The organism is Nocardia sichangensis, assembly GCF_047200615.1.
In the GTDB taxonomy this organism is placed as follows: Bacteria; Actinomycetota; Actinomycetes; order Mycobacteriales; family Mycobacteriaceae; genus Nocardia; species Nocardia sichangensis.
In genome coordinates, this window is sequence record NZ_JBJZOK010000034.1 from 1 (window position 1) to 57,671 (window position 57,671).

The 57,671-nt window shown below is 65.7% G+C and carries 49 protein-coding genes and 1 tRNA gene (1 of these 50 running past the window's edge); 24 read left to right on the plus strand and 26 right to left on the minus strand.

Features of this window, described 5'->3' with window-relative positions; all coding sequences use genetic code 11:
• From ACL03I_RS33320 to ACL03I_RS33330, 3 genes are all read right to left on the minus strand, one after another.
• Positions 1-594: serine hydrolase domain-containing protein (locus ACL03I_RS33320; RefSeq protein ID WP_412807941.1), on the minus strand; the 594-nt coding region annotated here is incomplete at its 3' end.
• 132 nt (positions 595-726) lie between these two features.
• Entirely contained in the window at positions 727-1,758 is a 1,032-nt protein-coding gene (locus ACL03I_RS33325) for a cation diffusion facilitator family transporter (protein WP_412807942.1), read from the minus strand.
• On the minus strand, positions 1,755-2,147 hold the full coding sequence (locus ACL03I_RS33330) for an ArsR/SmtB family transcription factor (protein WP_412807943.1): 393 nt from the start codon (positions 2,145-2,147) through the stop codon (positions 1,755-1,757). Before ACL03I_RS33330 ends, ACL03I_RS33325 begins: the two co-directional genes overlap by 4 nt.
• A gap of 527 nt (positions 2,148-2,674) precedes the next feature.
• Between ACL03I_RS33330 and ACL03I_RS33335 the strand changes: the two genes are divergently transcribed.
• The 4 genes from ACL03I_RS33335 to ACL03I_RS33350 all read left to right on the plus strand — a co-directional run bounded on the left by ACL03I_RS33335 (position 2,675) and on the right by ACL03I_RS33350 (position 6,439).
• Positions 2,675-3,817 carry an acyl-CoA dehydrogenase family protein gene (locus tag ACL03I_RS33335; protein WP_355079979.1) on the plus strand — a complete coding sequence of 381 codons (1,143 nt, stop codon included), beginning with the start codon at positions 2,675-2,677 and terminating at the stop codon, positions 3,815-3,817.
• Between the two features lie 80 nt (positions 3,818-3,897).
• Positions 3,898-5,370, plus strand: a complete 1,473-nt coding sequence (locus ACL03I_RS33340; protein WP_412807944.1) for a flavin-containing monooxygenase — start codon at positions 3,898-3,900, stop codon at positions 5,368-5,370.
• A gap of 74 nt (positions 5,371-5,444) precedes the next feature.
• Complete coding sequence (locus tag ACL03I_RS33345) at positions 5,445-6,272, plus strand: DUF1542 domain-containing protein (protein WP_355079983.1); 828 nt, start codon at positions 5,445-5,447, stop codon at positions 6,270-6,272.
• Between the two features lie 94 nt (positions 6,273-6,366).
• Positions 6,367-6,439 (plus strand) — tRNA-Arg (locus ACL03I_RS33350).
• Positions 6,440-6,882: 443 nt separating this feature from the next.
• On the opposite strand, the gene ACL03I_RS33355 is transcribed toward ACL03I_RS33350, so the two are convergent.
• The 4 genes from ACL03I_RS33355 to ACL03I_RS33370 all read right to left on the minus strand — a co-directional run bounded on the left by ACL03I_RS33355 (position 6,883) and on the right by ACL03I_RS33370 (position 11,367).
• Positions 6,883-7,176: a hypothetical protein gene (locus tag ACL03I_RS33355; protein WP_412807945.1), complete on the minus strand. Its 294-nt coding sequence runs from the start codon at positions 7,174-7,176 to the stop codon at positions 6,883-6,885.
• Between the two features lie 517 nt (positions 7,177-7,693).
• A complete protein-coding gene (locus ACL03I_RS33360) occupies positions 7,694-8,125 on the minus strand; it encodes a hypothetical protein (protein WP_412807946.1) in 432 nt (143 codons plus the stop codon).
• Between the two features lie 1,173 nt (positions 8,126-9,298).
• Positions 9,299-10,543, minus strand: a complete 1,245-nt coding sequence (locus ACL03I_RS33365; protein ID WP_412807947.1) for a hypothetical protein — start codon at positions 10,541-10,543, stop codon at positions 9,299-9,301.
• A gap of 83 nt (positions 10,544-10,626) precedes the next feature.
• Positions 10,627-11,367 carry an ABC transporter ATP-binding protein gene (locus tag ACL03I_RS33370; protein ID WP_412807948.1) on the minus strand — a complete coding sequence of 247 codons (741 nt, stop codon included), beginning with the start codon at positions 11,365-11,367 and terminating at the stop codon, positions 10,627-10,629.
• Between the two features lie 157 nt (positions 11,368-11,524).
• On the opposite strand from ACL03I_RS33370, the gene ACL03I_RS33375 reads away from it, so the two are divergent.
• Positions 11,525-11,764: a PIN domain-containing protein gene (locus tag ACL03I_RS33375; RefSeq protein ID WP_412807949.1), complete on the plus strand. Its 240-nt coding sequence runs from the start codon at positions 11,525-11,527 to the stop codon at positions 11,762-11,764.
• A gap of 108 nt (positions 11,765-11,872) precedes the next feature.
• On the opposite strand, the gene ACL03I_RS33380 is transcribed toward ACL03I_RS33375, so the two are convergent.
• Entirely contained in the window at positions 11,873-12,148 is a 276-nt protein-coding gene (locus tag ACL03I_RS33380; protein ID WP_412807950.1) for a hypothetical protein, read from the minus strand.
• Positions 12,149-12,500: 352 nt separating this feature from the next.
• On the opposite strand from ACL03I_RS33380, the gene ACL03I_RS33385 reads away from it, so the two are divergent.
• The 3 genes from ACL03I_RS33385 to ACL03I_RS33395 all read left to right on the plus strand — a co-directional run bounded on the left by ACL03I_RS33385 (position 12,501) and on the right by ACL03I_RS33395 (position 16,876).
• Positions 12,501-13,040 (plus strand): hypothetical protein, encoded by a 540-nt coding sequence (locus ACL03I_RS33385; protein ID WP_412807951.1) that lies wholly within the window; start codon positions 12,501-12,503, stop codon positions 13,038-13,040.
• Between the two features lie 249 nt (positions 13,041-13,289).
• Positions 13,290-15,590 carry an argonaute/piwi family protein gene (locus ACL03I_RS33390; RefSeq protein ID WP_412807952.1) on the plus strand — a complete coding sequence of 767 codons (2,301 nt, stop codon included), beginning with the start codon at positions 13,290-13,292 and terminating at the stop codon, positions 15,588-15,590.
• Positions 15,578-16,876: a PD-(D/E)XK nuclease domain-containing protein gene (locus ACL03I_RS33395; RefSeq protein ID WP_412807953.1), complete on the plus strand. Its 1,299-nt coding sequence runs from the start codon at positions 15,578-15,580 to the stop codon at positions 16,874-16,876. Before ACL03I_RS33390 ends, ACL03I_RS33395 begins: the two co-directional genes overlap by 13 nt.
• Positions 16,877-17,298: 422 nt before the next feature.
• On the opposite strand, the gene ACL03I_RS33400 is transcribed toward ACL03I_RS33395, so the two are convergent.
• A complete protein-coding gene (locus ACL03I_RS33400) occupies positions 17,299-17,517 on the minus strand; it encodes a hypothetical protein (RefSeq protein WP_355079985.1) in 219 nt (72 codons plus the stop codon).
• 499 nt (positions 17,518-18,016) lie between these two features.
• Here ACL03I_RS33400 and ACL03I_RS33405 point away from each other — a divergent pair, with 499 nt between their 5' ends.
• Together ACL03I_RS33405 and ACL03I_RS33410 are read left to right on the plus strand one after the other, a co-directional pair.
• Positions 18,017-19,096, plus strand: a complete 1,080-nt coding sequence (locus tag ACL03I_RS33405) for a zinc metalloprotease (protein WP_397281893.1) — start codon at positions 18,017-18,019, stop codon at positions 19,094-19,096.
• A gap of 9 nt (positions 19,097-19,105) precedes the next feature.
• Positions 19,106-19,420, plus strand: coding sequence for a hypothetical protein (locus tag ACL03I_RS33410; protein ID WP_355079989.1), 315 nt, complete (start codon positions 19,106-19,108; stop codon positions 19,418-19,420).
• 281 nt (positions 19,421-19,701) lie between these two features.
• Here the strand turns inward: ACL03I_RS33410 and ACL03I_RS33415 are convergent, their stop codons facing one another.
• Positions 19,702-20,613: a hypothetical protein gene (locus ACL03I_RS33415; protein WP_355079991.1), complete on the minus strand. Its 912-nt coding sequence runs from the start codon at positions 20,611-20,613 to the stop codon at positions 19,702-19,704.
• 123 nt (positions 20,614-20,736) lie between these two features.
• Here ACL03I_RS33415 and ACL03I_RS33420 point away from each other — a divergent pair, with 123 nt between their 5' ends.
• Both ACL03I_RS33420 and ACL03I_RS33425 read left to right on the plus strand, forming a co-directional pair.
• Positions 20,737-21,252, plus strand: a complete 516-nt coding sequence (locus tag ACL03I_RS33420) for a hypothetical protein (protein ID WP_412807954.1) — start codon at positions 20,737-20,739, stop codon at positions 21,250-21,252.
• A gap of 239 nt (positions 21,253-21,491) precedes the next feature.
• Entirely contained in the window at positions 21,492-22,577 is a 1,086-nt protein-coding gene (locus tag ACL03I_RS33425) for a fatty acid desaturase family protein (protein ID WP_412807955.1), read from the plus strand.
• 276 nt (positions 22,578-22,853) lie between these two features.
• On the opposite strand, the gene ACL03I_RS33430 is transcribed toward ACL03I_RS33425, so the two are convergent.
• Positions 22,854-24,077, minus strand: coding sequence for an FAD-dependent monooxygenase (locus tag ACL03I_RS33430; protein WP_412807956.1), 1,224 nt, complete (start codon positions 24,075-24,077; stop codon positions 22,854-22,856).
• A 205-nt stretch (positions 24,078-24,282) separates the two neighbouring features.
• Positions 24,283-25,977, minus strand: coding sequence for an LCP family protein (locus ACL03I_RS33435; RefSeq protein WP_412807957.1), 1,695 nt, complete (start codon positions 25,975-25,977; stop codon positions 24,283-24,285).
• Between the two features lie 317 nt (positions 25,978-26,294).
• Here ACL03I_RS33435 and ACL03I_RS33440 point away from each other — a divergent pair, with 317 nt between their 5' ends.
• The 5 genes from ACL03I_RS33440 (at position 26,295) to ACL03I_RS33460 (ending at position 33,302) form a co-directional block, all read left to right on the plus strand.
• Positions 26,295-29,549, plus strand: coding sequence for an ATP-binding protein (locus ACL03I_RS33440; protein WP_412807958.1), 3,255 nt, complete (start codon positions 26,295-26,297; stop codon positions 29,547-29,549).
• 73 nt (positions 29,550-29,622) lie between these two features.
• On the plus strand, positions 29,623-30,060 hold the full coding sequence (locus tag ACL03I_RS33445) for a DUF4267 domain-containing protein (RefSeq protein ID WP_412807959.1): 438 nt from the start codon (positions 29,623-29,625) through the stop codon (positions 30,058-30,060).
• A 7-nt stretch (positions 30,061-30,067) separates the two neighbouring features.
• Positions 30,068-30,520, plus strand: a complete 453-nt coding sequence (locus tag ACL03I_RS33450) for a DUF2871 domain-containing protein (RefSeq protein WP_412807960.1) — start codon at positions 30,068-30,070, stop codon at positions 30,518-30,520.
• Entirely contained in the window at positions 30,517-31,968 is a 1,452-nt protein-coding gene (locus ACL03I_RS33455) for an amidase family protein (RefSeq protein WP_412807961.1), read from the plus strand. Before ACL03I_RS33450 ends, ACL03I_RS33455 begins: the two co-directional genes overlap by 4 nt.
• Before the next feature lie 26 nt (positions 31,969-31,994).
• Positions 31,995-33,302 carry an FAD-binding oxidoreductase gene (locus ACL03I_RS33460; RefSeq protein WP_412807962.1) on the plus strand — a complete coding sequence of 436 codons (1,308 nt, stop codon included), beginning with the start codon at positions 31,995-31,997 and terminating at the stop codon, positions 33,300-33,302.
• Between the two features lie 177 nt (positions 33,303-33,479).
• On the opposite strand, the gene ACL03I_RS33465 is transcribed toward ACL03I_RS33460, so the two are convergent.
• The gene (locus ACL03I_RS33465) at positions 33,480-34,292 is read right to left on the minus strand and encodes a helix-turn-helix domain-containing protein (protein WP_355080006.1); all 813 of its coding nucleotides are present in this window, start codon (positions 34,290-34,292) and stop codon (positions 33,480-33,482) included.
• A 102-nt stretch (positions 34,293-34,394) separates the two neighbouring features.
• Between ACL03I_RS33465 and ACL03I_RS33470 the strand changes: the two genes are divergently transcribed.
• Positions 34,395-35,327, plus strand: coding sequence for an alpha/beta fold hydrolase (locus tag ACL03I_RS33470; RefSeq protein ID WP_412807963.1), 933 nt, complete (start codon positions 34,395-34,397; stop codon positions 35,325-35,327).
• A 50-nt stretch (positions 35,328-35,377) separates the two neighbouring features.
• On the opposite strand, the gene ACL03I_RS33475 is transcribed toward ACL03I_RS33470, so the two are convergent.
• Together ACL03I_RS33475 and ACL03I_RS33480 are read right to left on the minus strand one after the other, a co-directional pair.
• Positions 35,378-35,620, minus strand: coding sequence for a hypothetical protein (locus tag ACL03I_RS33475; protein ID WP_355080008.1), 243 nt, complete (start codon positions 35,618-35,620; stop codon positions 35,378-35,380).
• 13 nt (positions 35,621-35,633) lie between these two features.
• Positions 35,634-40,427 carry an FHA domain-containing protein gene (locus ACL03I_RS33480; protein WP_412807964.1) on the minus strand — a complete coding sequence of 1,598 codons (4,794 nt, stop codon included), beginning with the start codon at positions 40,425-40,427 and terminating at the stop codon, positions 35,634-35,636.
• A gap of 320 nt (positions 40,428-40,747) precedes the next feature.
• Here ACL03I_RS33480 and ACL03I_RS33485 point away from each other — a divergent pair, with 320 nt between their 5' ends.
• Positions 40,748-42,478: a hypothetical protein gene (locus tag ACL03I_RS33485; RefSeq protein ID WP_412807965.1), complete on the plus strand. Its 1,731-nt coding sequence runs from the start codon at positions 40,748-40,750 to the stop codon at positions 42,476-42,478.
• Between the two features lie 54 nt (positions 42,479-42,532).
• Positions 42,533-43,195: a hypothetical protein gene (locus ACL03I_RS33490; RefSeq protein WP_412807966.1), complete on the plus strand. Its 663-nt coding sequence runs from the start codon at positions 42,533-42,535 to the stop codon at positions 43,193-43,195.
• A gap of 375 nt (positions 43,196-43,570) precedes the next feature.
• On the opposite strand, the gene ACL03I_RS33495 is transcribed toward ACL03I_RS33490, so the two are convergent.
• The 8 genes from ACL03I_RS33495 to hppD all read right to left on the minus strand — a co-directional run bounded on the left by ACL03I_RS33495 (position 43,571) and on the right by hppD (position 51,277).
• On the minus strand, positions 43,571-44,053 hold the full coding sequence (locus tag ACL03I_RS33495; RefSeq protein ID WP_355080015.1) for a hypothetical protein: 483 nt from the start codon (positions 44,051-44,053) through the stop codon (positions 43,571-43,573).
• Between the two features lie 104 nt (positions 44,054-44,157).
• Entirely contained in the window at positions 44,158-45,348 is a 1,191-nt protein-coding gene (gene tuf / locus ACL03I_RS33500; protein ID WP_067809956.1) for an elongation factor Tu, read from the minus strand.
• A 99-nt stretch (positions 45,349-45,447) separates the two neighbouring features.
• A complete protein-coding gene (gene fusA, locus ACL03I_RS33505) occupies positions 45,448-47,550 on the minus strand; it encodes an elongation factor G (RefSeq protein WP_355080017.1) in 2,103 nt (700 codons plus the stop codon).
• 136 nt (positions 47,551-47,686) lie between these two features.
• On the minus strand, positions 47,687-48,157 hold the full coding sequence (gene rpsG / locus ACL03I_RS33510) for a 30S ribosomal protein S7 (RefSeq protein ID WP_014353063.1): 471 nt from the start codon (positions 48,155-48,157) through the stop codon (positions 47,687-47,689).
• A 1-nt stretch (position 48,158) separates the two neighbouring features.
• A complete protein-coding gene (gene rpsL, locus ACL03I_RS33515; protein ID WP_039801925.1) occupies positions 48,159-48,533 on the minus strand; it encodes a 30S ribosomal protein S12 in 375 nt (124 codons plus the stop codon).
• Between the two features lie 342 nt (positions 48,534-48,875).
• Positions 48,876-49,433, minus strand: a complete 558-nt coding sequence (locus tag ACL03I_RS33520) for a DUF3558 domain-containing protein (protein ID WP_355080019.1) — start codon at positions 49,431-49,433, stop codon at positions 48,876-48,878.
• A gap of 10 nt (positions 49,434-49,443) precedes the next feature.
• Positions 49,444-49,971 carry a DUF3558 domain-containing protein gene (locus tag ACL03I_RS33525; RefSeq protein ID WP_364434744.1) on the minus strand — a complete coding sequence of 176 codons (528 nt, stop codon included), beginning with the start codon at positions 49,969-49,971 and terminating at the stop codon, positions 49,444-49,446.
• Between the two features lie 103 nt (positions 49,972-50,074).
• The gene (hppD, locus tag ACL03I_RS33530; protein WP_355080023.1) at positions 50,075-51,277 is read right to left on the minus strand and encodes a 4-hydroxyphenylpyruvate dioxygenase; all 1,203 of its coding nucleotides are present in this window, start codon (positions 51,275-51,277) and stop codon (positions 50,075-50,077) included.
• Between the two features lie 157 nt (positions 51,278-51,434).
• Between hppD and ACL03I_RS33535 the strand changes: the two genes are divergently transcribed.
• Positions 51,435-51,959: an Lrp/AsnC family transcriptional regulator gene (locus ACL03I_RS33535; RefSeq protein ID WP_355080025.1), complete on the plus strand. Its 525-nt coding sequence runs from the start codon at positions 51,435-51,437 to the stop codon at positions 51,957-51,959.
• A 10-nt stretch (positions 51,960-51,969) separates the two neighbouring features.
• Here ACL03I_RS33535 and ACL03I_RS33540 read toward each other — a convergent pair whose 3' ends face one another.
• Both ACL03I_RS33540 and ACL03I_RS33545 read right to left on the minus strand, forming a co-directional pair.
• The gene (locus ACL03I_RS33540; protein WP_412807967.1) at positions 51,970-53,082 is read right to left on the minus strand and encodes a winged helix DNA-binding domain-containing protein; all 1,113 of its coding nucleotides are present in this window, start codon (positions 53,080-53,082) and stop codon (positions 51,970-51,972) included.
• A 17-nt stretch (positions 53,083-53,099) separates the two neighbouring features.
• Entirely contained in the window at positions 53,100-54,074 is a 975-nt protein-coding gene (locus tag ACL03I_RS33545; RefSeq protein ID WP_412807968.1) for an NADPH:quinone oxidoreductase family protein, read from the minus strand.
• Positions 54,075-54,220: 146 nt separating this feature from the next.
• Here ACL03I_RS33545 and ACL03I_RS33550 point away from each other — a divergent pair, with 146 nt between their 5' ends.
• From ACL03I_RS33550 to ACL03I_RS33560, 3 genes are all read left to right on the plus strand, one after another.
• A complete protein-coding gene (locus tag ACL03I_RS33550; RefSeq protein ID WP_355080031.1) occupies positions 54,221-54,553 on the plus strand; it encodes a type VII secretion target in 333 nt (110 codons plus the stop codon).
• The gene (locus tag ACL03I_RS33555; RefSeq protein WP_355080033.1) at positions 54,550-55,683 is read left to right on the plus strand and encodes a transglycosylase SLT domain-containing protein; all 1,134 of its coding nucleotides are present in this window, start codon (positions 54,550-54,552) and stop codon (positions 55,681-55,683) included. Before ACL03I_RS33550 ends, ACL03I_RS33555 begins: the two co-directional genes overlap by 4 nt.
• A 222-nt stretch (positions 55,684-55,905) precedes the next feature.
• Positions 55,906-56,691: an acyl-[acyl-carrier-protein] thioesterase gene (locus ACL03I_RS33560; RefSeq protein ID WP_355080035.1), complete on the plus strand. Its 786-nt coding sequence runs from the start codon at positions 55,906-55,908 to the stop codon at positions 56,689-56,691.
• A gap of 366 nt (positions 56,692-57,057) precedes the next feature.
• Here ACL03I_RS33560 and ACL03I_RS33565 read toward each other — a convergent pair whose 3' ends face one another.
• Positions 57,058-57,671 carry the end of an FAD-dependent oxidoreductase gene (locus ACL03I_RS33565; RefSeq protein WP_412807969.1) on the minus strand. Its footprint extends 1,057 nt past the window's final position, so the window shows 614 of its 1,671 coding nt (coding positions 1,058-1,671); the start codon falls outside the window, past its right edge; its stop codon occupies positions 57,058-57,060.

Here is a 57,671-nt window from a genome sequence, read left to right on the forward strand (position 1 = left end):
GAACTCCTTCTTCCATCGATGACTTCCCCACAGAAAGCCACATCGGTCTCGGCCACCATCGGGTTCCGTACCAGCAGTTCCCGGGTCCGCGACGGTGAGCGTCTCCCCCGGCGGGTTCGCCACGCCGGACCGATGCGCGAGCACCTGCCCGATCGTGCTGGATTCCTTGCCGTGGCGGACGTATTCGGGAATGCGGCGGCCGATCGGCGCGTGCGGTTCCAGCAGTTCGCGCTCGGTGTGCAGGCGCTCGGCGAATGCCGTGACGCAGTCGGACGCGGAGTAGGTGACGAACGACGTGGTCATGTCGACCGGCACATTCGGCGCGTCGGTGCCGTCGCCGTCCGCGTGGCCCAGCGCCCGGTCGACAACGACTTGCTCGGACCGTCGCACGCACAACTGGATGGCCGGGTGCACACCGCTGCGATAAACCGGTCGCACGCGCTGCCATAGATACTCCGCATAGTCGCGGGCAAGACCGGCTTCGGGCGGATCCACTTCCGCGCCAATCGACGCGACGATGTCGAAATATTCCGGCTTGCGACTGCGTAGACCCAGGTCGGGCAGCTCAGGGAGAGTCGGTACACGCGGCGTCATGGTTCAGCACGCATCGACCATGAGCCACATCACACCGGGGATGCTACCCAACGGTAGGCCGCTGTGGGCAGGGGCCGCGGAGCAAGAACCGCGACCACCCATCCGACGGCATACGCCATCAGTTTGCGCTGGTCAGCTCGGCGCGCGACCCGGTCCGGAGACCGCGACTTCGGTATGCGCCGGATAGGCATGCACCACAGCGGTGTCCAGCTTGGGCACCACATGGGTCAGGGCGTGCTGAGCCTCGTGCGCGACGCGGTGCGCGTCCGCGAGCGTGATCGTCGGGGCGACGTCCAACTCGACGTCGGCGTGCAGCCGGTGACCGATCCACCGCATTCGCAGGCTGCGCACGCCCTGCACGCCGGGCTCGGCGGCCAGCGCCCGCTCGGCCGCGGTGACCATCCCGGGCTCGACGGCGTCCATCAAGCGGCGCAACACGTCGCGTGCCGCGGTTCGCAGCACCGCGAGGATCGCCGCGGTGATGAGCAACCCGACGATCGGATCCGCGAGGGGGAAGCCGAGTGCCACTCCGCCCGCGCCGAGCAGCACGGCCAGCGAGGTGAAACCGTCGGTGCGCGCGTGCAAGCCATCGGCGACCAGTGCCGCCGAGCCGATCCGCCGGCCGACGCGGATCCGGTACAGCGCGACAGTCTCGTTGCCGAGGAACCCGACCAACCCGGCCGCGGCGACCCAGCCCAGATGCTCGATCGGCACCGGATGGAGCAACCTGCGCACCGCCTCATATCCGGCGATCAGCGCCGACAAGGCGATCATCGCGACGACGAACAGCCCGGCCAGATCCTCCGCCCGGCCGAAGCCATAGGTGTAGCGCCGGGTCGCGGCCTTGCGGCCGAGGGCGAACGCGATCCACAGCGGAACCGCGGTCAGCGCGTCGGAGAAGTTGTGCACGGTATCCGCGGCCAGCGCCACCGAGCCGGACACAGCGACGATGCCCAGTTGCAGCACCGCGGTGCATCCGAGCACGACCAGGCTGATCTTGACCGCCCGGATGCCGATCTCGCTGGCCTCCAGCGCGTCATCCATGCTGTCGGCGGCGTCGTGGCTGTGCGGGACGAAGATCTCCCGCAGCACCGCGAACGGTCCCGAAGGATGCCGGTGATGATGATGTCCGTCATCGTGGTGGTGATGGTGCCGATGGGTCATGCGCTCGCCTCGTCTCGGCCGGGGAGTTCACGCAGCGCGCTCGCGCCACGATGATGCGCGGGAACGCCTGGGCCCGCGTGCTCGGCGTTGTACACCGCGTCCACCACCAGTTGCCGGACGTGCTCGTTCTCCAGGCGATAGAAGATCGTCGTCCCCGATCGGCGGGGGTTCACCAACCGCGCCATGCGCAATTTGGCCAGATGCTGGGACACCGAAGGCGCCGGCTTGCCGACCTGTCCGGCCAGGTCGTTCACCGACAGTTCGCGGTCGACCAGCGCCCAGAGCACTTGCACGCGGGTGGGGTCGGCGAGCATGCGGAACACCTCGACAACCAGTCCGACCTGATCCTCCGCGAGACGCGGCCGCCATTCCTGGTTATCTGCATTCATACGCAGATATTAGAACAGACGAAGCCGCCGACACCAGCGCTCCGGGCCGGTGTGGCGGCGGCACCCCCTGCGTTGCCGCCGACACACCGGTCGACCCCGGATCCCGACAGTCTTCTGTCTTAGTCGAGTGTGGCGTCAGTGCGCCAGGCGAGCGAAGCGATATCACCCGACTGAGACAAACCGATCGGCACGCCCTTCCCGCGATGTGGACATGCCTCGCGCACAACGACGGTTACCAGCACGAATACCGCGGCGTCGCAGCGACGTTCACGCGCACCTGTACACACAACTGCACGTGCAGAAGGAGCGTCCTGCAACAGTTCGCACTCGGCCACCAGGTGCCGCTCCGGTCGGAATATTCTGCACCGAACTCGTCGTATCCGCCGCAATCGTGTCCGGACCGGAACGTCCCGCCGTGCCGCACCCTGGATTCGCCGCGACCGCCTTCCGACGTGAAGGAGCCGCCGGACACGCCCGGTTACTGTGAATCACGAGAGACGCACCGAGCGAACCGTGGAGTAGACGACATGCCAGTGGACCGAATGCTGCCCACCTCCGAGGCCAGGGACCTGCTGGAGCTGACCCGCGACATCGCCGACAAGGTGCTCGAACCGCGCGTGGCCGAGTGCGAGAAGACCGGGATCTTCCCCGATGGCGTCTTCCCCGCGCTGGGCGCCGCAGGGCTGCTCAGCCTGCCGTATCCGGAGGAATACGGCGGCGGCGCGCAGCCCTACGAGGTGTACCTCCAGGTGCTCGAGGAACTCGCCGCCCGGTGGGCCGCCGTCGCCGTGGCCGTCAGCGTGCACAGCCTGTCCTGCCATCCGTTGTTCGCCTTCGGCACCGAGGAACAGAAGGAACGCTGGCTGGCCGACATGCTCTCCGGCGAGACCATCGGCGCCTACAGCCTGTCCGAGCCGCACGCCGGTTCCGACGCGGCCGCGCTGCGCTGCCGCGCCACCCCCGTGGCGGGCGGCTACCGGATCACCGGCGCCAAAGCCTGGATCACCAACGGTGGACGCGCCGACTTCTACACCCTGTTCGCCCGCACCGGCGAAGGTTCCCGCGGCATCTCCTGCTTCCTGGTCCCCGGTGATACCGAGGGGCTCAGCTTCGGCAAGCCCGAGGAGAAGATGGGCTTGCGCGCCGTGCCCACCACCACCGCCGCCTATGACGACGCGTTCCTGCCCGCCGAACGTCGCGTCGGCGCCGAGGGACAGGGACTCTCGATCGCCTTCAGCGCCTTGGATTCCGGCCGTCTCGGCATCGCCGCGGTCGCCACCGGCCTGGCGCAGCGCGCCCTCGACGAGGCCGTCGCGTACGCCAAGGAACGCGAGGCGTTCGGCCGCCACATCATCGACCACCAGGGGCTCGGCTTCGTGCTCGCCGACATGGCCGCCGCCGTGGACTCCGCCCGCGCCACCTACCTCGACGCCGCCCGCCGTCGCGACGCGGGCCTGCCGTACTCGCGCCAGGCCAGCGTGGCCAAGCTCGTCGCCACCGACGCCGCCATGAAGGTCACCACCGACGCGGTCCAGGTGTTCGGCGGCTACGGCTACACCCAGGATTTCCCGGTCGAGCGCTACATGCGCGAGGCCAAGGTGATGCAGATCTTCGAGGGCACCAACCAGATTCAGCGTCTGGTCATCGCACGCCAACTCGCCGGGAACTGACGCCCTCGCTGGCCGGAAATGCCGATTCAATGACCGCGGATGTCTTCGGACCTGCGGATACCGGCTCGTACTCTGTATGGATGACGACGCCGTCCATCATCATCATCGGCGCCGGATTCGGTGGGCTCGGCATCGCGCTGGAGCTGCGGCGGGCCGGGCTGGACACCTTCACGATTCTGGAGCGCGCCACCGATCTCGGCGGCGTCTGGCGGGAGAACACCTATCCCGGCGCGGCCTGCGACGTGCCTTCCCCGCTGTACTCGTGGTCCTACGAGCCGAAGTCCGACTGGCCACGGCGTTTCTCCGAACAACGCGACATCCACGAGTACATGCAGGGCGTCGCCGACCGGCACGGCCTGCGACGCTTCATCCGTTTCGGCACCGAGGTCACCGACGCGGAGTTCGACGAGCGCACCGGCCAGTGGACCGTCCGCACGGCCGACGGAGCGCAACTGACCGCCGACATCCTCGTCCCGGCGGTCGGCCAGCTTTCGCGCCCGGCCCTGCCGAACATCCCTGGCATCGAAACCTTCACCGGTCCGGCGTTCCACTCCGCCGAGTGGGATCACGATGTCGACCTGACCGGCAAGCGCATCGCCTGCATCGGCACCGGGGCCAGCGCGATCCAATACATCCCGCGCATTCAGCCGACCGCGGGTCACCTCACGCTGTTCCAGCGCTCCGCCGCCTGGGTGCTGCCGAAGGCCGACGTCGAGTACAGCGCTCTGCATCACGCACTGTTCAAATACTTTCCGCCCAGCCGCCTCGCCGAGCGCTTCGCCATCTGGTCCTTCTTCGAGGCGCTCGCCCTCGGCCTGACCGACATCCCGGCGATCAAGACCCCCGTGATCGCATTGGCCGACCGGCACCGGGAAAAGCAGGTGCCCGACGCCGAACTGCGCGCGAAACTGACTCCCGATTACGCGGCGGGGTGCAAGCGCGGACTGTTTTCCAACGAGTACTTCCCCGCGCTGGCGCAGCCGAACGTCACCGTGGAGACCACTGCCATCGAGTCGATCACGCCGACCGGAATCCGCACCGCCGACGGCGTCGAGCACGACGTGGACGTCATCATCTTCGGTACCGGCTTCAAGGGCACCGAGTTCCTTGCCCCGATGAACATCTACGGCCTCGGCGGACGCAAACTGGCCGACGTCTGGGGCGACGAAGGCGCCCGCGCCTACCTCGGACTCTCGGTGCCCCAGTTCCCCAACCTGTTCATGATGTACGGCCCGAACACCAACGTCGGCTCCGGCTCCATCATCTACATGCTCGAATCCCAGGCCCGCTACATCCGCCAGGTCGTGCGGTACCTGACCGATCGTCCCGGCCGCTACCTCGCCGCCCGCCCCGCCGCCGAGCAGCGCTGGGACGACTGGTTGCAGAAGCGCTTGAAAGACACCCCCTGGAACTTCTGCTCCAGCTGGTACCGCAACGCCTGCGGCCGGATCACCAACAACTGGCCCGGCGCGACCCTGCTGTACCGCTGGAAGACCAAGACTTTCGACCCCGCCGACTACGACGAGGCGCAAGCACCCGCCGCGACGCCGTGACCCGCACACTCAGTGAGACCTCAGCAAGCCGACAGTAAACTGGCCTTGTCCGAGATCCCGCGGAAGAGGTGCCCATGTTTTGGCTGCTTATCGCCTTGATACTCGGCGCGCTGATCGTCTTGCTGATATGGCAGTCACAACAGAGCGAACAGCGTAAAGCTACCGAGTTGGCCGACGCTCTCGCCGACGCCAGGCAAGTGAACGAACGGCTCGGCGGCCAGGTCTACAGCCTCTCCGGCAGCAACGACGCGGCAGTCCAGGCACTCGCCGACGCCTCCGAGCGGCATCTCGCGGCCGGCGCGCAACTCGACCAGGCGCGCACGCCCACGCAGGCACGGCTGGCGAAGCAGACCGCGCTGGAAGGGCTCTACTACATCAGGGCCGCACGGACCGCGATGAACATGGACCCGGGCCCCGCGATCCCCGGACTCGACGGCCAGGACGCCGCGGGGCAGGTGACCGAGAAGCGCGTCGTCGAGTACGAGGGCAGGCAGATCAAGGCCGCCCCCGAACCCTCGTCATCGACACCGAATTACTACCCCGGCGGCCGAGTGGCCGGACGACCGGTACCCGCCGGGTGGTACTCCGAACCCTGGTGGAAACCCGCCATGGTCGCAGGCGCCTGGGGCCTCGGCTCGGCCCTGCTGTTCACCTCCCTGTTCTCCGGGATGTCCGGAGTGGGCTACGACGCGCACGGCTTCGAGAGCGGCTACGGCGAAGGGTTCCAAGACGGACTGGCCGCGGATGGCGGCCAGGGCGGGGACTACGACCAAGGCGGCGACTACCCCGGCGGCTACGACCAGGGCGGGGACTACTCCGGCGGCTACGACAACGGCGGGTTCGACGGAGGCGGCTACGACGGCGGAGGATTCGACGGCGGAGGATTCGACGGGGGCTTCTGATCCCGTCCACCAACGCCCATACGACAGCGATGCGGCCTCCGAGCCCGTTACCCGGTAGACTGCGAACGTCCCGGGCGGGCCTCGAGCCCACCCAGCCTTCGTAGCTCAGGGGATAGAGCACCGCTCTCCTAAAGCGGGTGTCGCAGGTTCGAATCCTGCCGAGGGCACAAGCTGCGACGCGTTTCCGCACGTCCGCGGGTTGTCGTGATTCCTGGACTGCTTCCGGTCCATTGGATAGAACGGAAACGTGCAAGTCAAGACGGTTGCCTCCGTACGAGCCCCTAGGAAACACAAAACATGGGCAACCGCGTGGAAGAACCCACCCAGGCTGACCAGAACGAATCCACCCCTACGACATGAAAGGACGCATCACTCGAGCCTGTGGAACCCGGCAGACACCCGACCGGGCCGCGCCAGTTTGCCAATACGCTGCTCACAAGCAGCGAAACCCAATCCGTACCTGATCACGCCGGGCCGCAGGCCAGCGAAAGATAGAGGCTAAATAAGACGATGTCTCACTAGCAATATTTTCATGCCGAACAGTCGATGTTCGCTGGCGGCGGCGGCCGCTGTTCCCCGAACCGCGAACCCCAGAGAACGGCGCTGATGGTTACAGTGTGAGGTCGACGCCGGGTACGACGAATCGGACGCGATCGGTATTCACCGCTCCCCACCTCAGATCCACCACCGCATTGTCGCCATCGATTGGTTCTACGAGATCCACCTCGATTTCGACTGGCACCGGGTAGGTTGAGCCAGGCCCAAGATCTTCGGTTCCATCGAAGATCGGCAACTTGTCGATCAGGCTGTGTACGACACCCTCGGCGTCAGTCAGTTGGACCTCTATGATTCCTGGCTGGTCGTCGGCAACCCAACGAACAGCCATCCCTTTTACACTTGCCATTCCACTATTCTGCCAGCTGGTCTCCGGCAAGTCACTACCACAAGACTCTGCCGGGATCGTGTTCCACCGGATCGGCCTGCAGCAGCTACCTCGTGTGGGGTTGCCTGTAGATCGAACGAATGTCGAGTGCGTTCGGAGTCTCAGGGAATCACCGTTGATCTCAGTCGATAAGTTTACTCGGTTCCGGGCCTACTGCTGCCCAGTGGGCCGCCTGCCACGTCGAGCGTAGATATAGCGCATTCATCCGCGAAATGCGTCTCGTTGTTTCATGTAGTTCTACTGTGTATACCCTACACTCGTTGAGGCGAAGGAGAACGGCCTTTAATTGCGAATCACTTTGTCAGTTATCAGCCCTGCTCGCGCCGGTCGAATCTTTCGACGATGACGGCAGCGAACCGTACACCGCTTTCCCAGGATGCTCACTTCGCCAGCGGTCCCAAGTCGCCCCGACCATTACGGCGGACACTTCCAGCAGCGCCCGCCCTAATGGTTGGTTATCTGTTGACCAGGTACGCCTTCACTTCACTCGTTGTGCGAGTTCCAATTGGACGTGTGCAAGCGCGGCGCGATAATCATCGAGTGGCATCGGCTGGGCCGGGACCATCTCGAAATGTTGCCTATCTTTTCCACGCTGGATGATCTGCAGCGTCGATGGATAACTCATCACAGCGTAGGCACCTCCGAAGCGCTCGACTGCCGATGGGTCGGTGTGCAGAGAAATACCGTGGGTGGTCTGTACCAGACCATCTCGGATACGATATTCGTTCGGCTTGGGCTCCATATTGTTTCCGCCCCGGTAGAAACCGCCTGGCCCTTCCGGGTACCATCCCTCCACCTGGACGAAGTGCGGTCCTTCTGTCGTCGGCTCCGCGCTGGCCGGACTGCCGACAAGCCCCGCTGTGACTATGGATACAAAGAGCAGCGCAATCGCTGAAAGCAGTTTCCGCATCGTTGAGTTCCACATTCCTGGCATCAGCATACTGGGTACGTCACTGAATCACTTCATATTTGAATGTGCCACGTGCGTTACCCAGCGAATTGCAGCTCAACGTTGCTCGGCGATCATCCTTCCTGGGGATGTCAAATATTTCCGAGGGATCTGGCTGCCATGCGCAATCGATAGAAACCCTGACTCGGTAACTTCTTTCAGCGCTGAGATTCCAGCAGCGCACCTCGATATCCTTATCATTCTTCCGATCCGACCGACAATCCAGCGGTGTCGGGGCAGGCTGCGCCACTGCTGCGGGGGCCGTTGCGATCACGCCCCCGACCATCAATGTGGCAATGCCGCAGAGAATCGCGAGACAACTTCTGACCTTCATGAATGCTCCGCTTCGCGTCTGATGTTTACGCAGAAGGTCCTCTATAAGCAGCGAACTCCCCCCGTAAACCCTCCCAGGTTGGGCACCTCTTCCGAGGTCGCCCGAGCTGACACTATCCCGCTTTACGTACTGATGTCAATGAAAAAGTTTGCAGCGCAACAAGTTTCACAGCAGCTTGCGGAAACGCAATCGCCGCCAAGACGCGCCGTGGACTTGTGGATACTGGGCGAGCCAGACACTCGCACCGAGGGCCAAGCCCAGCAGAGACACTACGGCCAGTGTGAAAGGCGTTGTAAATCCACGCATGTCAGTCCATGTGCCAGGTGTAAAAGTCCACCACCACGGCAGAGTCTGAATCGACCACGACACGATCAATGAGGTTCCCAGCGCTATCATTCTAGGAAGACGCACACATGCTAAGAGTGCGATTCCGAAGAAGAGCGCCGTATCGAATCCGGCGCGGATTACACCACCGAACGGAACACCGGACAAACGCATTGCCCCGATTACCGGTACTGCGAGGGCAAAGGCTATCAATACCAATTGTGCACGTTCAATAAGGGAGCGTCTGCCGAGTAGTGCATGCTCGTGAGCGTCACCGAGACGCGAGCCGGTTGCGACAACCAGTGCTCCCGCTAATAAAATCGGCACAAGCCGGGCCGGGCTTATACCGACCCCTTGTTCCAGTCCGTACAGCCGCGGTATCTGCTGTTTCGCCAACGCTATGAGCGGAAAGCACACCACGAAGAATGGCACAGCTTCCAACAACGTTCGCATACGTAGGTACTGACTGAGCGGCATCAGCGATACCCAACGTTGTCGAGCAAAGCCGGCGCCGAAGAGGCATCGCATTCACTAATTGCTCGATACGCCTGCGACATATAGAAGAATTGCTTATCCGGCGGCCAGCTTAGAATATTCTCGGCGGCGAGGTATTCTTTCGTGGGGCTGCCGTCGGCATGCCTCGATATCAGCCGATCCGCACCCAGTGGGAAGTTGCCGAGCCATCGCATGTATATCTGGGTGAGAGCCAAGTATTCTCCTCGAATTTCAACGTCGCCCGGGCACTGTTTCGGCCGATCCGAGCCGATACATGAATCGCTCTCGGCAGGCACACGCCCCAGTATGTTTACGACGCCGTCCTTCATAGTGCGGAACGGGCAAATTTTCGCCGCCGCGTCGGGCATTGCGCCGGATACGCTCAGCCGCGCCGGAATCGGGTACCCCGTATTCCGCATAGCGTCGGTGAGTTTTGGCAGCGCGGGCCCTAGCGCCGCGAGTCGCTGGGTGTCCTCGTTCCAGGAACAGACTTGCAGTTCCGATCCGACACAGACGGGCTCGGTTGCCGCGACGCGCGGTTCCAGCCAGGAACTCCCACCTGTGGCGGTCGAAGCTGCGATCGGGATCACGACTGCGCTGGCAAGCGCCGCACCGGTGGTCTTCCACGAAACCCGTCGGGGTATCGTGGCAGCCACAATCAATGCGGCTACGAGGAGGGTCGTGATGATTCCGACAATCGTCACTATAGGAGTCGGAGACAAGTCCACAGCGTAGGACGGCAATGATGGCAGTTGGCGTCCGGCAAGCAGGGGAAAACCGATGTGACCATCATTGGCCATGACCGATGCCACCGACAGTAGGAGCGTCGTTGCCGCGGCGGTGAAAATCGCAGCAGCAGCGCGCAGTATACTGCCGATCGCCCACCCCACGGTGACACAAAACAGAAGCCACACCATACAATCAACGACGACAGAATATTTTGGCGTACCTGCGCCGTGCGAACTGAACCGGTAGGCGACGAGTAACGCGTAATCCACCGCGAACATGGTGATTACCACCAGATACAGCCTAACCAGGTCGCGGACCGAGATCTGCCAGCCAGCACGTACCGAAGCCTGCATTCGAAGGCGTACCGGCCATCGTTGCGCGACCCACGCCGAAACCGCGGCTACACCCACCCCCACGAGCAGGGTTCTCCCCGCAGCTGAAACATCCACGCCGGGCCAATACCCGCTGAATTGTTCTCTCGGATCCGAGACCTGCATGTAGGTCAGCGAAAGCCCGAAAAGAGCTATCACGGCCGACTTGGGAATCGGTCGACCACCGCGGAGGTAAGCCACAAGTCTTCTCACGCGGGTACCGCTCCCGCGTCTTCGTCGTCCGAAGCCAGTTCCACGTATGCTTGCGAGATCGAACCGTACTCGGCCTTCAGCGCTGCGGGCGTGTCGTTCGCGACCAGTGATCCGCCGCTCAAAATACCGATCCAATCGGCCGATTCGGCGTCCTCCGAGAGGTGGGTTGCGAGCAATACGATTACACCCTCGCGGCCCAGGTCGTTGATCATCGTGTTCAGCGAGCGTCGATGCTTCGGGTCTAGCCCCGCGGTTGGTTCGTCGAGGACAAGTATGGATGGCGAGTGCACTATCCCTGCGGCAATGAGCGCACGGCGTTGCATGCCCCCCGAGAGTGCCTTGATCCGGTCTTTGCGGCGTGCGGCCAGGCCCACCCGCTCCAGTGCTTGCCCAGCCGCGGCCGCCGACGCTCGGCTGGACATGCCACGCAGCCAACCACAATAGGAAACGAAATCGTGCACTCGCATGGCCCGATCCACATCGAGAGACTGCGGTACCCAGCCTATGCGGCGCCGAATGGTCATCAGATCCCCGGGGGCGGACCAGGAAAGCTTGTCGGAGGAGATGCTGCCTGCCGTCATTGCGAGTCGTGTGGCGACCAAGGCGAGCAAGGTCGACTTACCTGCCCCGTTGGGGCCGAGCAGCATTGTCACACCAGGATTCAACTCCCAAGTCACACGGCGTAACACGGAGCGAGTCCCGTAGGAGAAACTCACATCGCTGATCAACAAGCTCATGGCTTCAGGCTATCCCCCACTCGAACCCCACGATGTGCTGACGACAGGGTAGCCGAACACCATCCGGACACGCCAGGCAGGCCTACTACTCCAGCCGTAGTTCGTGGTCGGACTAGTCTACAGGGACCAGCGTGGCTACCCGTGATCATCCAGGGTTGTGGGGGCTCTGTTCGCCGCATTCGACGGCGGCGAAGACGAACACGAGCAGACGCTGCGCGTGAGGGAACGCGAAACCCTGGTCGCATCGCCGCTGGTGCTGACCGAGCTGGATCATCTGATCCGCCGCGACCTCGGCTTCACCGCAGCGATGAAGATCACCGACGCGTTGTTGGGCCGAGCCCTAGACTGGCGCTACCGGCTTACCGAGTTGGAACATGTCGACCTGTCCACAGCGTAATCGGTCGGAGCTAAACGCGAAGTGCTGCAACTCGACGACACGGTCGGTGTCGCGCTCGCCGACAAAGTACAAGACCGACTGCATCGCCCCGATGGGATCACGAGGAATTCACGCAGTGACCACGTTGAGCTCAGACAGCACGCCTTGGGGGTCGTTGAGGTAGCGGTATCCCTCCGCTGGGAGATTGAACTGGCCGAGCACGTTCGCCACGGCATCGCGTTCCGCTTCAGTGACCGGGATCCGGCGCTTGACCAGGCTGGCGCACAGCACGTCGACCAGCATCGCCCACTCACCAACGTCGCTATAGGTCCGGTAGCTGTCGACCACGTCAGAAGGCAAGCGGTCGGCGACGCTCTCGAGAAGGTCTCGCGACTCCTTGCTCATCTTGTTGAGCCGACGGTTACGAGCTTCAACAGCTTGCCGGTCTCGCTGACGCTTTCGCGCTTCTCGCGCCGCCCTGTCCGAATTCATCGCTCTTCCAGCATATTTGATTCGCATCGTTCCCGACTACAACCGCCGCCCAACATCCAGGCGACTTCCCCAGAGCCCGGGAGCCGATCGACGCGCTGGACGGCTTGCGGTTCCGCCGCAGCGAGGGCGCGCCCCGCACGCAGCGCCCGGGCGGTCGGCCACTATTAGGCCGTTGCGGATCTTGAAGCTCGCGTCGCCGCCAGCATCGACGCAGGCGAGCCACCGCATGTCCTCATCACCCCTACCTACCCTCCTCGAGGTGTACGTGAAGGACGAATGGGGTCACCGGCGTGGCAGCGAAGGCGGCACGGAGATCTACAACCTCACCCAAGCCGAGGCAGCGCAGGTGTTTCAGCAATGCCGAGACTACCTCGCCGACGAGCTTCCGAAGATCAGGAGGGTCCGTGAACTCCAGGACCTCGAACCGGAACCGACCCTTCTGCCCAGCGACGACACGGCCATCCGGTTGCGCCAGCGCTGGATCGAATTGAATGCGGAGGACACGCGGCTGGCGGCCCTCCGGGCACAAGTGCAGGCAGAGAAGGAGCTGATCGAGATCGAGCTCAAACTCGCCATCGGGGCCACCAGCGGAATCGATGGAGTCGCCACCTGGGAACGAACCATCGAGACTCGACGCATCAACCCTGAGCTGGTCAAGGCCACCGACCAGGGGCTGTTCGAGCAGTGCCAGGTGCCGAAATTCGACGCAACGAAACTGAAGACCCTGCTGAAGACCTTCGGCAAATACGACTACGAATCATTCCAAGAGGTCCGACGAACCCGGGACTTCAAGATCACCGAATAATGCCGATAACTTCGACGTCCGCAGATCCTGCGACTCCCACTCGCCTTGAATAGGCGCACATCCAAGAGGTGCTGTGCTGCGAGAGAGCAAGGCGTTGCCCGGCTTTGCGGACCGGCGGCTGGCCTGACCCGAGGCTGTCGGGGTCCGGTGCAATGATGGCAATCTAGCTGGTGAAGCAGGCACGGGTCCGCCGCCACGCATCGACGGCTTGCCGCCGTTTGCGAGGGGTGACGAGGGGAATGAGGCAAGATGAGCAGAACAGGCTCACCCAGGTTGGCTTTCAACTTCATGCCGGTGGCATTCTCCGCCGCGAAGTTCGAGGGTGGATTGGTCGAGTTCGAGTCGTCCGAGCAACTCAATAGCCTCCGAGCAGAGCTGGCTGGCACCCACGTGGTTTCCCGAAGCCGTGAAGGTATCGCCTGCGTCCCCCTGAGCGCTGACGCCGACCTGCGTGGCACACCCACCACGTTCTTCACCCGCGAGTTTCAACCACTGACAATGCGCTTGGTCCAGGAGGCGTTACTACGGTTGGTGCTCGACTGGCATTACGAGCTGCGCAGGCACAAGCCTCTGACATTCGTGTCCCGGCGACCGGGAAGAGACCTACTCGCGCCTATCCTCGGTGCGCGAGGACTCGACATGCTCCAGAGACTTCACGTCTATCCCCAATATGTGCTGGATTCGAAGGTGATGGGCCCCTCGGGGCGACCGGGAGTCGTGATCGGGCTGAAGACGCGGTACGAGATCGACATGACGGTTGCGGAGTTGCTCGAACGCGGCATCGACGTGAACGGGCTGTACGTCCTCGCCGAGGACGACACCACGCCGCAGCTTCCGCATATGGACCGCTACGCGTCGAGGCGCACCATCGGTGCGATCGACTCCATAGACGGCTGCGAGCTAGTCCTTCGGGATGCGCCCAGCGTCGCACGCATCGAAGCCGACCGAACGTGGCTGGAATGCCGCCGCGAGACCTTCGCCATGGTGCTCTCCACGTTGGCGGGTGCCGATGGGACCCAGATCGTCAAGGAACTGGAGCAGGCGACTTTCGACCTGCTGGGAGCGCTCGGCCGCTATCACAAGACGCAGGAACTTGCCGGAAGCCTCCAGCGGCACTGCCCGCTGACGATTGCCCGTGACTTGACGGTGACGCTCGAGCCACCTATCGGATCGGACAGCGAAGGTGCACGCAGTGTCGAATGGATTCGCTGTGACACACCCACCTTTCAATTCGACCAAGCCGGAGACAAAAAAGAGCGATCCGTCGGTCGCGGCCTCGACGCCTACGGTCCCTTCGATGCAGAGTTCTTCGCCAGAAAGAACCCGCGGATCGCGGTCGTCATGCCGCGACAGCACAAAGGAATCATCGAGAACTTCATGTCCAAGTTCCTTGGTGGTATTCCAAACGGACATACCTACAACCAGGGCTTCGCCCGCATGTACCACCTCGGCAACCCCCACGTGACCATGTTCCCCTTCGACGGCCTGCCCACCGATGCCAGCGCATACCGGGATGCCTGCCGAGAAGCACTCGCTAGCGGTGACATCGACCTGGCGTTCGTCTTCACCAGCGACGCGCAGAAACATTTGACCGGCGACGCGAGCCCCTACCTTGTCTCGAAGTCGACGTTCATGGGCCAGGGCGTGCCCGTCCAAGAGGTCAGGATCGAGACCGCTCGACTGAGCAAGCTCGCCGACCCACTGAACAGCATCGCCCTCGCATGCTACTCCAAACTCGGCGGGATTCCGTTCGTCATTGCCGCCCCGCGCGCTCTCGCACACGAGCTGGTCATCGGAATCGGAAGCGCCCACGTCAATGCCGGTCGCCTCACCCCGTCGGAACGGGTCGTCGGTATCACCACCGTCTTCAATGCCGACGGAAACTATCTGCTGTCCAACACTTCTCGCGAAGCCGACTACAAAGATTATCCTCGCGAACTTCTACGATCGTTGACCGACTGCATCAACGACATCAAAGACCGCAACGCCTGGCAGAAGGGCGACGAAGTCCGACTCGTCTTCCACGTCTTCAAACCGCTCAAAGACATCGAGACGACCGCAGTCAAGCAGCTCGTGGAGCGGCTCACCAGCCAGTACGCCAATGTCGAGTTCGCCTTCGTACACGTCAGCACCGAACACGAGTGGGTGATGTTCGATCGCGCCAGCACAGGCACCGCGGGTAACCGCTCCCAAGGCCAAGCCAAGGGCTACTACGTACCTCACAGCGGTTACGCCGTTCCGATCGGCTCGCGCGAAGTTTTGCTGGCGACCACCGGCCCGTGGGATATGAAGAACCCCCTGCACGGTGCTCCCAAACCGTTGTCACTCAAGCTACACCGCGAATCCACATTCACCGACATGGAGTACCTCACCCGACAGGCATTCCGTTTCACCGCGATGTCATGGCGCCGGATGTACCCCTCCAGCAAACCCGTCACGATCTCATACTCCGACCTGATCGCCGATCTCCTCGGCCACCTCCGCCACGTCCGCAATTGGAACGCCGACATCATCACTACAAAACTACGCTCGAGCAGGTGGTTCCTGTGACCCTCACTCCGGAGAACAACACCTCCGGACCCCTGGGTGAGCTTCTCGCCGCACAGATCGCAAACCTCGATCGGATCATCCAGCAAGCGAATATGACCGGCAATCTGGATGGCCTACTGGCTCATCACATCCTTGGAAAACGCCGTCTCGCCTTCACCTGGAACGTCGACCCTATGACACCGCAGTGGCTCAACGACAACCGCCACCGGCTAACTCATACCCCAGGACTTGCCATCCTCGGCTTCGGCCTCACCGAGTACCCCTCGGCAGAATCCCAGACCGGCCAACAGCATCTAACAGCCGGACTGCCGATATTGATGAGGAAGAACCCCTTCCATACCGACGGCGTCACCTTCCTCAACGACCCCGCACAAATCGTAGGAATCGCACTGGCCGTCAACATTGCTCAGGACTCAGTACCCGAGGCACGCCCTTGGCTACAGCAAGTCCTGCAAGATCCCCGACTGCACCCAGCCACCGAAGTACTGCGGCTATTCCAACAACATGCACGCCACATCCTCGGCAACCCGGACCGCGTTCGCCTTGATCCCCAGACGATCGACGACCCGGTCTGCCTCGCCGGCTTGCACTGGCTGACCACCTCGCCAGGAAGCCCGATCGAGATGTCGCCGAACGAACTCCGCGATCTTCGCCGACGGTTGCTCAGCAGCATCACCCTCGGCCAGGCCGAACCGATCCCCACCTCCTGGAGGGCAGCGCTGTTGCTAGAGGCTGCGGCACACATGGTCACCTCCAGCATCGACAGCCTGCTGCTCAGCCGCAGCCACGTCAGCACCCTGCTCAGCCGCTTCGGCGACGCCATGCGCCGCTGGCGCTACGACGACAACACCATCGGACACCCCATCCAGTGGCCGATCACAGAGGAACGAGAGATTCAAGACATCCTCTGGATGATCCTTCGGCCCGAGTTCGACGACCTCGTCGACGAAGAAACCCTCCGCAAACTCGGCCACAGCTCCTACCGAGCGGACTTCGCCATCCCCTCTCTCGACCTACTCATCGAAGTCAAATACGCCCGTAAGGCATCGGACTTCAAAGACATCGAGAAGGAAATCCTCGAAGACCACAGCGCCTACCTGACCGACAACGCTCCATACAAGAAACTCCTGGTCTTCATCTACGACGAGTCCGCCTCCGTACAAGAACACGGCACTACCCGCAACGCCCTGCTCAAACTCCCCAACGTCACCGACGTCATCGTCGTAAGCCGCCCCAGCCACGTACCCATCCCCACCCAACGGCGACGCAGACCAAGTTCACGGTAGCCCGACAACTCGCAAATCGACCAACGAAAACAGTCCGCCGACGGCAGTCACAGCTGGTAGTCCGTTTCGATAACCAGCCGTCCACCCAAAGTCCCCAGGTCGCCCCCGTTCCCATCTTCGACACGCCCCGCCCTGGTCACATCGAAGATGGGAACGGGAACCGATCCATAGGAATGAACCGCACCCCTCAGACTATGTACGTCCCCGCGATGACCAAGCGTTTTACAGTTGCCCATGTTGTGCGTGTCCCGCCGAGGGCACTATCATTTTTCCGCACCGCGCCATGGCTATTTCGGGATCATCATCACCACCGGCGACGACCCCGCCGACGATTCCGACGCCACTTCGCATACCAAGCCGGGCGACTCATGCCAGTCACACGACAGTGTGGAACCGGATCCACGATTCACCGGTGACGCGAGTCAGTGCAGGTCGTACGTCCACACCTGGCCGTTGTCCCGGATATTGAAGACGATGGTGCCCGCCTGCGAGAGCGGCGGCGAGTTCGCGTAGCTGATGGCCGCGGGGACGTCGGCCCACAAATGCGCTACCCACGAAGTCTGATCGAGCAGATCCTGTTTCTTGATATCGGCTGCCTCGTTCGCCGTGTGAACGACTGCCGAATCCATGCCTGCGGTCATGATGTCCTCCATTTCGCGTAAACGTTCTTTGCCTGCGAAATCGCCCCGCAACGGACGATCCGATTCCCCGAGTCTTCGCCTCGGATGTCGTCGTCTCACGAGTAGTCGACTACGGGTTCCTACCCGGCGATACTCATCGGGACGCGGGGCGGGGTGATCGCTGGATCCGTTCGCGAACCTCGTCATGTGCGGTCCGGTGCCGACCGGCGCGAGCTGTAACTCCACCGCTGTGCGGCGGGGTCGTCACCGATCTTCCACATATTTCAAAGTTGTACGGACTTTAGCCGCGCGAGGTCGGATGCAGGTAGTCGCTACTCGTGTCACGGCCGCAGAATCGGCGAAGCATCCTTACCGAGCGATTTCATCCGACTGATTCGCGAAAGGATATGTGATGGCCGATCTTCCTACACCTGGTGCACGAAGCCGCGAATTGTGCGGCACCATGGCAGTTCACCATAAACTGCTCCAACAGAGCGAAAGCTACCGACAGCGTTCGGCGATGTTCGAGAACCGCGCGCTCGCCTACGAAGGCCGTATGCGCGCACCGATGCGCACCGGTCCGATCACGATCCCCGTGGTCGTCCACGTCGTCCACAATCCCGCGTTCCCGGCCGAGAACATCAGCGCGGCCCAGGTCGAGAGCCAGATCACGGTGCTCAACCAGGACTTCCGGGCGACCAATCTCGACCGCGTCGGCGTGCCGACCGTCTGGACCGATCGTATCGCCGACTGTCGAATTCAATTCGCCTTGGCGACAACCGATCCTGATGGCAATGCGACCGACGGCATCACCCGGACCGCCACCGCGAAGACATTCTTCAGCGCCGAAGCCGACGATGTGAAAGCCACCGCGACCGGCGGCGCCGATCCCTGGCCGAGCGACGAATACCTCAACCTCTGGGTGTGCGCCGATCCGCAGACCGCGCCCGGAAACTCGATTCTCGGTTACGCGCAATTCCCTGGCGGTCCCGTCGACACCGATGGCGTCGTCATCGCGACAACCTGCTTCGGCACAATCGGAACCGCCACCGCGCCGTTCCACCTGGGGCGCACCACGACGCACGAAGTCGGGCACTGGCTGAGTCTGCGCCATATCTGGGGCGATGACGGAAGCGGCTGCTCCGGGGGCGATCTGGTCGACGACACGCCCAACCAGGCCACCCAGAACTTCGGCAAACCCCAGTTCCCGCACATTTCCTGCAACAACGGCCCCAATGGCGACATGTTCATGAACTACATGGACTACACCGACGACGCGGCGATGTTCATGTTCACCACCGGCCAATCCTTGCGGATGAACGCGTGCCTGGATGGGCCGAGGGCCTCGTTCCTGGTCGCCGCTCGCGCTCCGGCCGGGGATCTGCGACCGGCGGTGTCCTCCATGGCCGCGGAGGCGACGCCCGGACGCGGCGAGGCGGCCGCACCCCGTTCCGTGCCATCGACGAATTCGAGTTCCTCCGGCGGCGCGGGTGCGGTCGCCGACCTCGAAGGCGAGGTAGCGTTGTTGCGTTCATTACTCGACGAGATCAACGGCGTCCTCGCCCGAGCGCCACACTGGTCGGCGCCGGGGACCCGGTGAGGATTGCCGGTGACCGGACCGATCCCCATCCTCGGAATATGGGTGCACTCCCACGAGGAGGACACCGACACGGTGTCCATTTATCGGCCACGTGACTTCCCGTTTCCCCGGTCACGTGGCCGGTCCGGCCTCGAGTTCGGAGAAGACGGCACCGTCGTCGAATACCGTCCCGGCGCCGATGACCGGGCCCGGGCGACCACCGGCTCCTGGCGTGACCTCGGGGACGGCCGTTACTCGATGTCTTTTCCCGCCGAAGGCGCAGCGGAGCCCACTACACGTACGCTGCAATGCGTCGGGGACGCCCTTCTGGTGGACACCGGGTAATCAGCTTCGATCACCAATCCCCCACCTGAAACCCTTGTGGGTCTCGCTGACCTTCGATGTGGCGGCGTCTGGATCGGGATGAGCACCGTGACAGCGGTTCGGAACGAAACCCCAAAGCTATCGGCCGGCTTCGCGCCAACGGATATCTCCTGTTCGTCGGCGACTGACGGGTAGGTAGGACCGGTCAGATATCGGGGCGAGCATGCAGCGTGGGCGACGGATCGAGAGTGTGCCTGCATCAGGGGACCGGCGTGCTGTGCCCGAATCGTGGAGGGCCTTTGTTATGGGTGGGGTGCGAGGTCGATGCGGACGTTGTCGTTGTTGCTGATGACGAATACTCGGTCGTGGTTGGCCTTCGTCCACTGGTGCGGGATCAGGAAGAAGCGGTCAGGAGTGCGCGCCAGTAGTAGGAGCCCGCTGTAGGCGTAGCGGTATTTCTCCCCGGGTGTGGTGATCGGGAGAACTTGGGACCCGCCGCCTTCGATCGCGAGCCGATCGACGCTGAGCAGCAGGACGACCGGACGTGCGCCGAAGCCGGTCTCGACGGTGAGGCGGGCGTCGCGAATGGCGCGCTGATGGGCGTAGGAGCCCACCGCCCACGAGAAGCCGAGGAAACCTAAGCCCAGCAAGGCCAGGATCGGTAGCCATGGGGTGGATTGTGTGCGTCTGCGACCGGCGCCGGGGCGGCTGAAAATGCGGGGATGGGTTTCCCGCAGCGCGATGGCGTACCCGAGGAGTGAGACCGCCGCGATGAGCATGATCGGCATATATGAACCGAGCCACGGCGGTAGCCAGTCGCGGACGATGACCAGAAGCGCGAAGACTGTGGCCAGGATGGCGCCGCTGATCAAGATGGCCATCGTCCAGCGCCGGAGCGTGGCGACGGGTCGTCGGCTGCGTACGGCAACGGCAAGCGGAACCGACCGAAGTGCGTAGCAGGCGAGCACGACCAGCAAGACGATGGTCACGGGCCAGTAGCTACTGGTGAGGCTGCCGATGACGTAGTCGGGGGTGGACAAACCGAGCATCCCGACATCCACGCCGAAATAGCCGTACCAGGCGCGGGTGTACACCATGCCGAAGTAGTAGAGCACTGCGGCGATAACCGCGCCCTGCGAGGCGATGGCTCCCGCAGCGGTCAGAGCTCGACGAAGACTGTGCCGGCCAGTCGAATCGGCGTCGTCCCCACTCATCGAGGGGGCTCACTGGTCGTCGCTGGGTGAGGCGCCACAGTCGTCGTGATATCGACTCCAGTGCCCGGCCTGCCCGGAAGAATCGGAACCGTCGGTGGCACGTTTGTGGGCGGTGTTGTCGGGATGATGACTCCGGTCGTGCTACTCGCCACGGAGACTGACACGGTTGAGGGGATCACCCGCCCGGTCTCGGGGGATACGGACGGAGTAGCTGAAAGGATCGAGCTGGCAGTCGCCGAGTCGGGAGAGGTGGTCACTGCGCTGGACGTATCAGCTTTCGGGGCGGTTGTGGTCGGAGAAACCGTGGTCGGTGCATCGGGCGACCCGCACGCGGCCAGCCCACCGATCAACAAGCAGGAACAGACCGCAAATAGCTGCGATACCGATCGCATCAAGCCCTCCTCGGACAGTGGAGAACAGCACGAGTATTTCACAGAACCATTGCGTCAGTGCAGATTTGAATTCGAATCCGGTCCCGGCAAAGAAGCGCCTCCGGCCGCAGCACAGCGAGTGACGGCACCTCCCAGGAACCCTACTGCAACATATGTGCTGGCGACGAAGGGCGGCGGTCGCTTTGCCCGGCGCAAGCCACAGATTCGACGAAACGGTTCTGTCCACATCGCTCGATCAGCGGTATGAGCGGACGTCCGGTCCGGCGACCCGGATGTGTCGGCCGACAACCGGCCGGCCGCCTCTGCCAGCTGTGGACATCGAATATCACACCGCAGTCCGATTCCATCTCATACCAGAGGGTTACGAGTAACGAGAATCCGGTCGATAGCTTCGGGGTATCGAAATCCGCGCCCCGCTCCGACATCGACCGGCCGACGTCGTCGACGGATGGAGGTGGCGTCTCCGGCTCGCTCTCAGGAAGATCTATGACGACACCTGCCTTGGTCCCCGAGTCATCTCCACGGTCACCGCGGCGCGGCGCCGACGGTGACTACGCCCGTCTGTTGCGCCGGATCTCCGACGCGGGGCTGATGAACCGGCGTCCCGTCTACTACGCCGTCCGGCTAAGCCTCGTCGGGGTCGCGTTCGCAGCCTGCTGGGCAGCGTTCGTCCTCATCGGCGATTCGTGGTGGACGCTGCTGGTCGCGGGGTTCATGGCCGTGACGTTCGCTCAGATCGCGCTGGTCATGCACGATGTCGCGCATCGCCAGGTTTTCCGGCTCCGGCAGCCGACGGAGCTCGTGGGAAGAGTCGTCGGCAACGCCGGCATCGGTCTGGGCTACGGCTGGTGGCAGGACAAGCACACTCGGCATCACGCCAATCCGAACCACGAGGAACTCGACCCCGATGTCGCGCCCGACATTCTGGTCTGGTCACAGCAGCAAGCACGGTCCAGTCGCGGTCTGCCTCGTCTCATCGGGAGGGCGCAGGCGTTCCTGTTCTTCCCCCTCCTGATGCTGGAGGGCCTGAACCTCCATGTGGCCGGCGTACGTGCGCTCAGAAATCGATCGATGAAGCACCGCGGGTTGGAGGCCGCACTCCTGTTCGTCCACTTCGCCACCTACCTGACCGCACTGTTCGCGGTTCTGCCCGCCGACAAAGCCTTCGCGTTCCTCGCTGTCCACCAAGGCCTCTTCGGCCTGTACATGGGCTGCATCTTCGCCCCGAACCACAAGGGCATGCCGACCTCGACCGGCGACGACCGCCTCGACTACCTCCGTCGACAGGTGCTGACCTCCCGCAACGTACGAGGTGGCGCGTTGACCGACCTCGCTCTCGGCGGGCTCAACTATCAGATCGAGCATCATTTGTTCCCGAGTATGCCGACGCCGAACCTGCGTCATGCCCAGGTGATCGTCCGCGACTACTGCGCCGAAATCGGCGTGCCCTACCACGAAACCGGGTTGATCTCCTCTTACCGCGAGGCGCTGAGACACTTGCACCATGTCGGCGCTCCTCTGCGCACCCCCGATCGACACCCGGGTACCGAAGTGTCACAACGGAATCGTTGAACATCAACTGGGTGTCACGCCGCCCCGGAAGCACCCGGCAGATGCTTTACACCGCCATCCGGCGAAAGTCCCAAAGCCCGCTATCTTCCGATGGCTACGCTGACCAGTGCAGATCCGCGCGGCATGCGGCTACTCAAGACTGGTGTCAGGGCTTGATCCCGGCCAGGATCGAGTCCCAGGTGCCTGGTGGGAGGCTCCCTAAGTGGCTGCCATGAGCGGACGTAGTCCGGCGGTTGCCTACCGAAGCGTCGTCCCTCTCGACACGTTATGTGACACCTACGGCTTGGCCGACACAGTGATCGGCGGCCCGGCCGTGGCCCTGGAGTCCGGCACCCCGGTGTAGTCGGGCAGCTCGACGCCGTTGATCGCGCGCTCGACCAACTCGGCGAACCACTCCCCGGTGAAATCGGGGCTCGGCTCGGCGTCCGGCCCGGGGACGTCGCGGCTGCGGGCGTTCAACTGGGCGATCTCCTGGTTGGCCTCGACGAACGAGCGCATCCGCGCCTCGTAGCCGGCGAACCCGGCCTCCGGGTCCCACCCAGCGGCGGCCAGCTCTCCCGCCAGCAGGTAGGCGCCTACCAGGGCCAGCCCGGTGCCCTGCCCGGACATCGGCGACGAGCTGAACGCCGCGTCCCCGAGGAGCACCACCCGTCCGCTCGACCAGCGGTCCATCACCACCTGGGCGACCTGGTCGAGGTAGAAGTCCGGGGTGTCGTCCAGGTGCGCGAGGATGCGCGGGGTCAACCAGCCCATGCCGGCCATCCGCTCGCGCAGCAGGCGCTTCTGGGCCGCGACGTCGCGATAGTCGACATCGAAGTCCCCCGAGGGGAAGGAAAACATGGCCATCGCCCGGGTGGCGTCCTGGATGGGCCGCAGCCCGGCGGAGCGCCCGGACTCTTGGTAGTCGATCAGCCAGCGGTCCAGCCCGAACTCGTTGGGAACGCTGTAGAAAGCCAGCACGTGCCCGAGGTGGCGGACGAACCGCTCGCGCGGCCCGAAGACCATCGCTCGCAGCGCCGAGTGCAGCCCGTCCGCGCCGACCACCAGCTCGAAGCGCCGCCGGTCGCCGCCCGCGAAGGTCACGTCGACCCCGTCCGCGTCCTGGGTGAGCTCGGCGATCCGATCACCGAAGACGTACTCGACACCGTCACGGGTGTCGTCGTAGAGCACCTGGGACAGGTCCCCGCGCAGGATCTCGATCTCCGAGATGTACCCGTCGCCGCCATCGTCGTCCGCGCGATAGGTCTCCAGCACGTTCCCGTTCCCGTCCACGGTGTACGCGCCGGCCGTCTCAGTGCGGGCCGCGCGCACCGCCGCGTCCAGCCCCATCCGCCGGATGACCTCCTTGGTCACCCCACGCGCGTCCACCGCCTGCCCACCGGGACGCAGTTCGGGGGCCCGCTCCACCACGGTCACCTCGGCCCCTCGCCGGCGCAGCCAGTGGGCCAGCGCCGGCCCCGCGATACTCGCCCCCGCCACCAATACCCTGGTACCGCTCACTGCGCCTCCCGCTCACCCGGCCGGATCACTGTCCGGATCGATTGCTCTGACCCACCGCTGTCGGTGTATCCACAGGTATCGACGACGGATCCACAAGAAATTCATCGGTGCAGCCGAGATCGTGTCCACGCTCCTGCGAACACCACACTCGTCTGCCCGATGCCGCACCGACCAGGCCGGGCCGGAGGCGTCCACGGCGGCAACCTCAGTCGACGCAGGGGATGTTGGATCCGATGCTGGTGGTGACGGGTTTACCGGAGTCGGGCGCCGCGTCGGCGGGTTTGGAGGTGGGGGCACCGGTGGGCGAGGCTGTGCCGGTCGGTGTGGTGGAGCTCGTCGATGTGCCCGCACTCAATTCGTCGGGCATGGTGAAGTCGCTGCCGATCACGATCTCGATGTGGCCGGGGTCGATATTCTTGGACGCGGCTGTCGGTAGCCCGCCGAGCAAGTTCGCGGCCTGGGTGGCGTCGGTGTCGGCGCCTGTGCCGTAATAGACGACCGAGCCGGAACCATCGGTGGAGGCGGCGTTGCCGATGTTTCCTTTGCCGAATCCCTTGTCGGCCAACACTGTCGACACTTTGGCGGCCATACCTGCCGGTCCGCCCGCGTTGACGACGTCGACGGTACTGGTGGGTGTGGTCGCGAGTGCGGTGGGCGTGGCTGCCTGCACGCCGAACGCCGTGCGCACCGTCTTTTTGATGGCGGCCGGATCGATGATGTTCACGTCTTGGCCGTCGATGGTCCGGTAGCCCTGCACCGGCAAGGTCTGGAATTCGATCGGAATCGAACCCGCCTTTCCCATGGTCTGCGCGAAGTCGAGCACGTTCCAGCCTTGGGAGAGCACCACATCGTTCTGTGCGGCGTTGATCAATTGCTGCAGTTTGCCGATGTTGGTGAGTGTGCCGGACTCCGCGAGTTGTTTGGCGACCGAGGTGAGGAACGCCTGCTGGCGGTGGGTCCTGTCGAGGTCGCCGTTGTCGAGTTCGTGACGTTGCCGGACGAACGACAGCGCGTCGGCGGCATCGAGGTGCTGAGGTCCGGCCGGGAACACCGCGCCGGAGTAGTACTCGTCGTCGACGGCGTGATTGAGACAGACATCGACGCCGCCGAGAATGGCGGCCAGGTCGTAGAAGCCGACGAGGGAGACCTCGGCGAACCGGTTGATCGGTACTCCCGTCAGTGCCTTCACGGTCTGCACGATGGATTCGCGGCCGGCCTCGCGGCCCTGGCGTTCCAGTTCGACCTTGTCTTTGACGCCCTGGTTGGCGAGCTTCTGCTCGACCGCCACCTTCTTCAGCCCGTAGGCTTCCTTGATCTTGGCGTGGTCGTAGCCGGGGATCCCGGTGACCGCGACGTAGTCGTCGCGCGGGATGGAGAAGGCGGTGATCTTCTTCAGATCCTTCGGAATGTGTACCAGGATAAGGGAATTGGCGTTGTAGCCGCCCTCGCTGCCGTCGCCGGCGTGCAACCGGTCCATGATTTCTTTGGGTAGGTCGTTGCCGTTGCGGTCTTTGCGGGTGTCCAGTCCGATGAGCAGGATGTTCATGTCGCCGTCGAGCGCGGCGGCGTCTTCGGAACTGATAGCCCCGGACCGGGCGAACCCGTCATCGACGGCGCGCTCGGTGTAGTAGGCGAATCCGGTGCCCGATACAACGACCACCGAGGTAGCGGCAACGACCAGGCGAAGGGCGGTCCGTGCGACCCTGGCCTGCCACGACGACTGCGCGGTCCGATCGCGGCGGGTGGGCCGCACCGGCACATACCGGTCGGTGGGGCCCTCGGCAGGGTCGGTCGCCTCCGCGGACACCTCGCGAACCCCTTCGACAGGCGTTTCCGGCCGAGCATGACGACCACCGGACCGGGGAACCACGACCGGAATCGGTTCCGTTTCGTCACTCATTCGCCGTCAAGCCTCACGTCACAGTGCCGCGCGGAAACCACCGATAGCACTTCACCAGGTTAGAAATATCCTGCCCGATGTCTGTGCCGAATACACGCCGAGCAAGCACCCGATCGGGTACGCGGTAGCGAAATCCGTGGGCGCGGCATCACGTCACGCGCGCCGATCTCGGTGATGATCGACGACAGGCCGCGCCGGTCGGCATGCGCCGACAGTTCGAGGCGGTTCGATAGCCGCAATGCGGCGAGGTCCCAGGTTCGCCCGGGTTGACGAGAGGTCGGGGCGCCACGCAGGATCGATCGCGAGATGGACGATTCATGCTGGTAGAGCTATTGGGTCCGGTGCGGGTGGTGGCCGCGGACGGGAGGAAGGCGTCGGTCGGGGGGCCGCGGGTGCGGGCATTGCTGGGGTTGCTGGCGCTCGAAGCCGGGCGAGTGGTGCCGGCGGCGCGGCTGGTGGACGGGGTGTGGGGGGAGAACCCGCCGGCGGGGGCGGGGAATGCGTTGCAGACTCTGGCGAGTCGGTTGCGAGCGGCGGCACCGGGCACGGTGCGGAATGACGGGGGCGGGTATGTGCTCGAGCTCACGCCCGAGGACGTCGATGTGCATCGGTTCGGGCGTGAGGTCGAGGCAGGGCGAGCGTTGCTGGCGGCCGGTGAGCCCGAACGAGCCATCGCGTGCTTCGATGCCGCGCTCGCCTTGTGGCGCGGGGAGCCGCTGATCGATGCGGGAGAATCGGAGGCATTGCGGGTCGCTGCACTGCATTTGACCGAACAGCGGCTCGAGGCGGTCGAACTGCGAGCGGACGCCTTTCGAGCCTTGGGCCGAGGCGGCGAGGTATTGGGTGAGCTCCGCACGGAGGTAGCCGCACATCCGTTCCGGGAGACGCTGGCCGCACGACTGGTGCGGGCGCTCGCGGCAGCGGGACGAACCTCGGAGGCGATACAACAGTTTCAGCGAACCGAGACCCTGTTACTGGACGAACTCGGCACGACACCCGCCGAGGTCCTGCGCTCGGCCCTGGCCGAAATTCACACGAACGCACCCCGTAATCCCGCAGTCGACAAACCTGCGATCGAGACGGCGTCCGGATCGGGTCCGACGGGAGTTACGGAAGCATCGCGAACCAGCGGCGCATCCGCACCGCTGCTGCCCAGGCGGTTCACCAGCTTCGTCGGACGCGGACGCGACGTGGAAGGAGTGCGACGGGCGCTGCGCGAGGCCCGACTGGTGACACTGTCGGGTACCGGGGGCGTGGGGAAGACTCGGCTGGCCGCCGAGACGGTCGGGGCGCACGCCGAGGACTGGTCGGACGGTTTCGCTTTCGTCGAACTCGCCGCACTCGAGCGGGAGCGGCCCGACCGGCCGGCCATGAACGCGGTCGGAGTGGCGATAGCGAACGCGCTCGCTCAGTTCGAGCGACCCGATGAACTGTCCACGGAATGGGCCGATGTACTGGAGCGGACGCTGTCCGGCCGCCGAATGCTGTTGGTACTGGACAACTGCGAGCATGTCGTGGAGGCGACCGCGCGCCTGATTCACGATCTGTTGCAGCGGCTGCCGCTGCTGCGGGTGCTCACCACGAGCCGGGAGCCGATCGGCGTGGACGGCGAGCGACTGTATCCGGTCCGGACCTTGGACCTGCCCGAAGCCGACTCGGATATCGCGGCGGTCACCGCATCGCCCGCGGTCCGGCTGTTCATCGACCGCGCCACCGCGGCACTCCCGGATTTCGCACTGTCCGAGCTCAATTCCGCGGATATCCGCGCCATCGTACGCAGCCTGGACGGCATGCCGCTGGCTATCGAACTCGCCGCCGCTCGCCTGCGGAGCCTGCCGCTACCGGACCTCAGCGCCCGGCTCACCGATCGCTTCCGGCTGCTCACCAACAGCACTCGCCACGCGGTCCCGCGCCATCGAACCTTGCACGCGGCCGTCGCCTGGAGCTGGGGACTGCTCACCGATGCGGAAGCCACTGCAGCCCGGCGTTTTTCGATCTTCGCCGGCGGCGCGACCTTGGACGCCGTTACTTCGGTGTGTGGTCCGGACGCCATCGACACGGTCACCTCACTGGTGACGAAGTCGTTGGTCGACTTCGATGGACAGCGCTATCGAATGGCAGAGACCATCCGCGCCTATGCGACAGCGGAATTGACCGCCGCAGGCGATGCGGACGAAGTCGCCCGCATCCATGCCGACTGCTTCTCGGAATTCGCTGACGCCGCCGCCCACGGACTACGCACTACCGCACAACCCGATTGGCTCGCGCGGCTGATCGCCGAACACGGCAATTGCGAGACCGCACTGCGGTGGGCGCTGGACGTCGGCGACGGCGAGCGCGCGGTTCGCCTGTACTCGAACCTCGTCTGGTATTGGCTGCTGCGCGGGTTGCACGGCGACATCTCCGAACGCCGCCGCGAGGTCCTCGCCTTGATCGACGACACACCGCCGCCGGGGTGCACCGGGGCCTATCTGGCCTGCCGGTACGCCGAGGAGCTGCCAGCGTACTTCACCAACATCTGGTGGGGCCAGATCCGAGATGACACGGGACAATTCGAGCGGCTGACCCGCGCGGCCCTCACCGAGGATCGACCTCCGCACCCGATGTTCGTGCTCATACTGGCGCTGCGTGACCTACTCGGCGACGACGACAGCCTGTTGACCGCGTGCACCACCTCCGATGATCCATGGCTACGCGGTAATGCGCTGATAGCAAAAGGTTTCGATGAACTGGGCGGCGACCACCCGGCCCGCGCCCTGCCCACTCTGGAGGCGGCGCTGACCTGCCTGAGCGCGCACGGCGACGCCCGGTCACACAGCCGCGCCCTGATCTCCCTGGCCAGCTACCGGACCCGGATGCTCGGCCTGGACAGCGCCCGCCCGCTGATCGCGAGCGCGCTGGAACTGCTCAGCGCCGACTTGGGCGCCGGTGAGCGCATGGGCGTGCTGCTCTTCGCGGCGGAGATGCACCTGGTCGGCGGCGATACCGAGGTCGCGGCAACCTATATCGACCAGGCCGAGGCCGTGATCACCCCGCACATCATCCCCGCGCCTGGGCGCTTCTTGGCGGCGACGCAGGCGCACCTGGCCCACCTGCGCGGCGACAACGACCGCGCGATGGAACTGTACCGGCGGATGTCCGAGCATCCGCTCCCCGACGGCCCGCCACCAGCAGGACGCCACGATACCGTCCGCTTCGTGAACCTGGCCTTCGTGAGCACCGCGCACGCGGCGGCCCTGGTCGCGGCGGGCCGGCCGGACGACGCGCTGCGAGAGCTGGCCATGCCCCGCGATCTGGCCGCCCAGACCTCGGCGGCGCTGCTGGCCGAGGTCGGTATCGGTTACGCCCTCGTTGCTCTGGCGAAGGACGCCCCGGACCAGGCGGCCCGCATTCTCGGCGCAACCGACCGGATCAACCGGAGGGCCGGGGTGATCCGCATCGGCCCGTTCCGGCGGCGGGCGCTCGACCAAGCGGAAGAGGCGCTCGGGCCCGTTCGCCTGGGCGCGGAATTCCTTGCGGGCGCCCGGCTTCCGGACGAGGCGGTGCTCGAACTGCTGCGTACCGTTCGCTGACAACGGCTGTCAGCGAACGGTACGGGCGGCACTGGATGCTCGGGACACGTATCCCACCGATCCAGGAGTGCTCATGTCAGTTCCTTCGAATACGGAAACAGTTGTTTCCGTGCGTGGTTCCTGCCGACTCGGCGAACGTCTCGGTAGGGCCGGCGCCGTACTGGGAGCCGGGTTCATCATCTCCGTCGGCGGCGGTTATCTGCTCGCCCCGCAGCGAATGGCCCCGGGGTTCGGCTTCACCGACTGGCCGCGCGGCGAGGCCAACGGCTTTCTGAACGTCAAAGGCGTCCGCGATGTGGTCATCGGTCTGATCATGCTGGTCCTGCTCGCGGCCGGGCAGCGCCGCACCCTCGGCGCGACCCTGCTCACCATCGCCCTCATCCCGACCGGCGATATGCTCACCATCCTGGTGCGCCGCGGCTCCACCGCGACTGCCCTGAGCGTGCACGGTCTCACCGCGGGCCTGGTGGCCGCAGCCGGCGCGCTGCTGCTGCGCCGGGAAAATCGCTGAGCGCCCGATGAAGACACTGCTCAATACCGCGCACATCTACATGATCATCGGCCTGATCTCCGGGTTCTACTACCGCGAGATCACCAAGGTCGAACATTTCACCGGGCAGTCGCAGCTCGGTGTCGTGCACACCCACGTGCTGGCGCTGGGCATGCTGTTCTTCCTCATCGTGCTGGCCTTGGAGAAACAGTTCACGCTCAGCGCCCGGGGAAGCCTGTACGGCTGGTTCTTCTGGCTGTACAACATCGGCCTGGCCATCACCGTCGTGTCCATGACGCTGCACGGCACCCTCACCGTGCTGGGCAAGAGCAGTGGTGAGGCGATCGCGATCGGCGCGGGCGTGGGCCACATCCTGCTGGCCGTCGGGCTGATCCTCTTCTTCATCACCGTCGGCAAATCCATCGACGACAGTCGAACACCGCACAGCGCAGCGGTATTCGCCGAACAGGAGGCATTGTGATCACCGGCCAGGACGGCGCACTGTGGACGCGGGACGCGGTCTCGCTCGCGACGCTGATCGCCGAGGGTGCGGCCACCGCGACCCAGGTCGTCGAGTCGCATCTCGAGCGCATCGAGCAGGCCGACTTCGAGATCGGCGCGCTCACCACGGTATTCAGCGAATCCGCGCGCGCCGAGGCGGCCGCGGCCGACCGCAGGGCGCCGAAGGGGCCGCTGCACGGGGTCCCGGTCACCATCAAGAACAACCTCGATGTCGCGGGCAGCCCGACCACCTGGGGCGTGGCGGCCTTCGGGCAGGCCGTCGCGACAGCGGACGCACCCGCGGTGTCCGCACTGCGGCGAGCCGGGGCGATCGTCATCGGGCGAACGAACATGCCGGACTTCGCCACTCGCTGGCATACCGACAACGACGAGGCGGGCCCGACGGTGAATCCGTGGAACCCGACTCGCAGCCCGGGCGGTTCCAGCGGCGGTGACGCCGCAGCGGTAGCCACGGGCATGACCCCCCTAGGCCTGGGCACCGACTTCGGCGGTTCACTGCGCGTACCCGCCGCGTTCTGCGGAGTCGCCTCCCTGCGCACCACACCCGGCCGGGTAGCGGTGGCCTCGAGCCTGTCCGGGGCCGCACCCGCGCCGACGAATCAATTGTTCGCGGCGCCGGGGCCGTTGGCGCGCACCGTGCGCGATCTGACGACTGCCTTCGAGGTACTCAGCGACAGCGCTGACCTGCGCGATCCCGGATGGATTCCAGTGCGTGACGCGACCGATACTGTCCTGCCCGCCGTCGCCGTCACGCTCGGTGACGATATCGATCCGCAGGTGCGGGCAGCGCTGCTCGGCTGCGCCGACGCCCTCGAACGCGCGGGGTATCCGGTAGCCGAACTGGATCCGCCGCAATTGGGCGAGGTGGCGGCGGACTACGGTCGATTGGTTTCCACCGAGGTGGTGGTCCAGCGCCGCGAAGCCATGCGGCGAGTAGGCAGCGCCGGACTGAACACCTTCGTGGACGCGGCGATCGACCTGTTCCCGCCGCTGGATCTGGCGGGCTACATGACCGCGCTGGGTGAGCGCCTCACCCGCCGCGCGGCCTGGTCCCGCTTCCTCGCGGAGCATCCGATCGTGCTCGGCCCGGTCTCGGACGAACTGCCCTGGCCGGTCGGCTACGACCTCGGCGGCACCGCACAAGTCGCGACCATGTACGCGGCGCATCGCCTCACGATCGCCGCCAACTACCTGGCCCTGCCCGCGGTCACGGTCCCAGCGGGCGTATCGGCCGAGGGTCTTCCCATCGGTGTCCAGTTGATCACCGCCCCATTCGCCGAGCGCCGCGCGCTGACGGCCGCCGCCTATATCGAAGCGGCCTTTCCGATGTCCACACCCATCTCCCCGGCAACCGACCCGGCCACCCGGAACCAGGCTCGATCCATCGGCTCGGGCACGACGCGGTGAACATTTCTGTAGCGAAGGGAATCTACATGTCACACAACACATTGCGATCCGCCGTGCGCGGACGGGTACTGCTGCCGGGTGACGAAGCGTTCGATACGGCACGGACCCCGTGGAACCTCAATATCGACCAGCCGGTAGCGGCCGTCGTGCACGTCGAAGACGCGGAGGATATGGCCGCTGTGGTCGGCTACGCGCGCGGCGCGGGCCTGTCGGTGACCGCTCAGCCCAACGGCCACGGCGCTTCCGGTGATACCGCCAGCGCCATCCTGGTGCGCACGCGCCGACTCGATCGGATCGAGGTGGATCCGGCCCGGCGACGTGCCCGCGTCGGTGCGGGGACCAATTGGGGGCACGTACAGGCGGCGGCCGCCCGGCACGGCTTGACCGGGCTGGCCGGAAGCTCCCCGGTGGTCAGCGTTGTCGGCTATACCCTCGGTGGCGGATTATCGTGGTTCGGCCGTAAATACGGTTGGGCGGCCGATAGCGTCCGGGCCTTCGACATCGTCGATGCCGACGGTCGTCAGGCCAGGGTCACGGCGGAATCCGACCCGGAGCTGTTCTGGGCACTGTGCGGCGGCGGCGGGGATTTCGCACTGGTGACGGCGGTGGAGTTCGATCTGTTCGCGGCTCCGGCCTTGTTCGGTGGCCTGATCGCCTGGCCGGCCGCGCAGACCGAGGCGGTCCGTGCGGCCTTCCAGGACATCACCGATCACGCACCGGCCGAACTCACGGTCTGGCTCAATCGGCTGGAACTGCCGCAGGCTCCGCCGGTGATCGCGATCGCCGCCGCCTACCTGGGCGAACCGGTGCGCGGACGGGACCTGCTGCGACGGCTGGACACGATCGACGGCATCCTCGCGGACACGCGCCGGGAATTGTCCCCGGCCGAGTTGGGCGCCATCGTCAACGAGCCCACCGCCCCAGGCCCCGGACTGCTGCGAACCGAACTGCTGACCGCACTGGACGAGACCGCCGCCGACATCCTGCTGCACGCACCGATCGATCCGCTGATGGGCATCCAGCTCCGGCAGTTGGGAGGTGCGCTCGCCGAGCCCACCCGAGGCGCGGCTCCGCCGTTCGCGGAGCCCTACGCACTGTCTCTGCAGGCCACCGGCTCGGATCCCGACACCGTTGCCGCGGTACTCGCCACGCAGAAGCGCATCATCGCCGATCTGGGCGCGCGAGTCAGCGGCCGCAAACCGTACACCGTCCTGTCCGCCGGCGACAGTGTCGCGGAGGTTTTCGACACCGGCACCTTGGACCGATTGCGAAAGCTCAAGCAGGCCCGCGACCCACACGGTGTATTCCGCGCCAACTTTCCGATTCTCCACTGAACCTCCGGTTTCGAGACCGATGTCAGGCACCTCCACACAGCGCTGCCCCGCCAACGTGATCGGCGCGGCAGCGCTGTGCCCGCGACCAGCTATGTCGGTATCGGCCGCGAGGGCGATTCCCTTCGCCGCCCATCCGTTTTCGCGGGGCCAGGAGTATCCGAGCGGTATCGTGCCGAATTACGTCGCGATCGTCGACGGCCAGGCTCGGTCGTCGATTGTGAGCCAGGGTTCGGTGGCTGCGGCGGTGGGGGATACGCCGGTGAATTCGCGGATGTCGCGGTGGAGGTGGGATTGGTCGGCGTAGCCGGTGTCGGCTGCTACTCGGGAGGGGGAATGTCCTTGCACGAGGCGGTGGACGGCGTGGTCGAAGCGGACAAGTTTGGCGGCGCGTTTGGGGGTCAGGCCGATTTGCGTGCCGAAGCGTGACCACAGTCGTTGACGGCTCCAGCCCAGCTCGGCGGCGAGGTGCTCGACGCGGAAACGGCCGCGGCTGAGTTTGATTTGCCGCCATGCCCAGGCGACCTCAGGGTCGACGCGCTGGTCGTGCCGGGACCGCGCGGACAGCGCGGTGTCGACCAGGGCGAACCGGTCGGGCCAGCTCGGCGTCTCGTGCAGGCGCTCGCGCAGCCACCCCGCCTCACGACCCCAGAGGTCGTCCAGGCCGATGATGCTTCCGCCCAGCTCGGTGGGAGGAAGGCCGAGAATCGCTTGGGCGACAACCGGTTCCAGGCGAATCTGGACGCATTCGACGGCGTCGACACGGACCGGAAGCGCGGTGCCGGCGAGGCCGAGTGTCAGACTGCCCGAATGGCTACGGCCCGTCGAGTCGCGGACCTCGAAGCCGCACTCGCCGAACTCGACGATCACCGTGACCGCCGGATGTGGAATGACACGCACCTGCTCGGGGCCGTCCCCGTGCACATGGAATCCGGCCATGTCGACGCCGCGCAGGGCGGGTGGCCGCGCCGGTCGCGCGATGTCCCAAGGCACACGTCGATTGTATGAGCAGCCGCGCACGCTGACATTTCTTCAATACGCGGCCCGCTGTCGTGCCAGAACGTGGTGGTGTCCCAACCAATCGAAGGAGCAACCGTGGACGAAACCACTACCGCCGCGAGACCGAATCGGTGGCGCAATATCGGGCTGCTGATCGCCACCGTCCTGGTCGCCGTGGCCACCGGCTATACGACCGGCGCGGCGAACGCCGAGACCGACGATTCGCACGGGCACATGGTTCATCTTCCGGGCGGAGACATCCACGTCGTCGCCGACGGAACGCCGGGCGCTCGCGCGGTGGTGCTGCTGCACGGACTGGGCGCCTCGACCGCCTATTGGGATCCGGTGCTGCCCGCCTTGCGGGACCGGTACGTCGTGCGTATCGACCTGCTCGGCCACGGCAAGTCCGATAAACCCGACAGCGGCTACAGCACGTCCGAACAGGCGAGCCGAGTGGGGGCCGTGCTCGACCAGCTGGGCGTACGACAGGCGATCGTCGTCGGGCATTCTTCCGGCGGCTACGTGGCCACCTCGCTGGCCGAACAGCGCCACGACCTGGTGTCGGCGATCATGCTGATCGACTCCGGTCCCCGCCTGGACGCCGTCACCGGCAGCGGTCCGGTCGGCAACCTACTGTTCGTTCCTGCGATCGGACAGCCGCTGTGGCCGCTGCTCCCGGATGTCGTTCTCCGGCAAGCCATGAGTTCCGCGTTCACCCGGGACGTGCGGATCCCCGACCAGTTCGTCGCCGACCTGCGCGGCATGACCTACCGCAGTCTCACCGCGACCTCCACCGCGTCGGACGACTACCTGCGGGAACGGTCCGAACCGGACCGGCTCACCGACCTCGGCGTTCCGGCCATGGTGCTCTACGGCTCTCAGGACAAGCGATGGCAGCCGGACTCTTACGAGGACTACCGCCGCGTCCCGGGCATCCGGATCGAGAGCCTCGACTGTGGCCACACACCCATGGTGGAAGAGCCCGACGGCACCGGCGCCCTCATCCGTGACTTCGTCGGCCGGCACTGATCGTAGTTGTCGGCCACCTCTGGGTGGTTCCTGCGGGGCCGCAGCTCCCGCTAGTCGTCTTCGCCGGTCGGTCCGTCCAAACCCGCCTCACGGAGGATGCGGGTCAAGGTATCGGTATCGACCGGCCGCTGCGGCTCTTCCTTCTCCGCAACCGGGTTCTCCCGAGCGACAGGCAGCATTTCTTCGTAGCCCGGGTCGCCGGGGTGGAACTCCTCGAAGCCGCTGTAGAAGACGCCGTCCTCGGTCTGGCCACGCAGCGGCAGCAGGATGGTCACGCCGTCTTCTGCCAGCATGGGTGGGCTCGTATCATCCGAATACGCGGTCAAAATAATCCTTCAACTGACGGGCAATCTGGTCGTTGCCGAGGGCGAACTTGCGAAGCTGCTTGATGTCGCCGTGCATCCACGCCGTGAACGCTTCGGCGAAAGCCTCGCAGCGACGGTTGTAGTAATCGTTCCACTTATGTTTTTTCCCGATGGATTGAAGCATCGACGCGTGCAGGTCGCGCCACTCCTGGGTGTCGCTGAGCCATCTTCCACCGGTACCGTACGCCGCGTCGGCCGCATGCCCGAACTCGTGGAAGACCACGTTCTCGCTGCCGCTGCGCCCGCCGGAGTTGATCACCAGCCGGCGCGGTCCACCCATGTACACGCCCTGGACGGTGTTCCAGCTCGTTCCGGCCTTGCGTCCGTATGGGGTACTGCCTGCAAGGCTCTCCGTACCGGGCAACTGCAGTAGGGGGCGATTACCTATGACGATTCCGCCACCGGCCACGGCGTTCATATGCTCGCTGACCCTCGCGTAGATATGGCTGGGCACTCGGGCGAGATCTGTCACCATCTGCCCGGTCTCAGGTGTCTGGTCGATGATGTTGACGAATGCGCCACCGTCGGCGGGAGGATAAGCGACAGTGAATTCGTACACATCGGCCAGGCGCACCTGATCCCCCGGATGCAGCATGACCTTCGTGCCGGGTGCGATCTCTTCGCCGTTGACGTAGGTGTGGTGGGTAGATCCTTCATCGCGGATCCAAACGCGGCCGGAGGGGTAGGTGCCGATACTGGCGTGCCTGCGCGAGATCCGGTCGGCGCGCGAAAGCCCGCTGGGTATCCCCGTCCCGTCCCGCCCGAGCAGGACCGGTTCGCCACCGCGCACCAGATCCAGCGACACGTCGCCGAGTGAGTTGTTGAGCTTCACCGCCAACGGGCGCGGAGGGGCCTGACCATAACCGTCCTCGAAACGTGCGGCGCCGATCCAGTCACCGAGCCGGACCTGATCGCCGGGACGAAGCCGAACCGGCCCTTGATCGGGATCGACCTTGATGTTGTCGACCCACGTCCCCCGCGTGGAGTGTTCGTCGCGCAACCACAGAGTTCCGAACTCGTCGCGGTAGATGACGGCATGGCGGCGGGATACCGATGTGTCGGTCAACTGGTCCGACAGCGGGGAGTCGGTCCCGCGCCCGAGCACAACCTGTTCACCACGCCGCAATGTCAGCGGAGGCACGTTTTCGTCGTCGGACAACCGCAGCTCCAGCGGCGGTTCCTCGCCGAATCGCAGCCGTGTCGACACGTCCCCGAACTTCACCTCGTCCTCGGCGTTCAGGTAGCGTTTCTGGCCCTCCGGCACGATCTCGTCGTTGACCCGCAGCGGGTTCCAGCCGTCGTGAACCCGATCGAGCACCCAGATGCCGCCATCCAGGTCACGTCCGACGATCACCTGCCGTCCCGGCCTGCCGATCACCATCGCGTGGCCGTTCAGCGCACTGACGTCGACGGAAACCTCCTGGCCGGGTTCGAGGCGGATGGGGAGCTTCTGTCTGCGCTGCTCGAAGCGCAGCTCGGCGGGCGGAAGTTGCGGGGGTTCCTCGCTGCCGATACGAGCGGTCCCGACATAGTCCGGGCCGAGTCCCACGTTGTCGCCTTCGGACAGTGTCACCCTCTGGTTCGGAGCGATCCTGTCCCCGTTGATCCATACCCCTTCCGACCCCCGGTGGTCTCTGATCCACAGACGACCGTCGTGGTCCAGCCCGAGCGTCGCGTGCTGCTCCCCGATGCCGCGGATGCCACGCAACTGGGATGCGAAGGGCGAACTCTCGCCGGTGCCGATGATGACCGGCCTACCGGGTTCCAGCCGCACGGATGTCGCGTCCGTCCCGACGCCGAACCGCACGTGCACCGGGCTGGCGTCCAGCGCGGCGTCCAGCGGAATGAACTGCGCCTCCCCGCGGTAGCCGCCGAATCGCACGCCATCGCCCGGTGCCAAAGTGCGCTTCTCGCCTTCGGCGAGCAGGTCGCCGTTCACCCGGGTGCCGTTGGTGGAGCCCGCATCCCGGATCCACACGCGACCGTCCTCGTCCATGCCCATGGTCGCGTGGCGGCCCGACACAGTGATTCGGCCGGTCGCCTCAGGGTGTATGAGGCCGCGACCGAGATCCACTTCTCGGCCACGATGCAGCGTGAACGTGGGCCCGTCGTCCCCGAACAACCGGACTTCGGCTGTCTGCCGCTCGAATGTCACCCCCAGTTCGAGGTCCCGGCTCAGCAGCAGCTCTTGCCCGTCGTAGATGCGCACCCATTGCCCGCCCGCCAATTGCTTGCCGTCGACGAAAGTGCCGTTCATCGAATTCTCGTCGCGGAGCATGACGTGGCCTTGATCGTCCACCTTGAGCGTCGCGTGACGGCGTGACACCCGATCGTTCGCGACCTGCTCCAGCAGCGCGCCTTGGCCGCGTCCGAAAACGTATTCCTGGCCGGGAATCAGTCGCAGCGGAATCCGCGCGCCCTCAGGGCCGGTCAGCACCACGTCGACGTAGCCACCATCGGGATGACGGTAGTGCCCGGTGAGCCCGGCCGGTGGGGGCGCACCCGCGAGCGTGTATCGGTCCTGGCTCACCGATTGCTCGTGCAGCTGGACGCGCGGCTGCGGTCGTGTCGGCGGGCCGTCATACGTCGGTTCGTCGGTCCGCGTGTGGGGCGTCGGCTCTTCGTGTGTCGCCGGAGCCTCATCCGCTGCCGACTGCCGCCCGGCCGGATCTGCCTCATCGACTGGAGGACGCGGCCTCGACTCGTCCGGAACACCCGAATCGTCCCCGACCGGCCGTCCGTCCGACGTCTCGTCGACCGGGACCCGCGGCGTCAGTTCCTCCTGCCGGACGAGCGGACCATCCGCATTCCGTGGTAGCGCCGGCGGCTGGTCCCGGCGGCCTCGTGGCGCGACCGCCGAGCCGTCGACTTCGCCGCGCGGTGTGGGTGGCCTCCCGTTGCCCGCAAATGCGTCAGCGCCGGGCGGCCGGTCTTGTCGCGGCGTGACCGACACCGCCCGGCCGTCACCAGGGGTGATTCCCGGCGCCGAGCCGGGAGACTGCGGTGACACAGGCGGCAGAACCCCACGCCCGGCGTCACCACCACCCGCGGCATGTTCCTCCAACGCGGTCATCCGCTGGAGCATGCCGTCGTACCAGTCCCGATGACCCGCGGCGTAGAACACCGGGCTCAACTCTTCGACACGCTGCCGGATCTCCAGCAACTCCGGGCGGGTGAGAGCGTGGTCGTTCCACAAGATCTCGTTGGTGTCCCCGTAACGCAGGAAGTTCTCCGCGAAGGGGCCGACGGAATACTGCGCGTCGGTGAAATTCTCGAACGCGCGACTGTGGTCGATCCCCCATACGTTGCCGTCCGGATCCACCATCCAGTTGTCGCCATTGCGGTCCGGTATGCGTATCAGCACGTCCATGACACCTTGGCGCATTCCGGCAGGACCGCTGACGACGTCCTGCGGGAACGCGCTTCGCGGATACGTGTCCGCCGCCACCGTGCCGGGCACCACTTCCATGTAGACGTGGTCGCCGATCACGTGCACCGCGGGCACCCGTGCGCCCACCGCGTCGCCGACCAGCGAGCTCAGGAATTCCGCGTGTGCGTGCAGCGGATCGGAAACCACCTTGTGGATCACTTCGGTGCCGTCGTGGAAGACGAGCCGCTCTACCACTCTCGCCGACTTGCCCTCGGTGCTGAATCGTTCGATGGTCTCCACTCGCGGTGGTTCACCGGAACTCAACAGCTCATTGATGCGTGAGGCGAATTCCCAGTGGCGCAGACCGAGTCGAGGGGTGTCACCTTCCGAACGCATCGCGGTACGGCCTGCGGTGTGGACTCGGATCGCACTACCCGCCGCGCCGACGAACCCGCTGCCGAAGCCGGTGATCGCGGCTTCGCGAACCATCTTGAACAGGTCACCGAGGCTGTGGATCTCGTCCATGTGGATCAACACCGACGGCACCGCGCCTGCCAGACCACCGGTCACACCGCCCGCGCCGCCGAGCAACATCGTGCCGCCCATATGGGCAGCGAGCCGACCGCGCTGACTGATCGCTCGGCCGCGCGCCCAGCCCAGCACGCGCGGCGCGAGTCTGCGGCCGACCTCCGCACCCGCCACACCACCGACCACACCGCCGAGGAGCATTTCCAGGAAGGCGCCCACGTCGAACTTGTCGCGCACGCCGTCTTTCAGGTCCCACAGCTGTGCGCCGCCGCTGATCGCGGCACTGGTCAGAAGACCGACTTTCGCCGCGTGCACCGCGCCGTGCAGCGCAGCCCGCTGCGCAGCGCCCGCTACCGCTCGTTCGCCCACCTCCGCGGTGAGTCTCGCGGCCGCGGCGGCCATCGCCTGCTCGGCCTCGATCCGGTCGATCAGCGCCTTCGCGCCCCCGCCCTGGAAGAACAGCAGAGCATCGTAGGCCAATTGGGCGGCGAGGGCGATCCCCATCGCGAGCAGCAGATGCTGTGTTTGCACACTCGAATCAGCGACGTCGTGGCACTGCTTTCCCAAGCTCTGGCACACCGCTGCCTGATCGCGCATGGATTTCACGACGACACGGTGGCGGTCGGCCAGGGCTGTCGACGTGGCGCCTTGCACGGCTTGCTCGGTACGCCCGGCCTCGCCCTCGTATCGGTCGGCGGAGTCGTTCAACTCACCGGCAGCCACCAGGTACGCGTCCCCGTTACGACGCATTCCATCGATGTCGGTCTCCGGCCAGTGGCCGAGGACCAATTCGCGCACAGCCGAAGGCACCTCGGCCAGCAAACCGCTAGCATCCATCGCAGCCTGCCTCCCGGCACCCTCACATTCGCTGCGAGATCATTCAGACATATCGGACCGCACTCATTATTCCCAATAGTGGGAATTCGATCGGTAAGGGAAAGCTGGCCGTACCCAGCGCGACGGACAGTCGAGATTGCAACTAATCCGAAAGTACTGCGCCGAAAGTAGCTTCGTTATCCCACACCGAGCCGATCGACCAGACGGCGCTTTCTGGGGCAACCGTCATGCGGTCCCGGCCCGGCGGCGGGAGTCTCACCACAGGCGGGTATGCGACCAGCGGTTCCGGGACAATGTCTGCAAGTACATAGGGAGACGGTGTGGGCGAAACATTTTCGGTCGATCCGGATCGGCTGCGGGAGCACGCGCCGCAGTTCGACCTGATCGGGGCGGACGTGGCGGCCACCGTGCGAAAACTGCGCGCGGCCTTGGCCGAGGAAGGCGAGCCTTGGGGCAAGGACGACGCCGGCCGCGCGTTCGCCGAATCCTACGTTCCGGAGCACAAACGAACGATGGCCGACTTGAACAGCCTCGTCGAAGTGCTCCAGCAGGCAGGCACCGATCTGCGCAACCTCGCCGAAAACTTTGAGAATCACGATCGGGCCGTCGGGCAGCGTATCCGTGACACTGCCGACGCGTTCCAGAAAGATCCGGTATCGATCCCGCTGGGAGAGCAGGTCACCCCCACCCACCGGCTCAGCCCGAACGCTACGGACGTACCTACTGCCGCGCAGCCATACGCAGGATCTCCTCTGCCCACCGCGGCCTCGACGGCGGCCCCGCCGGCCCACCGAACTCCCGTCACCGCGCCTGCGACCGCTCGGTCACCTGACTTGTCGAGCGCTCCTGCCGGTACTCCCGGCACGCCTGAGGACGGTTCGAGCCCGAGGCAGCAGCCGGGCGGGACCGAGGGGAATCCGCCCGGCCGTGACCACCGCGGCACCGAACAGCCGGATACACCCGGTTCCAGCGCGCAACCCGGTCATCGGGCAGAAACCGCATCCACGCGTCCCACGCAGGGCAATCGGCCGTCTTCCCCGTGGACGAAGCCTGCCGCCACGAATCAGACCGCCGTGACACCCCGGGCCGGCGTGGCGAAGCAGACCGGCGCCACGGCTCCGAGTACGCCATGGTCCAGGCCCATCACAGCGCGTCCGCCGAGGGTTTCCGCCCCGGACGCGGGGACACCCGGTTCGCCGCCGCGCGCGCCGGGCCGCCCTCCCGCACGACCGGATCAGAAGGACGAGAAAGCAAACCGGAAAGTGGACGCCTCCGCCGAGTCGGTCGCAGCCCGCCTCGCCCGGGAACTCGCCGACCGCCACGGCGTGCGCGCCTTCGGTTTCGAGACCCCGGGCGTCGCGGTCCAGGTACTGACCGAGATCGTCGCCGCAGTGGACGACGTGCTGCCGCGATACCCGCGAATCGTTCTGCGCGCCATTGGGATCGAAGAACTGGCGAGCGGCGAAGCGACGCGGCTGGAATGGGATTCGGGCGCGACACCTGGCGACTCCGAGAACGCTCCTGATTCACCGGAGAAGCGCTCCTTGGTCGCGTCCGAGGGGGTGCTCACCGCACGCATCGTGCTGGCGGTGGGCGCTGCCACCGACCCGGAGCGTTTACAGCAGACCGTCACCACAGCCGACAACGCGGGCATGCTCGCCCCCGGATGCGCGAGACGGCCCGTGTATTCGTCGATCGTGCGCGAGCTCGGCAGAGCGCTCGACGGAGCAGGCGGCTTTCGCGCTCGCGCTGCCGCACAGCGCGTGCTGGTCAGGGCGTATATGCCGCAACTGAACCCGGAGGACAAGGGCTCGTTGAATCGCACGGTGTCCGGCTTCCAGGAATGGCGGTCGCAGTTGAGCGGCCGCAGCTTCGATCGCGGGCGATTCCACCCCGCCGCTGCTCTGGCCGAGGCATTCACCGACGTAGTCCTCAACGCCGCAGAGGCCGCACCGCCCGCGCAGGTACTGCACCGCCTGCTCGTCACCACCGCGGACTCCCCCACCCCCCGTAATCACCACCGCACAGTCGTACGAGCGGCCAGTGTGTGAGCGTCCGGCTTGCGAAGGTGAATTTCGTTGAGAGGCAGCGATATTGTGAGCAGCATGCGGTGGATGGTTGCGATGAGCTTGGTGCTGCTGCTGGGCGGCTGCGCGCAGACCACGGCGGGAAGGCCGCAGCCGGTAGCGGGGGCGTCACAGACGGCGTCGTCGCCGCGGGCGACGGCGGCACCGGAGAAGGAAGGGGAACTCAGAGATCGGATCGCTTGGGTTCGGCAAGGTACGCCGGTTGATCTCGCCGGCTTCCATTCGGCCCGGATCGAGGGCGGTCCGGTGACCGACCTGCGGGACGATATCGCGTTCGTCAGCCCTACCAGCAAGATCAGTTGCGTCACGGGGACAGCGCTGGGAATGGACGGGTTCGACTGCACGGTCGAACTGAAGGAACCGGTGCCCGCGCCGGGCGAGGGCTACGGCCAATGGTTCGGCGGATACGTGACCTACACGGGGCACCGGTTGACGGTGGGCCAATTCCGCGGCGATCCAGGGCTTTTCATCAACGGTCATGGCCGGACCTTGCCGTACGACAGCACCATCGCCTTCGGCGACTACGCCTGCCGCATCGCGACGACCGGCCTCACCTGCGTGCACCCCGCCCAGGGCACGGGCGTGCAACTGAGCAGCGAGGGCGTCGTCCCGCTCGGCTGCCTGCGCGAACTCCCGCAGACGGAGCGCGAACCGGCCGTCGGCCGCGCTTATGCCTGCTGAGCACCCGCCGCTGCAGCATCCAACGCTATTCCGTGGCCTTCGGATGGCCGGTTCCGGCGTACGTTATCCAGGTGGTTCGATGATCGTCATCGATCAAGTACCAGACTCTGCCCCCACTGGTGCCTTCGTACTGCCAGCGCTCGAGAGTGGCGCCCTTCCACACCGCCGATCCCATCGAACCTTTGAGACGATGCTGCCGCTCCGGGTTCGCCGATGCCCTCGGATTCGCTCGGATCGCGTCGAACGCCCGACGAAGGTTGGCAGCCGCGTGCTGCGCCAAATGCTCCCAACCGGTACAGGCTTCGGTAGTCGCGAAACGGACTTCGAATTCTTCGCCGACCGCAGGGGGCGCGACGCGATCGCCCCGCTTCGGACTCATCCGGCCGACTCTTCCGACTCCGGCACCGGGACCGGCCCGAGATCGCCTTCCGGCTCACGAGTCAGAATTGCCAAGAGCGCCGGGTCGGCATAGATCTCAGCTGTGTGCCGCCACTGTGCCAGCAGCGTGGCCAGTGGAGCGAGGTTCTCCAGGGCCGCCGCACCCCGCGCTACCGCGACCAATTCTTCGAGAAACTGATCGAGATCCCCTGCCGGGAGGAAGGTCACCCAAGGAACAGCGTCCGGCAGGACATCCCGCACGGCCTCCGCACCCAGCCGACGCACCAGACCCGCGAGCAGTCGCGCCGTGAAATCGACAACTATGCCCTCGGCATCCATCTGCGATACCCGCATGAGTGCCAGATCGTCGGCATCGCGCCGACGCAGCCGCAATGCGCGCACGTCGTCCAAGAGCTTCGCGGTCACCGCAGGCTTGTGCAGTAAGTCGCTGAAAGGGACGACGTCGTAGGCAGCGCTCATGACATCCACACTACCTCGGATGTCAGAACCGCTGGAATAGGAGCCCCGAAACGCGAACGGCGCCGCCCCTTTCGGAGCGGCGCCGTTCTCAGCGATTCAGCGAATCACTTGATGATCTTCGTGACGCGACCGGCGCCGACGGTGCGGCCACCCTCGCGGATCGCGAAGCGCAGACCCTCGTCCATGGCGACCGGCTGGATCAGCTTGACGGACATCTCGGTGTTGTCACCGGGCATGACCATCTCGGTGCCCTCGGGCAGGGTCACAACGCCCGTCACGTCAGTCGTACGGAAGTAGAACTGCGGACGGTAGTTGTTGAAGAACGGGGTGTGGCGGCCGCCCTCGTCCTTCGACAGGATGTACGCCTGGCCCTCGAACTCGGTGTGCGGGGTGGTGGTGCCCGGCTTCACGACGACCTGGCCGCGCTCCACGTCCTCACGCTTCAGACCACGAACCAGCAGACCGACGTTGTCGCCCGCCTGGCCCTGGTCCAGCAGCTTGCGGAACATCTCGACACCGGTGACGGTGGTCTTGGTGGTCTTCTCGCGGATGCCGACGATCTCGACTTCCTCGTTCACGTTGATCACGCCACGCTCGACACGACCGGTGACCACGGTGCCACGACCGGTGATGGTGAAGACGTCCTCGATCGGCATCAGGAACGGCTTGTCGGTCTCACGAACCGGGTCCGGGATCGACTCGTCGACCGCGGCCATCAGCTCCAGCACCGACTCCGCCCACTTCGGGTCGCCCTCGAGCGCCTTCAGACCGGAGACCCGCACGACCGGCGCGTCCTCGTCGAACTCCTGCGAAGCCAGCAGCTCGCGGACCTCCATCTCGACGAGCTCGAGGATCTCCTCGTCGTCGACCATGTCGGCCTTGTTCAGCGCGACCAGGATGTAGGGCACGCCGACCTGACGGGCGAGCAGCACGTGCTCACGGGTCTGCGGCATCGGGCCGTCGGTGGCGGCGACCACGAGGATGGCACCGTCCATCTGCGCCGCACCGGTGATCATGTTCTTGATGTAGTCGGCGTGACCCGGGGCGTCGACGTGCGCGTAGTGGCGCTTCTCGGTCTGGTACTCGACGTGGGAGATGTTGATCGTGATACCACGAGCCTTCTCCTCGGGCGCCTTGTCGATCTGATCGAACGCGAAGCTCTCGTTCAGATCCGGGTACTTGTCAGCCAGCACCTTCGTGATCGCTGCAGTCAGCGTGGTCTTGCCGTGGTCGACGTGACCGATGGTGCCGATGTTGACGTGCGGCTTCGTCCGCTCGAACTTCGCCTTCGCCACTTCTTTGTCCTCCTGGACTTGTTGGTGCGTGCAATTGCAGCAGTGCGGGGGTCATCCCCGCGGACAACGGGGAAAGGGTTTACAAACGCCCGGGAGCCATTACTCGCCGGTCGCCTTGGCGATGATCTCCTTCGACACGTTGGCCGGAACCTCCGCGTACGAGTCGAACACCATGGAGTAGTTCGCCCGGCCCTGGGTCTTCGACCGCAGGTCACCGATGTAACCGAACATCTCCGAGAGCGGAACCAGCGCCTTGACGACACGGGCACCACTGCGTTCCTCCATGGCCTGGATCTGACCACGGCGGGAGTTCAGGTCGCCGATCACGTCGCCCATGTAGTCCTCGGGCGTCGTGACCTCGACCGCCATCATCGGCTCGAGGATCACCGGACCGGCCTTGCGAGCCGCTTCCTTGAGCGCTTGCGCGCCCGCGATCTTGAACGCCATTTCCGACGAGTCGACGTCGTGGTAGGCGCCGTCGAGCAGCGTGACCTTCAGGTTCACCAGCGGGTAGCCGGCGAGCACACCGTACTGCATGGCGTCCTGGGCACCGGCATCCACCGAAGGGATGTACTCCTTCGGCACGCGGCCACCGGTGACCTTGTTCTCGAACTCGTAGTGCGCGCCGTCCTCGCCGACGAACGGCGCCAGCGCGATGATCACCTTCGCGAACTGGCCGGAACCACCGGTCTGCTTCTTGTGCGTGAACTCGAGCTTCTCGACCGGCTTGGTGATCGTCTCGCGGTAGGCCACCTGCGGCTTACCGACGTTCGCCTCGACCTTGAACTCGCGCTTCATGCGGTCGACCAGGATGTCGAGGTGCAGCTCGCCCATACCGCCGATGACGGTCTGGCCGGTCTCCTGGTCGAGCTTGACCGAGAAGGTCGGGTCCTCTTCGGAGAGACGCTGGATCGCGGTGCCCAGCTTCTCCTGGTCGGACTTGGTCTTCGGCTCGATGGAGACCTCGATGACCGGGTCCGGGAAGGTCATGGACTCGAGCACGATCTGGTTCTGCGGATCGCACAGGGTGTCGCCTGTGGTGGTGTCCTTGAGGCCGATGACCGCGTAGATGTGACCGGCCGAGGCCGCGCCGACCGGGTTCTCCTTGTTGGAGTGCATCTGGAACAGCTTGCCCAGACGCTCCTTCTTGCCCTTGGTCGAGTTGATGACCTGGGCGCCGGAGTCGACCTTGCCGGAGTACACGCGGACGTAGGTCAGCTTGCCGAAGAACGGGTGCACCGCGATCTTGAACGCCAGCGCCGCGAACGGCTCGTCGGCGCTCGGCTTGCGGGTGAGCAGTTCCTCTTCCTTGCCGGGCACGTGGCCGGTGGTGGCCTCCACGTCCAGCGGCGAGGGCAGGTAGTCGATGACCGCGTCGAGCATGGGCTGCACGCCCTTGTTCTTGAACGCCGAGCCACACAGCACCGGGTAGAGCTCGGAGGTCACCGTCAGCTTGCGGATGGCGCCCTTGATCTCCTCGATGGTCAGCTCTTCGCCGCCGAAGAACTTCTCCAGCAGCGCCTCGTCCGACTCGGCGACGGTCTCCAGCAGTTCCTGGCGGTACTGCTCGGCCCTCTCCTTCAGCTCGTCCGGGATCTCGACGACCTCGTACTGCTCACCGAGCTTGGTCTCGCCGCGCCAGACCTTGGCGTTGTTCTCGACCAGGTCGACGATGCCCTCGAAGGTGTCCTCCGCGCCGATCGGCAGCTGGATGACCAGCGGCTTCGCGCCGAGGCGGTCCTTGATGGTCTGCACGGTGAAGTAGAAGTCCGCACCGAGCTTGTCCATCTTGTTGACGAAGCAGATCCGCGGCACGTCGTACTTGTCCGCCTGACGCCACACCTGCTCGGACTGCGGCTCGACGCCTTCCTTGCCGTCGAACACCGCGACGGCGCCGTCGAGCACGCGCAGCGACCGCTCCACCTCCACGGTGAAGTCGACGTGCCCGGGGGTGTCGATGATGTTGATCTGGTTGTCGTTCCAGAAGCACGTGGTAGCCGCGGAGGTGATGGTGATACCACGCTCCTGCTCCTGCTCCATCCAGTCCATCGTGGCAGCGCCGTCGTGGACCTCACCGATCTTGTAGGTGATGCCGGTGTAGAAGAGGATGCGTTCAGTTGTGGTCGTCTTGCCCGCATCGATGTGGGCCATGATGCCGATGTTGCGGACCTTGTTCAGGTCGGTGAGCACGTCCTGTGCCACGGAAATCTTCCCCGCTCGTAGCTAGTTGGGATTATCGGGGACGACCCTGTGGTCGCCTCTATGTCAACGCCGGAAGCGGCCGGTGAGTGCCGCCTCCGGCTGTGCCTCCCGACCCAGACGACGGGCCGGGCAGACGTCACCAGCGGTAGTGCGCGAAGGCCCGGTTGGACTCGGCCATCTTGTGGGTGTCCTCACGGCGCTTGACCGAGGCGCCGAGGCCGTTGCTGGCGTCGAGCAGTTCGTTGGCCAGACGCTCGACCATGGTCTTCTCCCGGCGCGCACGCGAGAAGTTGACCAGCCAGCGCAGGGCCAGAGTGTTGGCGCGGCCCGGACGGACCTCGACCGGCACCTGGTAGGTGGCGCCACCGACGCGGCGGGGCTTCACCTCCAGCGACGGCTTCACGTTGTCCAGCGCGCGCTTGAGGGTGACGACCGGATCGGTGCCGGTCTTCTCGCGCGCCTGCTCCAGCGCACCGTAGACGATGCGCTCGGCGGTGGACTTCTTGCCGTCCAGCAGGATCTTGTTGACCAGCTGAGTGACCAGCGGCGAACCGTAGACCGGGTCGTTGATCAGCGGACGCTTGGGTGCGGGGCCCTTGCGTGGCATATCAGCTCTTCTCCTTCTTGGCGCCGTAGCGGCTGCGGGCCTGCTTGCGGTTCTTCACACCCTGGGTGTCGAGCGAGCCGCGAATGATCTTGTAACGAACACCGGGGAGGTCCTTCACACGACCGCCGCGCACGAGCACCATCGAGTGCTCCTGCAGGTTGTGTCCCTCGCCCGGGATGTAGGCCGTGACCTCGACCGAGCTGGTCAGGCGAACACGCGCGACCTTGCGCAGCGCGGAGTTCGGCTTCTTCGGGGTCGTGGTGTACACGCGGGTGCACACGCCACGACGCTGCGGGCTCCCCTTCAGGGCCGCGGTCTTCGTCTTGGCGACCTTGTCGCGGCGACCCTTGCGGACCAGCTGGTTGATGGTTGGCATAGACCGGCTTTCCTTATTAGTTAACGCGGTGTGTGGACTTGGTGTCTGTTTTAAGTTCGCGGCGTTCCCGGGGCCCTTCGTGAAGACAAGCTTCCACTTCGAGGCCCGTCGTTCACGCCGCTGTCATCGAGCTTTCACTCGCACGTCCGGCCACGTTTCTCGCGTCCCGAGGTCGGGCGTGTCGCGCGCGGCGCGGAGCCCTTATTCCGGGCACGCTGGATTCGTCGGCCGCTCTCGCTGGCCTACGGTCACGCACGAACTTGCCCGCATGCTTCCGGGCACAGCGGTCCACGATACCCGTGGCCGGGACACAGGGTCAAAGTGGGTCGGTTCGAAGATCGTCTACCTGGCCAGGTTCAAGGTCATTTCCATCAGCTTCTTGGCCGCGTCGCACGGGTCGGGATGCGCCGAGCCGGGGCGGTAGTTGATCCACCAGCCGATCACGCCGTTGTCCGGCGCACTCGCCGTCACGCCGCAGGAATCAGGGTCCTTCGGCCTGCGTATCTGCAATGCCAGCGAACTCTGGATGGTGATGTTGGTGGTCTCGTAGCCGAGCTTGTTGTTCGTCTGCTTCTCGTTGCTCAGCGTCCCGTTCTCGTACCAGTTGAGCGTGGCCATCCCGTTGCCGCCGGGCGCGCCGATCAGATCCCACATGCACACCGCGCCGAAGAACGACTCGCTGACCGTGACGCCCTCGCCGACGGCCTTGCCGATCTGCTCCTCGGACAGGATCATGCATTCGCGCAGCAACTTGTCCAGCCTGGTGTTGACCGGCTGGCTTCCGCCCACCGGCTGCGGCGAACCGGGCACCACCTGACTACAGCCGCCCACGGACAGCGCCACCGCTACCGCCGCGGCGGCCACCGCGCCTCGCCCGCGCAGGACTCGTCGCACGTTCATGCCCTCCCCCTCACTGCATCCGCTGCAGAGTCAGCTCGGCGAGAGCACGGCTGCGGTCGCACGGGTTGCCGGAGCCCGTGCTGAAATTTCCGATGTTCGTCGACCATTCGAAGAAGTCGTCACCGAGTTGCACGGCGAGGTCGCAGATCTGTCCACTCGGATCCAAGGCGGCGAAACCCTCGCGCCCACCGACCTTTATCGGATCGGGGGCTCGGCCGTTCACGGTCACCCACGCCCGCTCACGCTCGATCGGACTCCCTCGATAGGAAGCGAAAGTGATACTGGCAGAACCGATGCCGGCCGACTGCCAATTGCAGCCGACGGCATTGCGGAAGACGCCGGAGATCCGGCCGAGCCCGCCAAGAGCGCGCACCTCGTCGTCGGTCACGTGCCCACACTCCCCGACGAACGGACCCATGGCCACCACTTTGGGCGCAGGCCGCGACGGACCGGGGTCCTCGGAGTCTCCGCTCGAACCGCAACCCGCCAGTGCGAGCACCAAGGCTGCCGCGGTCACGACCGCCGACTTGATCCGCATGGCAAGAACTCTACCGATTGCGCTCCGGGCGGACCGTCCGGCGAACACGGCCGGGCAGCGGTGCCCGCGACAGCCGGGCCGGCCATAGCTGCGCGAGCTCCGATTAAAGATTGCCCCGGGCTTGCTGTTCGCGTTCGATCGCCTCGAACAGAGCTTTGAAGTTCCCCTTGCCGAAACCGAGGGAGCCGTGGCGTTCGATGAGTTCGAAGAAGACCGTGGGGCGGTCGGTGAGCGGTCTGGTGAAGATCTGCAGCAAGTAGCCGTCCTCGTCACGGTCGACGAGGATGCCGCGCCGCTGGAGTTCTTCGACCGGGACGCGGACCCGGCCGATGCGGGCGCGCAATTCGGGATCCTCGTAGTAGGCCGTCGGCGTCTCCAGGAACTCGACACCCTCCCTGCGCAAAACGTCCACGCAACCGAGGATGTCGCCGGTGGCGAGCGCGATGTGCTGGACACCGGGGCCGCGGTAGAACTCCAGGTACTCATCGATCTGGGAGCGTTTCTTGCCGACGGCGGGCTCGTTGAGCGGGAACTTCACCCGATGGTTGCCGTTGGCGACGACCTTGCTCATCAGCGCCGAGTACTCGGTGGCGATGTCGTCGCCGACGAACTCGGCCATGTTGGTGAAACCCATGACGCGCCGATAGAACTCGACCCACTCGTCCATCCGCCCGAGTTCCACGTTGCCCACGACGTGATCGATCGCCTGGAACAACCGGTTGGGCGCGCCGTCGCGCCGCTGGTAGTTGGAGCGGCGGGCGACATAGCCGGGCAGGTAGGGCCCGAAATAGCCGGAACGGTCGACCAGGGTGTGCCTGGTGTCGCCGTAGGTAGCCAGCGCGGCCGAGCGGACCGTGCCGAAGTCGTCGGTCTCGTCGTGCGGTTCGACCAGGACGGTGGCGCCGTGGGTGCGCGCCCACGCCACACAGCGGTCGACGTCGGGCACTTCGAGCGCGATGTCCACCACGCCGTCGCCGTGTCGATTGTGATGGGCGGCCAGCGGACTGTCCGGGTGCACCGCTCCGGTGATCACGAAACGCGCCGCACCGCTACGCAGCACGAATGCCTTGTGGTCGCGATTGCCGGTCTCCGGACCGGAGTACGCCTCCAACCGCATGCCGAAGGCGGATTCCAGGAAGTGCGCGGTCTGGGTGGCGTTGCCCACCGCCCAGACCAGTGCGTCCCACCCGATGACCGGAAACGGGTCACCGCTGTTGTCGTGGTCCACCAGCCCCACGAGCGTGCGCAGCTCGCCGTCGCTGGGAACGGCGCCGGACCGGGTGTCCGGCAGGTGCTCGATGGTCATGTTCCAAGGAAATCGCCGGTTCCGTCGGCTAGGCAACAGCGCCGATTCCCGGTAGTCAGTGTGGCGAATTCGGCTAGGAAGTGGCGGGCCATGCTGGACAATTTGAATAGCATGAGCGGGCCGGGCAGCGAGCCCGGTGCGGCGAACGGAGGCCGGCATGGCGCGCACATCGGCGAAGCTCGACGAACTCGATCTCGCCATCCTGTCCGCGATGCACGAGTACCAGAAGGCGGGCATTCTCGAACTGTCCCGGCGGACCAGAGTGGCAAGGGCCACCGTGCAGTCCCGGATCGCGCGCATGGAGGAGTCCGGCGTGATCGCCTCCTACGACCCGCAGATCGATGTCACCGCCGCGGGGTTCGACGTGCAGGCCTTCGTCACGCTGGAGATAGCCCAGGGTGCGCTGGACGCGGTGGCCTCCGAGCTCGACGCCATCCCCGGCGTGCTGGAGGCCTACGCCACGACCGGCACCGGCGACGTGCTGTGCCGGATCGGGGCCGACTCGCACGCGGGGTTGCAGGCCGTGCTGCTGAGCATCGACCGGACCTCCTCGGTGGTGCGCTCGCACAGCGTCATCGTTCTTTCCACCGTGGTGTCCCGCCGGGCGCTGCCCCTGTTGCGCACATTGAGCCCGACCGGGACGACCAAAGCGCCCGCCTACCGACCAGCCCGCGAGCAGTGAGCGACCCCGGTCAGGGGCGCAGGCCGGCGTGCACGTCGAGGATTTCCACGCTGCCCTGCTTGTCCGCCTCCAAGAAGGCGAGCAGAGCATGCGCCTCCGCCTCGACATCCGCGCGCTCCGCCCCGGTCCAGTTCCGGGTCGGACTGATGCGGAGCCGGGCGGTTCCCGCGTTCGTGAAGATCTTGTACATGCCCGCGAGAAAGCCGTCGACCAGCACCGGCGAGACCTGAGCCGCGAAGGCGCGCAGCGGAGGGGCCGCGCCGTCGGGCACGATGCGGGTCCGATCCTGGTGCGACAGCAAGGCGTTGTCGTACCAGCCGAGCAGCCGCACCGGGGCGGGAACGTCCGGATCGGCAAGTTCACCGTCGGCGATGTCGTAGAGCGTCCGACCGCGCTCGTCGGTGTAGGTGCGCACCCGGTCGCCCAGTTCCGCGACGGCCTGCTTCATGCCGAGCAACTTCGACCAGGTCTGCATGTCCATGGTGCTCGCAGGCCCGAAAGCACGTAGATAGCGGAAGATCAACTCCGCCAAGGGATACGAGGGGTCCAGCGGCGCGCCCAACCAAGGCTCGACCCGCGACCAGATCGGCCTGCTGTTGTCCTTCCACTTGCCGCGCGGCGGGGTCTGCAACACCGGGAGCTGGTACAGCCAGGTCTGCAGCACCGCGCCAGGGTCGCGGTCGGGGTACAACTCGGCGGCGCGGGCGCGCAGGTCCGCCGCGGACATCGGCTCGTCGGCGAGCGCGGCTTCGCCGTGCCCGCGCACCTCCTCCGGATCCAGTCCGACCATGGCGCCGTAGTTGAAACCATTCCGGAACGGCACCTTCTCCAGTTCCGGCTGTATGTGCGGCGCGATCCGCACCGCGTCGGGCGGCGTGACCAGGTGAATGGTGCCGCGCATCAGGGTGATCCGGACCAACGACCGGTCCTCCAGCGCGTCCGAGACCGTCGCCGGATCGAAATCCGCTACGCGGCTCCACAATGCGACGAACGGCGGCAGCGAATCCTGCGCCTGCAACCCGACGAGATGGTCGCACATCTCGTGCACCGTCAACCGCGAGCGCTCGAGTAGATGCTGGCGAGCCAGCAGGGTCCGGTTCAGTACCCGGTTGGACAGCTTCATGACGCGGCCGGAATGCCTCAGCGCAGGGTGACCACGACCTTGCCGGTGGCCGTCCGGTTGTCCAGCGAGGCGACCGCATCCGCGGCCTTGTCCAGCGGGTACAGCACCGGCTCCGGCGGGGCGATCTTGCCGGAGGCCAGCAGCGGTTCCACCTCGGCCCACTGCTCCTGCAGATAGCCCGGATGCGACATCACCCACTCGCCCCACGCCGCGCCGGTCACCTCCACGTTCTTCAGCAGCAGCCGGTTGACCTTGACGGTCGGGATCTCCCCTGCGGTGAAGCCGACGACCAGCAACCGGCCCGCCGAGCCGAGCGACCGAACGCTGTCGGTGAAGCGGTCGCCGCCGACCGGGTCGAGCACGATGTCGACGCCGCGGCCGCCGGTCAGCTCCTTCACCGCCGCCAGCCAGCCGTCGGTCAGCACCACGTCGGTGGCCCCGTTGGCGCGCGCGACCTCGGCCTTCGCCTCGGTGCTCACCACGGCGATCACCCGGCCCGCCCCGAGCGCCGCCGCCATGCGCAGCGTCGAGGTGCCGATGCCGCCCGCGGCGCCGTGCACGAGCACCGTCTCACCTTCCGCCAGCCTGCCCCGGGTACGCAGGCAGAAGTGCACGGTGAGGTCGTTGAACAGAATGCCCGCGCCCGCCTCCAGCGAGACGTTGTCGGGGAGCCGGAACACCATCTGCGCGGGCGCGACGGCCGTCTCGGCCAGCGCGTTGCCCAGCATGGTCAGCGCGATCACCCGGTCACCCGGTCGCACGTGCGCGTCCTCGGGCGCTTCCCGGACGATGCCCGCGACCTCGCCGCCCACGACGAACGGCAGTTCGGGTTTCATCTGGTAGAGGCCGCGCGTCATCAGCACGTCCGGGAAGGCCACACCGGCCGCGTGCACGTCGATCACGACCCCGCCCGGGAAAGCCGCGGGCTCCGGAATATCCACGATCCGGATCGCTTCCGGGCCTTCCAGCTTGCTGACCTGGGCTGCGCGCATGTGCCGACCTCTCTGTCCTCGCACCGGCCTGATCCGCGGCCGGCGCCACACCGACAACATAACCGGCGCGGTCCGACGACGCCCGTCCGGACGCCCGATTTTGCTATGCTGGCCGCGACCTCGCGGTCGGGAGGGAAGGGGGATTCATGGTCGAGCAAAACCAATCGCAACCTGCGACGACGATGCAAGTCGATCCGGCGGCGCTGCGCTCGTTCGCGCAGACTCTCCGTACGGAGGCCACCTCGGTCGCCGACCTCGGCGGCGGCGAGAGTCTCGGTGCCGTCGTCGGGGCGCTGCCAGGCACCGAGTTCGGCCCTGCGGCCCAGCGCGCGAACGACGCCGCGCACCGCTGCCTGGAGCGGATCGGCTCGCGGCTCAGCACGATCGCCGACAACCTGCACAACGCGGCGGGAAAGTACGAGCTGGTCGAGGACGACTTCGCGGCGAAACTTCGCACCATAGGACTCCAGGTGCCATGACGCTCAGCATCCCAGACGTCGAGAACTGGCGGCCGGAGCAGCTCACGGCGGCGGGCGCGCTCGCCGAACGGATGTCGCAGGGCCTGGACACCGCGGTCGGCAAGGGCGCGGACGACACGAAAGCACTCGCCGACGCCGAGCAGTGGTCCGGTTCCGCCGGCAACGCCGCGAACGCCAGGATGCAGACCGAGAAGACCCGCGCTTCCGCGGTGAGCGCCGCCCTGCTCGAGCTGAAGACGGCGCTCACCACCCAGGTGCAGAACCTCGCCGAAGCGAAAGCCAAGGTATTGAGCCTGCGCGACGACGCGCTGAACCAGACGCCGCCGTTCGACGTCGCGCCCAACGGCACCGTGGACGCCAAGACGCGCATCGACTATCTGCGCTCGCACGCGGACAAAGCCGACGTCGAAGGGCTCGTCTTCCAGGAAGCACTACAGGCGGCCTCGCGGACGTGGGAGCTGACCAACGCCCTGAAGACCGCCGATGACGTGGCGAACCAAGCGAAGACGCAGGTCGAGAGCGCGGCCGGGAAACTGGAGGCGGCGTTCGCCGGGCTCGGCGAGCCCAGCGCGAACGTGCCCGCGGCCCCCACCACGCCCGCCGCCACCGCACCGGCCGCCGCATCGGGGACCCCCGTCGCCGCACCGTCGTCGCATCAATCGAGCCAGCTGACGTCCGGGCACCACAACTCCGGGTCGCCGCACGGCACCTCGTCGAGCACGCCGTATCACGGTGGTACGAGTTCGTCCGCGCCGTCGGGGCCCATGCCGACCGGTGACGTCGCGCAGTGGATCGCCGAGGCGAAGCAGAAGCTCATCGCGATGGGGTACGACCCAGCGCAGATCGATGAGCGGGCCATCGCGCTGATCATCGAGCACGAATCCGCGGGCAATCCATACGCGGAGAACCGCTGGGACAGCAACTGGGTGGCCGGGCATCCGTCGAAGGGTCTGATGCAGACCATCGACAGCACGTTCAACGCGTACAAGGCGCCGGGCCACGACGACGTCTGGAACCCGGTCGACAACATCATCGCCGGCGTGCGGTACTCGATCGACCGCTATGGTTCGCTCGGCAACGTCCCGGGTGTCGCTGCCGTGAACTCGGGCGGCGCGTACCAGGGGTACTGACCCCGCGCACGGCCATGCTTCCCGCCCGCCGAGCCGCCGCGACCGTGCGTCGGAGTCTCTCGCGCGCGCAAGACCCCGTTTTTGCTGGCCCAGATCCCCACAGACGGACTATTAAGGAGGTACGGACGGCTCGACGCGAGGGTGTGACGTACGCCCCGTAAAGTCGTCACAACAGCACCGCACGAAGAAAACGCGGCACACCGTGCAGCGCGAGGAGCACAAGTGTCACTCGATCAGCCACTCGCCCCGCTTCCCGAGGAGGGCATGGGCTTTGCTTCGGCGTGGCCCATCCGGGCTGGCGATGTGGATCCCTACGACCGGTTGCGGTTCGACGCCGTCGCCCGCTACCTGCAAGATATCGCCTGGGAAAACCTGCACAGCACGTTCTTCCACCGGTCGGACCCGAACTGGATCGTCCGGCGCACCGTCATCGACGTCATCCGGCCGATCCTGTGGCCGGACGACGTGCAGCTGCTGCGGTGGTGCTCGGCGATGTCCACCCGGTGGACCAATATGCGTGTGCGGATCACCAGCGGCAACGGCGGATTGATCGAGACCGAGGGCTTCTGGATCAATATCAGCGAGTCCACCGGCATGCCCGCGCGGATCAGCGACGAGGGCCTCGCCTACCTCGCCCGCACGTCCACCGAACACCGCCTGCGGTGGCGGCCCTACCTGACCGACGCCACACCGCCGGAGTCGGACACCGACTTACCGTTCCCGGTGCGGGCCACCGATATCGACCAGTACAACCACGTCAACAACGCCTGTTACTGGCAAGCGGTGGAACAGTTCCTGGTCGAATATCCCAAACTGCTCGCGGGTCCACACCGCGCGGTGATCGAATACGTGGCGCCGGTGCTGGCACGCCAGCACGTGAGCGTGCGCAGCCGGTACGAACCCGGGGATCGGACCGGCCAGCCGGTGTTGCGGCTGTGGTTCGTGGTCGGCGGGACCACCACGACCGTGGTCCGCATCATGCCCATTCCCGCCTCTCCGAGTATTTAGGCCGTACCAGTCGGGTGGCGCGGGATTTGCGTTCAGGTCCTGCGTCGAGTGCTACTCGGGTTTTGGGCGTACCCGGTGAGTTACCCATGTACTTGCGAAATCAGTAGGCTGCTCCGCGTCTCCGCCTCTTCAGGCCGTACTGGTCAGGGGCTCGGCAGTTGCGTTCAGGGCTTGCGTGGGTGCCGCTCGGGTTTTGGACGTACCCGACGAGCTATCCATGTGCCTGCGAAATCAGTCGGCCGGTTCTCGCAGAAGATCCACCTGGTCGGCGTCCTCGTTGGATCCAGCCGATGCTTGGGCCACGTCGGGGACCTGGGGATCGGAGCCGGTCGGGTCGCGGGGTGATCCGACCGGCGTCCTGGGTCGTCAGCCGCGGGCGGCTTTGAGCAGGTCTTCGCGGGTGGTGAACTTGACCCGCGGGCGGCCCGCGGACTTGCCCGCGGACTTTTCCGCCTGGTCGATCGCTCGCCAGCCCGCCCGGTCCACCAAGTCGGCCTGGCGCTCGGCGAGCAGCGCCTTCAGCGCGGCGCGGTCGGCCTGCGGCGCTGCGAGTTTGCCCGCGGTGAAGTCGGCGAGCAGCAGCTCCACCGTCTCCTCGGAGTCGGTTCGGTTGGAACCGATGACGCCGCGTGGTCCCCGCTTGATCCATCCGCTGACGTACACGCCGCTCAGCAGCGTCCCGTCGTCGCCGACGACCCGGCCGTGCTCGTTCGGCACGACGCCGCGCCGCTCGTCGAACGGCAGCTCGCCGATCCGCTCGCCGCGGTAGCCGATCGAGCGCAGCACCAGCGAAGTCTCGATGCTCTCGGTGCGGTCGGTCGGGCGCGCCACGAGCTGACCGTCGTCGTCGAACAACTCGTTGTGCACGATCTCGATGGACTCCACCCGATCGGTGCCGGTCAGCGCGGTGGGCGAGGTCAGATAGCGGAAGACGATCCGCTTGTTGCCCTCGGCCCTGCGACCGCCCGCGTACTCCTTGG

Excerpts from the sequence above, each read along its gene's own strand:
- ACL03I_RS33340 (WP_412807944.1), top strand. The coding sequence starts at position 3,898 with ATGACGACGCCGTCCATCATCATCATCGGCGCCGGATTCGGTGGGCTC.
- ACL03I_RS33325 (WP_412807942.1), bottom strand. The coding sequence starts at position 1,758 with ATGACCCATCGGCACCATCACCACCACGATGACGGACATCATCATCAC.
- ACL03I_RS33475 (WP_355080008.1), bottom strand. The coding sequence starts at position 35,620 with ATGCTGGCAGAAGACGGCGTGACCATCCTGCTGCCGCTGCGTGGCCAG.
- ACL03I_RS33370 (WP_412807948.1), bottom strand. The coding sequence starts at position 11,367 with ATGAGCTTGTTGATCAGCGATGTGAGTTTCTCCTACGGGACTCGCTCC.
- ACL03I_RS33445 (WP_412807959.1), top strand. The coding sequence starts at position 29,623 with ATGTCAGTTCCTTCGAATACGGAAACAGTTGTTTCCGTGCGTGGTTCC.
- hppD (WP_355080023.1), bottom strand. The coding sequence starts at position 51,277 with ATGACCATCGAGCACCTGCCGGACACCCGGTCCGGCGCCGTTCCCAGC.
- ACL03I_RS33525 (WP_364434744.1), bottom strand. The coding sequence starts at position 49,971 with ATGCGGATCAAGTCGGCGGTCGTGACCGCGGCAGCCTTGGTGCTCGCA.
- ACL03I_RS33545 (WP_412807968.1), bottom strand. The coding sequence starts at position 54,074 with ATGCGCGCAGCCCAGGTCAGCAAGCTGGAAGGCCCGGAAGCGATCCGG.
- ACL03I_RS33335 (WP_355079979.1), top strand. The coding sequence starts at position 2,675 with ATGCCAGTGGACCGAATGCTGCCCACCTCCGAGGCCAGGGACCTGCTG.
- ACL03I_RS33520 (WP_355080019.1), bottom strand. The coding sequence starts at position 49,433 with ATGAACGTGCGACGAGTCCTGCGCGGGCGAGGCGCGGTGGCCGCCGCG.
- ACL03I_RS33540 (WP_412807967.1), bottom strand. The coding sequence starts at position 53,082 with ATGAAGCTGTCCAACCGGGTACTGAACCGGACCCTGCTGGCTCGCCAG.
- ACL03I_RS33555 (WP_355080033.1), top strand. The coding sequence starts at position 54,550 with ATGACGCTCAGCATCCCAGACGTCGAGAACTGGCGGCCGGAGCAGCTC.
- ACL03I_RS33535 (WP_355080025.1), top strand. The coding sequence starts at position 51,435 with ATGGCGCGCACATCGGCGAAGCTCGACGAACTCGATCTCGCCATCCTG.
- ACL03I_RS33420 (WP_412807954.1), top strand. The coding sequence starts at position 20,737 with ATGATGACTCCGGTCGTGCTACTCGCCACGGAGACTGACACGGTTGAG.
- ACL03I_RS33380 (WP_412807950.1), bottom strand. The coding sequence starts at position 12,148 with ATGAGCAAGGAGTCGCGAGACCTTCTCGAGAGCGTCGCCGACCGCTTG.
- ACL03I_RS33435 (WP_412807957.1), bottom strand. The coding sequence starts at position 25,977 with ATGAGTGACGAAACGGAACCGATTCCGGTCGTGGTTCCCCGGTCCGGT.
- ACL03I_RS33360 (WP_412807946.1), bottom strand. The coding sequence starts at position 8,125 with ATGCGGAAACTGCTTTCAGCGATTGCGCTGCTCTTTGTATCCATAGTC.
- ACL03I_RS33440 (WP_412807958.1), top strand. The coding sequence starts at position 26,295 with ATGCTGGTAGAGCTATTGGGTCCGGTGCGGGTGGTGGCCGCGGACGGG.
- ACL03I_RS33490 (WP_412807966.1), top strand. The coding sequence starts at position 42,533 with ATGCGGTGGATGGTTGCGATGAGCTTGGTGCTGCTGCTGGGCGGCTGC.
- ACL03I_RS33345 (WP_355079983.1), top strand. The coding sequence starts at position 5,445 with ATGTTTTGGCTGCTTATCGCCTTGATACTCGGCGCGCTGATCGTCTTG.
- ACL03I_RS33365 (WP_412807947.1), bottom strand. The coding sequence starts at position 10,543 with ATGCAGGTCTCGGATCCGAGAGAACAATTCAGCGGGTATTGGCCCGGC.
- ACL03I_RS33460 (WP_412807962.1), top strand. The coding sequence starts at position 31,995 with ATGTCACACAACACATTGCGATCCGCCGTGCGCGGACGGGTACTGCTG.
- ACL03I_RS33450 (WP_412807960.1), top strand. The coding sequence starts at position 30,068 with ATGAAGACACTGCTCAATACCGCGCACATCTACATGATCATCGGCCTG.
- ACL03I_RS33405 (WP_397281893.1), top strand. The coding sequence starts at position 18,017 with ATGTTCGAGAACCGCGCGCTCGCCTACGAAGGCCGTATGCGCGCACCG.
- ACL03I_RS33480 (WP_412807964.1), bottom strand. The coding sequence starts at position 40,427 with ATGGATGCTAGCGGTTTGCTGGCCGAGGTGCCTTCGGCTGTGCGCGAA.
- ACL03I_RS33415 (WP_355079991.1), bottom strand. The coding sequence starts at position 20,613 with ATGAGTGGGGACGACGCCGATTCGACTGGCCGGCACAGTCTTCGTCGA.
- ACL03I_RS33355 (WP_412807945.1), bottom strand. The coding sequence starts at position 7,176 with ATGGCAAGTGTAAAAGGGATGGCTGTTCGTTGGGTTGCCGACGACCAG.
- ACL03I_RS33425 (WP_412807955.1), top strand. The coding sequence starts at position 21,492 with ATGACGACACCTGCCTTGGTCCCCGAGTCATCTCCACGGTCACCGCGG.
- ACL03I_RS33330 (WP_412807943.1), bottom strand. The coding sequence starts at position 2,147 with ATGAATGCAGATAACCAGGAATGGCGGCCGCGTCTCGCGGAGGATCAG.
- ACL03I_RS33390 (WP_412807952.1), top strand. The coding sequence starts at position 13,290 with ATGAGCAGAACAGGCTCACCCAGGTTGGCTTTCAACTTCATGCCGGTG.
- ACL03I_RS33400 (WP_355079985.1), bottom strand. The coding sequence starts at position 17,517 with ATGACCGCAGGCATGGATTCGGCAGTCGTTCACACGGCGAACGAGGCA.
- ACL03I_RS33550 (WP_355080031.1), top strand. The coding sequence starts at position 54,221 with ATGGTCGAGCAAAACCAATCGCAACCTGCGACGACGATGCAAGTCGAT.
- rpsG (WP_014353063.1), bottom strand. The coding sequence starts at position 48,157 with ATGCCACGCAAGGGCCCCGCACCCAAGCGTCCGCTGATCAACGACCCG.
- rpsL (WP_039801925.1), bottom strand. The coding sequence starts at position 48,533 with ATGCCAACCATCAACCAGCTGGTCCGCAAGGGTCGCCGCGACAAGGTC.
- ACL03I_RS33495 (WP_355080015.1), bottom strand. The coding sequence starts at position 44,053 with ATGAGCGCTGCCTACGACGTCGTCCCTTTCAGCGACTTACTGCACAAG.